Origin of the sequence: Micromonospora sp. NPDC049044, from assembly GCF_040649215.1 — a bacterium.
Lineage (GTDB): Bacteria > Actinomycetota > Actinomycetes > Mycobacteriales > Micromonosporaceae > Micromonospora.
Genome location: NZ_JBEZFA010000001.1, coordinates 244,687 through 302,357 on the forward strand (window position 1 = coordinate 244,687; position 57,671 = coordinate 302,357).

The 57,671-nt window shown below is 71.4% G+C and carries 46 protein-coding genes (2 of these 46 only partly in view); 17 read left to right on the forward strand and 29 right to left on the reverse strand.

What is annotated here, in order from left to right; genetic code table 11:
• The 8 genes from AB0B85_RS01095 to AB0B85_RS01130 all read right to left on the reverse strand — a co-directional run.
• Window positions 1-694 carry the 5' end (the start) of an ATP-binding cassette domain-containing protein gene (locus AB0B85_RS01095; protein ID WP_357402170.1) on the reverse strand. 2,339 nt of this gene lie to the left of the window's left edge, so only the first 694 of its 3,033 coding nucleotides appear in the window; it begins with the start codon at window positions 692-694; its stop codon lies off the left edge, out of view.
• A gap of 24 nt (window positions 695-718) precedes the next feature.
• Window positions 719-2,899, reverse strand: coding sequence for an NHLP family bacteriocin export ABC transporter peptidase/permease/ATPase subunit (locus AB0B85_RS01100; RefSeq protein ID WP_357402172.1), 2,181 nt, complete (start codon window positions 2,897-2,899; stop codon window positions 719-721).
• The gene (locus AB0B85_RS01105; RefSeq protein ID WP_357402174.1) at window positions 2,896-3,705 is read right to left on the reverse strand and encodes a hypothetical protein; all 810 of its coding nucleotides are present in this window, start codon (window positions 3,703-3,705) and stop codon (window positions 2,896-2,898) included. Before AB0B85_RS01105 ends, AB0B85_RS01100 begins: the two co-directional genes overlap by 4 nt.
• Window positions 3,702-5,165: a SagB family peptide dehydrogenase gene (locus tag AB0B85_RS01110; protein ID WP_357402176.1), complete on the reverse strand. Its 1,464-nt coding sequence runs from the start codon at window positions 5,163-5,165 to the stop codon at window positions 3,702-3,704. Before AB0B85_RS01110 ends, AB0B85_RS01105 begins: the two co-directional genes overlap by 4 nt.
• Window positions 5,166-5,216: 51 nt before the next feature.
• The gene (locus AB0B85_RS01115; RefSeq protein WP_357402178.1) at window positions 5,217-7,493 is read right to left on the reverse strand and encodes a TOMM precursor leader peptide-binding protein; all 2,277 of its coding nucleotides are present in this window, start codon (window positions 7,491-7,493) and stop codon (window positions 5,217-5,219) included.
• Between the two features lie 176 nt (window positions 7,494-7,669).
• Window positions 7,670-8,707 carry a hypothetical protein gene (locus tag AB0B85_RS01120; protein ID WP_357402180.1) on the reverse strand — a complete coding sequence of 346 codons (1,038 nt, stop codon included), beginning with the start codon at window positions 8,705-8,707 and terminating at the stop codon, window positions 7,670-7,672.
• Between the two features lie 139 nt (window positions 8,708-8,846).
• A complete protein-coding gene (locus AB0B85_RS01125; RefSeq protein ID WP_357402182.1) occupies window positions 8,847-11,672 on the reverse strand; it encodes an AAA family ATPase in 2,826 nt (941 codons plus the stop codon).
• Between the two features lie 588 nt (window positions 11,673-12,260).
• Window positions 12,261-12,686 (reverse strand): hypothetical protein, encoded by a 426-nt coding sequence (locus tag AB0B85_RS01130; RefSeq protein WP_357402184.1) that lies wholly within the window; start codon window positions 12,684-12,686, stop codon window positions 12,261-12,263.
• A gap of 213 nt (window positions 12,687-12,899) precedes the next feature.
• Here AB0B85_RS01130 and AB0B85_RS01135 point away from each other — a divergent pair, with 213 nt between their 5' ends.
• On the forward strand, window positions 12,900-13,418 hold the full coding sequence (locus AB0B85_RS01135) for a DM13 domain-containing protein (protein WP_357402407.1): 519 nt from the start codon (window positions 12,900-12,902) through the stop codon (window positions 13,416-13,418).
• Window positions 13,419-13,470: 52 nt separating this feature from the next.
• Here AB0B85_RS01135 and AB0B85_RS01140 read toward each other — a convergent pair whose 3' ends face one another.
• From AB0B85_RS01140 to atzF, 5 genes are read right to left on the reverse strand one after another with little or no spacing between them, the layout of a single operon-like run.
• Window positions 13,471-13,938, reverse strand: coding sequence for an AtzH-like domain-containing protein (locus tag AB0B85_RS01140; RefSeq protein ID WP_357402186.1), 468 nt, complete (start codon window positions 13,936-13,938; stop codon window positions 13,471-13,473).
• Entirely contained in the window at window positions 13,931-15,565 is a 1,635-nt protein-coding gene (locus tag AB0B85_RS01145) for a regulator (RefSeq protein WP_357402188.1), read from the reverse strand. The genes AB0B85_RS01140 and AB0B85_RS01145 overlap by 8 nt, the downstream gene beginning before the upstream one ends.
• Window positions 15,566-15,577: 12 nt before the next feature.
• Window positions 15,578-16,270, reverse strand: a complete 693-nt coding sequence (locus AB0B85_RS01150) for a cysteine hydrolase (RefSeq protein ID WP_357402190.1) — start codon at window positions 16,268-16,270, stop codon at window positions 15,578-15,580.
• A 9-nt stretch (window positions 16,271-16,279) separates the two neighbouring features.
• The gene (locus tag AB0B85_RS01155; RefSeq protein WP_357402192.1) at window positions 16,280-16,969 is read right to left on the reverse strand and encodes an isochorismatase family cysteine hydrolase; all 690 of its coding nucleotides are present in this window, start codon (window positions 16,967-16,969) and stop codon (window positions 16,280-16,282) included.
• A gap of 39 nt (window positions 16,970-17,008) precedes the next feature.
• The gene (gene atzF / locus AB0B85_RS01160; protein WP_357402194.1) at window positions 17,009-18,811 is read right to left on the reverse strand and encodes an allophanate hydrolase; all 1,803 of its coding nucleotides are present in this window, start codon (window positions 18,809-18,811) and stop codon (window positions 17,009-17,011) included.
• Between the two features lie 264 nt (window positions 18,812-19,075).
• Here atzF and AB0B85_RS01165 point away from each other — a divergent pair, with 264 nt between their 5' ends.
• From AB0B85_RS01165 to AB0B85_RS01190, 6 genes are all read left to right on the forward strand, one after another.
• A complete protein-coding gene (locus tag AB0B85_RS01165) occupies window positions 19,076-20,326 on the forward strand; it encodes a S1 family peptidase (protein ID WP_357402196.1) in 1,251 nt (416 codons plus the stop codon).
• Window positions 20,327-20,354: 28 nt separating this feature from the next.
• Complete coding sequence (locus tag AB0B85_RS01170; protein ID WP_357402198.1) at window positions 20,355-20,915, forward strand: hypothetical protein; 561 nt, start codon at window positions 20,355-20,357, stop codon at window positions 20,913-20,915.
• 164 nt (window positions 20,916-21,079) lie between these two features.
• Window positions 21,080-22,621 (forward strand): phenylacetate--CoA ligase family protein, encoded by a 1,542-nt coding sequence (locus AB0B85_RS01175; RefSeq protein ID WP_357402200.1) that lies wholly within the window; start codon window positions 21,080-21,082, stop codon window positions 22,619-22,621.
• Window positions 22,618-23,064, forward strand: coding sequence for a DUF4188 domain-containing protein (locus tag AB0B85_RS01180; RefSeq protein ID WP_357402202.1), 447 nt, complete (start codon window positions 22,618-22,620; stop codon window positions 23,062-23,064). Before AB0B85_RS01175 ends, AB0B85_RS01180 begins: the two co-directional genes overlap by 4 nt.
• Window positions 23,061-24,164 carry a hypothetical protein gene (locus AB0B85_RS01185; protein WP_357402204.1) on the forward strand — a complete coding sequence of 368 codons (1,104 nt, stop codon included), beginning with the start codon at window positions 23,061-23,063 and terminating at the stop codon, window positions 24,162-24,164. Before AB0B85_RS01180 ends, AB0B85_RS01185 begins: the two co-directional genes overlap by 4 nt.
• Window positions 24,161-25,054: a hypothetical protein gene (locus AB0B85_RS01190; protein ID WP_357402206.1), complete on the forward strand. Its 894-nt coding sequence runs from the start codon at window positions 24,161-24,163 to the stop codon at window positions 25,052-25,054. Before AB0B85_RS01185 ends, AB0B85_RS01190 begins: the two co-directional genes overlap by 4 nt.
• 102 nt (window positions 25,055-25,156) lie before the next feature.
• On the opposite strand, the gene AB0B85_RS01195 is transcribed toward AB0B85_RS01190, so the two are convergent.
• The gene (locus AB0B85_RS01195; RefSeq protein WP_357402208.1) at window positions 25,157-25,825 is read right to left on the reverse strand and encodes a GntR family transcriptional regulator; all 669 of its coding nucleotides are present in this window, start codon (window positions 25,823-25,825) and stop codon (window positions 25,157-25,159) included.
• 130 nt (window positions 25,826-25,955) lie between these two features.
• The gene (locus tag AB0B85_RS01200; RefSeq protein WP_357402409.1) at window positions 25,956-26,537 is read right to left on the reverse strand and encodes a helix-turn-helix domain-containing protein; all 582 of its coding nucleotides are present in this window, start codon (window positions 26,535-26,537) and stop codon (window positions 25,956-25,958) included.
• 91 nt (window positions 26,538-26,628) lie between these two features.
• Here AB0B85_RS01200 and AB0B85_RS01205 point away from each other — a divergent pair, with 91 nt between their 5' ends.
• Both AB0B85_RS01205 and AB0B85_RS01210 read left to right on the forward strand, forming a co-directional pair.
• Window positions 26,629-27,642, forward strand: coding sequence for an aldo/keto reductase (locus AB0B85_RS01205; RefSeq protein WP_357402210.1), 1,014 nt, complete (start codon window positions 26,629-26,631; stop codon window positions 27,640-27,642).
• Window positions 27,643-28,104: 462 nt separating this feature from the next.
• Entirely contained in the window at window positions 28,105-29,406 is a 1,302-nt protein-coding gene (locus AB0B85_RS01210; RefSeq protein WP_357402411.1) for a ricin-type beta-trefoil lectin domain protein, read from the forward strand.
• Window positions 29,407-29,506: 100 nt separating this feature from the next.
• On the opposite strand, the gene AB0B85_RS01215 is transcribed toward AB0B85_RS01210, so the two are convergent.
• The 3 genes from AB0B85_RS01215 to AB0B85_RS01225 all read right to left on the reverse strand — a co-directional run bounded on the left by AB0B85_RS01215 (window position 29,507) and on the right by AB0B85_RS01225 (window position 31,333).
• The gene (locus AB0B85_RS01215; RefSeq protein ID WP_357402212.1) at window positions 29,507-30,127 is read right to left on the reverse strand and encodes a hypothetical protein; all 621 of its coding nucleotides are present in this window, start codon (window positions 30,125-30,127) and stop codon (window positions 29,507-29,509) included.
• 19 nt (window positions 30,128-30,146) lie between these two features.
• Complete coding sequence (locus AB0B85_RS01220) at window positions 30,147-30,941, reverse strand: methyltransferase domain-containing protein (RefSeq protein ID WP_357402214.1); 795 nt, start codon at window positions 30,939-30,941, stop codon at window positions 30,147-30,149.
• Window positions 30,942-31,204: 263 nt separating this feature from the next.
• Entirely contained in the window at window positions 31,205-31,333 is a 129-nt protein-coding gene (locus AB0B85_RS01225) for a hypothetical protein (protein WP_357402216.1), read from the reverse strand.
• Between the two features lie 433 nt (window positions 31,334-31,766).
• Here AB0B85_RS01225 and AB0B85_RS01230 point away from each other — a divergent pair, with 433 nt between their 5' ends.
• A complete protein-coding gene (locus AB0B85_RS01230) occupies window positions 31,767-33,164 on the forward strand; it encodes a ricin-type beta-trefoil lectin domain protein (protein WP_357402218.1) in 1,398 nt (465 codons plus the stop codon).
• Window positions 33,165-33,836: 672 nt separating this feature from the next.
• Window positions 33,837-35,177, forward strand: coding sequence for a glycosyl hydrolase family 18 protein (locus AB0B85_RS01235; protein ID WP_357402220.1), 1,341 nt, complete (start codon window positions 33,837-33,839; stop codon window positions 35,175-35,177).
• 69 nt (window positions 35,178-35,246) lie between these two features.
• Here the strand turns inward: AB0B85_RS01235 and AB0B85_RS01240 are convergent, their stop codons facing one another.
• On the reverse strand, window positions 35,247-36,347 hold the full coding sequence (locus AB0B85_RS01240; RefSeq protein WP_357402222.1) for an NADAR family protein: 1,101 nt from the start codon (window positions 36,345-36,347) through the stop codon (window positions 35,247-35,249).
• Window positions 36,348-36,432: 85 nt separating this feature from the next.
• Here AB0B85_RS01240 and AB0B85_RS01245 point away from each other — a divergent pair, with 85 nt between their 5' ends.
• Genes AB0B85_RS01245 through AB0B85_RS01265 form a run of 5 tightly spaced genes read left to right on the forward strand, consistent with a single transcriptional unit; the run spans window position 36,433 to window position 40,982 of the window.
• Complete coding sequence (locus AB0B85_RS01245; protein ID WP_357402224.1) at window positions 36,433-36,975, forward strand: RNA polymerase sigma factor; 543 nt, start codon at window positions 36,433-36,435, stop codon at window positions 36,973-36,975.
• Window positions 36,972-37,799, forward strand: coding sequence for a hypothetical protein (locus AB0B85_RS01250; protein WP_357402226.1), 828 nt, complete (start codon window positions 36,972-36,974; stop codon window positions 37,797-37,799). Before AB0B85_RS01245 ends, AB0B85_RS01250 begins: the two co-directional genes overlap by 4 nt.
• Entirely contained in the window at window positions 37,796-38,674 is an 879-nt protein-coding gene (locus tag AB0B85_RS01255) for an ABC transporter ATP-binding protein (RefSeq protein WP_357402228.1), read from the forward strand. The genes AB0B85_RS01250 and AB0B85_RS01255 overlap by 4 nt, the downstream gene beginning before the upstream one ends.
• Complete coding sequence (locus AB0B85_RS01260) at window positions 38,671-40,275, forward strand: hypothetical protein (protein ID WP_357402230.1); 1,605 nt, start codon at window positions 38,671-38,673, stop codon at window positions 40,273-40,275. The genes AB0B85_RS01255 and AB0B85_RS01260 overlap by 4 nt, the downstream gene beginning before the upstream one ends.
• Window positions 40,263-40,982: a hypothetical protein gene (locus AB0B85_RS01265; RefSeq protein ID WP_357402232.1), complete on the forward strand. Its 720-nt coding sequence runs from the start codon at window positions 40,263-40,265 to the stop codon at window positions 40,980-40,982. The genes AB0B85_RS01260 and AB0B85_RS01265 overlap by 13 nt, the downstream gene beginning before the upstream one ends.
• Before the next feature lie 86 nt (window positions 40,983-41,068).
• Here AB0B85_RS01265 and AB0B85_RS01270 read toward each other — a convergent pair whose 3' ends face one another.
• The 10 genes from AB0B85_RS01270 to AB0B85_RS01315 all read right to left on the reverse strand — a co-directional run bounded on the left by AB0B85_RS01270 (window position 41,069) and on the right by AB0B85_RS01315 (window position 56,145).
• On the reverse strand, window positions 41,069-47,257 hold the full coding sequence (locus AB0B85_RS01270; RefSeq protein WP_357402234.1) for a S8 family serine peptidase: 6,189 nt from the start codon (window positions 47,255-47,257) through the stop codon (window positions 41,069-41,071).
• Window positions 47,258-47,271: 14 nt separating this feature from the next.
• On the reverse strand, window positions 47,272-47,418 hold the full coding sequence (locus tag AB0B85_RS01275; RefSeq protein WP_357402236.1) for a hypothetical protein: 147 nt from the start codon (window positions 47,416-47,418) through the stop codon (window positions 47,272-47,274).
• 99 nt (window positions 47,419-47,517) lie between these two features.
• The gene (locus AB0B85_RS01280; protein WP_357402238.1) at window positions 47,518-50,472 is read right to left on the reverse strand and encodes an AAA family ATPase; all 2,955 of its coding nucleotides are present in this window, start codon (window positions 50,470-50,472) and stop codon (window positions 47,518-47,520) included.
• Window positions 50,473-50,661: 189 nt separating this feature from the next.
• Window positions 50,662-50,916: a hypothetical protein gene (locus tag AB0B85_RS01285; protein WP_357402240.1), complete on the reverse strand. Its 255-nt coding sequence runs from the start codon at window positions 50,914-50,916 to the stop codon at window positions 50,662-50,664.
• A gap of 94 nt (window positions 50,917-51,010) precedes the next feature.
• Complete coding sequence (locus AB0B85_RS01290) at window positions 51,011-51,280, reverse strand: hypothetical protein (protein ID WP_357402242.1); 270 nt, start codon at window positions 51,278-51,280, stop codon at window positions 51,011-51,013.
• 99 nt (window positions 51,281-51,379) lie between these two features.
• A complete protein-coding gene (locus AB0B85_RS01295; protein ID WP_357402244.1) occupies window positions 51,380-52,354 on the reverse strand; it encodes a GNAT family N-acetyltransferase in 975 nt (324 codons plus the stop codon).
• An 84-nt stretch (window positions 52,355-52,438) separates the two neighbouring features.
• Entirely contained in the window at window positions 52,439-52,918 is a 480-nt protein-coding gene (locus tag AB0B85_RS01300) for a MarR family transcriptional regulator (RefSeq protein ID WP_357402246.1), read from the reverse strand.
• Window positions 52,919-52,926: 8 nt separating this feature from the next.
• Window positions 52,927-54,174, reverse strand: coding sequence for an NAD(P)/FAD-dependent oxidoreductase (locus tag AB0B85_RS01305; protein ID WP_357402248.1), 1,248 nt, complete (start codon window positions 54,172-54,174; stop codon window positions 52,927-52,929).
• A gap of 142 nt (window positions 54,175-54,316) precedes the next feature.
• The gene (locus AB0B85_RS01310; protein ID WP_357402250.1) at window positions 54,317-55,780 is read right to left on the reverse strand and encodes an endo-1,4-beta-xylanase; all 1,464 of its coding nucleotides are present in this window, start codon (window positions 55,778-55,780) and stop codon (window positions 54,317-54,319) included.
• 212 nt (window positions 55,781-55,992) lie between these two features.
• Entirely contained in the window at window positions 55,993-56,145 is a 153-nt protein-coding gene (locus AB0B85_RS01315; RefSeq protein ID WP_357402252.1) for a hypothetical protein, read from the reverse strand.
• 168 nt (window positions 56,146-56,313) lie between these two features.
• Here AB0B85_RS01315 and adhE point away from each other — a divergent pair, with 168 nt between their 5' ends.
• Window positions 56,314-57,671, forward strand: partial view of a bifunctional acetaldehyde-CoA/alcohol dehydrogenase gene (gene adhE, locus AB0B85_RS01320; protein ID WP_357402254.1) — the 5' portion only. The gene runs 1,207 nt beyond the window's last position; 1,358 of the gene's 2,565 nt are visible here — the first part of the coding sequence; it begins with the start codon at window positions 56,314-56,316; its stop codon lies beyond the right edge, outside the window.

The following is a 57,671-nucleotide window of genomic DNA, read 5'->3' on the forward strand; positions in this document are numbered from 1 at the left end:
CCGACCGGAGCTGACCGCTCACCAGCAGGTCCCAGCTGCCGTGGCTCTCCACCGCGCACGCCGACTCGGCCACCACCCAGTCCCGCTCGGTGACCAGCAGCAGCTCCCGCTCCCCCGACATCTCCGCCGGGCCGCCGTCGTTGCGGCGCAGCTGCCCGCCGGCGCTGCGCAGCCACCAGGCGCCGCCGGTGGAGGTGAGGGCGCTCCCCTGCGCCAGCGAAACGATCTCGCGCCCACACAGGGTGGACGCCTCCCGGGGCGCCTGCCCCCGGCGCAGCGCGTCGGCGACCGTGACCAGCACCAGGTCCACCGCCGCGACCAGCTCCGTCGCGGCGGTCCGCGCCCGCAGCAACGCCCCCTCGTCCGCCACCCGACCGAGCTGCGCGTGCCGCTCCAGCAGGGACAGGTGCCGCCGGGACAACCCACGCAGCTCGGTGCCGGGCAGCGGCACGAGGATCAGCTGCCACGCACCGATCGCGGTGGACGTCGGCACCAGCCCACCGGTGGGCAGCCGGGCCACATGGTGCCGACGCGAAGGGCTCAGCCCGGCCCGGCGCACCGCGAACAGGTCGGCCGCGCCCCCGGTCACCAGCCAGCCGGCCACCGGACCGTCCAGCCGGCAGACCTCACGTACGCCGTCCCCGCAGAAGCCGAGCAGGCTGCCGGCCGGGAAGTCCTGCACCGCGCCACTCATCAGCGTCTCCTCGGATCGTCGTGGTCAGTGATCTCGGACCAGGCGCGCGTACGCCCCGTCCCGGGCGACCAGTTGCTCATGGGTGCCGCGCTCGACCTCCCGACCGCCGTCCAGTACGACGATCAGGTCGCAGTCGCGGACCGTGGACAGCCGGTGGGCCACGATCAGGCAGGTCGCCCCTCGACGGCGCAGGTGCAGATCGATCCGACGTTCGGTCTCGGCGTCCAACGCGCTCGTGGCTTCGTCCAACACCAGCACCCGCGGGTTGCGCACCAGCGCTCGGGCGATCTCCAGCCGCTGTCGCTGGCCGCCGGAGAAGTTGCGGGCGTTCTCCCGTACCGGGCTGCCCAGGCCACCCGGACGGGCCGCGACCTCGTCGTAGAGGCAGGCGTCGGTGAGCGCGCCGACCACGTCCTCGTCCGCGACCGTCAGGTCCCACATTGTGACGTTGTCCCGGACCGTCCCCTCGAACAGCCGTTGGTCCTGGTCCACCATCGCGACGGTGGCCGCCCAGAGCCCGTCGTCGGCCGCCGCCCGCTCCTGACCGTCCACCGTGACCCGTCCGGTCCAGGGCTGGTACAGACCGGCAACCAGCCGGCCGACAGTCGACTTGCCACTGCCCGACCGGCCGACAAGCGCCACCCGCGCTCCGGGCGGCAGGTCCAGGCTGAAGTTCTCCAGCAGCGGACGGCCCAGCGGGTTGTAGCCGAACGTGACCTCCTCGAGGCGCAGGTGTCCCTCCATCGGCGTCAACGCACGGGTTGGTCGGTCCGGGTCCGGTGGCAATGGGTACCGCTCCACGTCGCGCAGCCGGTTGAGGTCAGCGCTCATATCCTGCAACCGCGAGCCCAGCGCGGTCAGGTTGCCGAGCGGGCGGTTCATCGCGGCGGCCAGGCTCTGCATGCCGACGAGCACACCGACACTCATCGCCTCCGCGACGACCTGCCGGCTGCCCAACCCGAGCAGCACCGCTGTGGTACCCGAGGCGAGAAGCGCCGGCAGCACCGAGAGCACCGCGGTGGGTACCCCCAGCCGCTGCTGACGGGTGGCGACGGTGGCGTGGCGGGCCGCGAACCGGGCCACCGCCCGTTCCTCCTCGCCGCCGGCCTTCACCGTCTCGATCATCTGCACCGTGGTGTACACGGTGGTCACCAGCTTGCTGCGGTCCGCCTGCAGGCCGGCGACGGCTGTCGACCGGGTCGAGGCGACATAGCGCAGCACGCTGACGTTCAGCCCGGCGAGGACCACCGCGCACACTCCGAGCAGCAGGTCGTACTGGCAGAGCAGAGCCCCGTACGCCAGCACCAGGCCGGTGTCCACCACTGTGGTGGCGGTCCGGCGGGTGAGCACCTCCGCGACCACCTCGTTGCCCCGGACCCGCTGGCCGAGGTCGGCGGCCTGCCGCTGGTCGAAGAAGGCCGGCGGCAGCCGCAGCAGATGTCGGAAGAACCGGGCGGCGCTGGCGAGAGCGAGCGCCGTCTCCGCGCGTACGGTAAGTCGTTGCTGGAGCAGGCTGGCCAGGAAGGTCAGCACGGTGGCCACCGCCACCGCCGCCACCAGGCCGGCGAACGCGGCCCGGTCCTCCTGCAACAGCACCCGGTCGACGAAGACCTTCGCCATCACCGGAATGGTCAGACCGACCACGGCGATCAGCAGGCCGAGCAGCAGCATCTGCGCGATCGCCGAGCCCGGGCCGCGCCACCGCTCGGCCAGCGCCCGCACCAGCCGGTAACGGGTGCCGCCGGGCCGGAACTCCGGGCCGGGCTCCATGGTGAGCACGATGCCGGTGAAGGCGCCGTCGAACTCCTCCCACGTCACCGCCCGGGGGCCGGTGGCCGGATCGTTGACGAAGACCTTACGGCCGAGCCCCTCCAACACCACGAAGTGCTCGAACCGCCAGAACAGCACCGCCGGCAGCGCCACCGTGGCCAGGCCGGCCAGGTCCATCTGGAAACCCTTGGCCACCATCCCGTACCGGCGGGCGCCCTTGAGCACCGTGGCCGCTGTGGAGCCGTCCCGGCTGACGCCGCAGACCCGCCGCAGCTCCTCCAGGGGCACGTGCCGACCGTGGTGCGCGAGCAGGATTCCCAGCGCGGCGGCACCGCACTCCACCGCCTCCATCTGGATCAGGGTGGGCGTACGGACCCGCCGACGCCGGATCCTGGGCAGTTCCGGGGTGCCGCCCGTGGTGCTCGGCGCGCTCATCGGCGCAGCAACCAGTCGATCGGGTGCTCCCGGTCCACAGTGAACCAGGCGGTCACCTCACTTGCCGAGTTGAGCTGGAACGGCGGCGGGGACTTGGTCCAGCGCAGGCCGCCCGGAGCCGCCGGGTCGGGCGCCAGGGCCACCGTCACCCGGACCACGCTGCCGCTGGCGAGCAGCCGCCGGACGTCCGGCCCGGTGCCCAGGAAGGCGCGCAGTGAGGCCTCGGTCTCCGGGAACGCGCCGACGGTGGTCACCTGGCCGGCCAGGGTGCCGAACACGTTGCGCGGAGCGGCCGCGGCGGCCACCTCGACGGGCACCCCGGGTTGCAGCAGCGGCGCGGCGACGGCCGGGGCGTAGACCACGGCCTGCAACGCGTCCCCGGCGGTGTCGAGCCGTTCCAGGTCGGCCAGGTGTGTGCCCGGGGTGACGATCTCACCTTCGGAGACCAGCCAGGCGACCACGTACGCGTCCCCCGGCGCGGTCTCCACCCGCACCTTGCCGTCCGATGTACGCAGGCTGTAGAGAGGGGTGCCCTTCGGCACCCGCTGGTGCGGTGCCGCCCACACCTTGGTGACCTGGCCGCTGTCGAGCGCGTCGAGAGCGGAGATCCCGTTCGAGTGGATCAGCACCCCGGCCGCCTCGACGGTCCGGGGCACCACCGTACGCACCGACCAGACACCCGCCGCGACCACGACGATCACCAGCGCGGTGGTGGCCAGCCAGTTCGGCACAGTGGTCAGCCGGACCGCCCGGTCCAGTTGCTCGGGCGCCTCCAACTGGCGTAACGCCTGCCGCCGGAACTTCACTGTCGGCCCCCCGCCCCGATGGGGCCGGTGTCCCGCCGCGAGCCGAGCAGGAAGTCGGCCACGCTCGGCTCGACGAGCGGGTCGAGGCCGGACAACTCGGCGAAGGCCTGGGAGTCCCCGGCGCCGAGGGCGCAGGGCGCCAACCCCATGGCGGTGGCGACGAGATACATCTGCTGGGTCAACACACCCGCGTCCTTGAGAATCATTGCGTAGCTCATCCCTTCGTACTTCCACATCAGCCGCTGGACCCGGGCGGTGACCACCAGGACCGTCTGCGGCGGCCGGGGCAGGGCGCCGGCGGCCCGGGCGTACGCCAACAGCCGGTCCGCAGCCGGTCCCCACCCGGCGACCGGCTCCAGCCGGTGTCCGACCGCGTCGTAGTGGTAGAGCCCGGGGTCGAGCCCGGCGCAGCGCGCGACAAGTGGGTAGATCTCCAACTCGTAGACCCCGCCGCCGCCCGGGTAGGGACGGTGACCGATCTCCTGCCCGCCGGCCTCGCCGACGACGCTCGTGTGCTGCGACCGGTACAGGAATTCCGCGAGCCGGTCCAGGGGCAGCGGTGCCGCGTCGTCGTGGTCGCGCACGCTGCGGCGGTCCGCGACGACCTGACCGAACGCGGGGTCGGCCTTGGCGATCGTCGCCAGGTCGGGCAGCGGCAACTCGACAGCCCGCCCCCCGTCGTACGGGCGGCGCAGCGGTTGCGGGGCGAAGCGCTCCCGCATCCGGTACGTGCCGCCGACCGGCAGCGCGTGCCGACCTGCCCGGGAGCGGTGGTGCAGCCGCAACTCCTCAGGTGACCAGTAGGCAAGCGGCGCGTCGTCGCACTCTGCGGTGAACTCGGCGTCGGTGACCAGGATCCGGGCGGTGGCCAACTCGTCGAGCACCCGGCCGGCGGCTGCCGGCGACACGCCGAGCGTGCGGGCCACCGCGTCGGGGTCGACGCCCGGCACGGCGGCGGCCAGCACCGCGCCGACGGCGGCGTCGGCGCAGCCCACCGCGAGGGTACTCAGCGGCGACGCGGCCATCAGCAGGCCCTGTTCGTGCTGGAGGGTGGCGAAGCGGGAGAGCCGGTAGCGGACCCCGGGGGTGTGCAGGCGGCTCTCCGGCAGGCTGCCCCGACCCAGGCCGGTGGGCACCAGGTCGAGCAGCGCCCGGTCGTCGACCTGGACCCGGCGCTCCAACCAGGAGTGGGCGAGCAACCGACGCAGCAGCAACTGCGCGGGCAGCACCCGGCTCTCCCCCTCCAGCCCGCTGATCAACCGGCCGACCTCGACGTCGTTCACCCAGTCGGCGGCGAGCCGCAGCAGCAGCGCCCGCCGGCCCATCCCCGGTTGTTCGAGGGTGAGCTGGAAGCGGGTCTGCCGCAGGGTCAGCGAGCCGTCCTCACCGAGGCGCAGTTCCGCGTCACGGCGCAGCCGGTACGACTCCTGTACCGGCGGACCGCCGACGGCCCCGCTCACGACGACCGCCTACCGACCGGGTCCACCACGCTTGTCATCCGCGCACCCCCACTAGAAGAAGACGTTCAGCGGGTTGGCCGACGTCTCGTCGCCGGCCAGCGGGCCCCGGCCGAGGCGGGCCGGCACGTCCCACAGTCGGCCCGGACCGAGCCGGCGCCAGAAGTGCCGCAGGCCCGGCACGACCACCTTCACCACCGCCAGCTCGACGTCCGGACGGGACTGGTCGACGACGATCACCTCCAACCCGGCCCGCTCCGCCCGGCGTACGCACCACCGCACGTCGTCACCGACGTCGCCGGTGGTGAGCGGCGGGTGGTCCGCGACGGTGGTCGGTGGCCGGGTGGGATCCGGGGTCAGCCAGGGCTGGTCGGCCACCCGCACCGTGCCGAACCAGCGGGCCGTGTCCGGGTCGTCGCCGCCGTGCCGGTTGCCGGCCGACGCCCCTTTGGCCACGGCGGGCAGGAACTGGTTCACCTCGGTGAGCGCCCGGGTCAACGCGACCCGCGCGTCCAGGTGCGCGCCGAAGCCGACAAGCACGTCCTCCGGCCCCGCACCGAGCCGCCGGGACACCGCCGCGAACGCGGGTACGCCGAGGTCGGCGGTCAGGTCGAGGGCCCACAGTTCACGGCCGAGGGCGGTGGCGTGGTGGTCCACGCAGGCGGCGGTCCACGGGTCGGCGAACGAGGCGAGGTCCACCCCCGGCATCCGGGAGCGGTGGTACCACCACAGGGCCACGCTGTCCCGCTCCACGAGTTCGCAGAAGCCCTGCACGATCGCCTCGGACTGGTTGCCGCCGGCCGCGCAGCCGTTCGAGTCGGCCGAGCACACCCCCAGCCCGGTCAGCTCCGGGTGCCCGTACCAGCAGTGCGCGGCGGGCAGCTCGCGTGGTGTCTGGCGGGTCAGCGACCAGCCCGTTGTCCAGTCCAGCTCCACCTCGTCGGGCAGTGGGCGGGGAACGCGGTGCAGGTGACCCAGGTCCCGGTTGAGCCGATCCCGGTCGGCGTACTGGCCCTCCGAGAACAGCAGCAGCTCCCGCAGGTGCACCGCGCGGTCCGGGCCGAGTTGCCGGTAGGTGGCCCGGTGCACCGGGCGATCACCGCGCCACACCCCGCAGTAGCGCTCCACCGCCTCCCCGACCGCGCTCATCCGGGCCTGCAGGTCGGTCCGGCCCTTGCCGCCGCTCTGTCCGCGCAGATTGCGGCGCAACGCGGCGAGCTGGCGGGGCTGGGCGAAGTTGTGCCCGGCCGAGTACGTGTGGGTGACGCCGTTGTCGGTCGCCTCCAGCGGGGTCAGCCGACTCACCACGCCCAGATACCGGCTGACGTGGTGGGCGAGCGCGGCGTACGCCTCGGCGGGTTCCCGGGTACGGGATTCCCCGCCCCGACTGGGCTGGGCGCCGCTCGGGGGCAGGTCGATCCGGGGCTCGGCCTTGCCGACCAGGTCCGGGTCGCCGCAGGCGGGGCACTGCGGTTGGCGTACCAGCTGGTGGCTCTCCGTGCTCAGATCCCGGGTGTCCAGGGCGACCATCCGGCCGGTGAGGCGGGGTGACGCACCCCGGACGGCAAGCACGGCGAGTTCGGCGGCGAGCAGCCCGGCGGCCATGGTGGCCAGTCCGGGCAGCACCGCGCGGCCGGGCTGCGGCAGCGCGCCGGGCAGTTGTTGCCCGTCGAGGAAGGCGTTCACCTGTTCGTTCTCCTGCCACCGTTGCCGAAGGCAGGCCCAGCAGCCGGTGCGGCCCGGCACCAGGTGCGGGCCGAGGAAGACGACGTTGCCGTGTGGCCGGGCCAGCGTCCACGCCCGACCGGCGGCCAGTTGACGGTCGTTGGTCAGGGCCAGCCGGGGGTCGAGCATCGACTCCGGCAACACCAGCACCTGGGCGGTGCCCGGGTCGGGTTCCGCCGGGTCCGGTCCGATCACCGTCACGGCCAGCCCGAGGGTGCGCAGCGCGTCGGCGGTCTCGGCCACCCGGGGCGCGCCGAGGTCCACGATGGTGACCGCGCCTCCGGCCATCCACCGCTGGCCGGCCTCGGGCGGGACACCCCGGGCGTCCCAGCCGGCGGCCTCGGCCGGCGAGGTGTGCGCCGGGCCGGACACCAGCAGGCCGTGGTCACGCAGCCGGGCGAGGGCGGCGGCGACGGCGGCGACCGGATGCCGGGTGGCCAGCCGAACCACCACGTCGGCAAGCGGCGCGGCACCGTCGAGCTGGTCGGCCAGATCCGCCGCGACCGGGTCGTCGATGAGCAGGCTGCGGGTCTCCCCCAGCACCACCAGCGGACCGTCGGGCAGCCGCACCGGCAGGTAGTCCGATCGGAAGCGCGGACGCCACATGGTTCCTCCCGAGCCTGGTGACCGGACGGCCGACGCCGCCGGCGATCACGGCTGCTGCCATCGTCGCGGTCCCGGGCGTCCGATCCGAGGGATGCCACAGGTTTCTGCCGCCGCCGGCGTCGTGGCCGCTCGCCGACCGCGCCCGCCGAGGCGTCGAGCGACGCGGCGCTGGCCGGTCAGCCGACGGTGACGGTCAGCGCTGTGTCGTTGAGACCCAGCACCGACGTGCCGGCGGCCTGCGCCGGCACGAGCAGCGCGAAGGTCTCCACCCGGGTGACCCGGATCGACTTGCCGCTGACCGCGGTGCGCTGACCGGTGGCGATCAGGTCCGGGCTCTGCGGCACCATCTGGACGGTCGCTGGGCCGCCGGGCGCGGGACGCAGTGTGTCGGTGGCGTGGATCGTCAGGAAGGTGAGCGTGCCGGTCGGCACCGTCACCGCGCAGTCCGACCACTCCGCCCGGTCCATGGTCCGCCGCACCGCCGCGCCGGCACCGGCGAGTTGTTGCCCGTAGACCTCCCAGCCGCCGGCGAACTGGCCGTCGAGCAGCGGGCTCGACGCGACGAGGGACCGGTTGCCGGTACTGGACCCGGTGCTGCGGGCGAACACCTCGGCGGCGAGAGCCCGGCGGCTGGTCTCGTCCAGGGCACCGCCGCCCGCCGTGGCCGGCCGGCCGTCGAGGCTCCGGGCGACCACCAGTGAGGGTTGGGTGACCTGCACGTTGTGGCTGAGTTTCCACTGGCCGTCGGCGCCGCGCACGAACTGGCTGATGTCGGTGGGTGCCAGCTCCGAGCCGGTCAGCCGGAGGGTGGCAGTGACGAGGAAGCAGGCCGGGTCGCCGGGCGGCACCGCGAATACCGGGTTGATGTGCTGGAAGGACGGCTGCGTCCGTTGGTTGTAGGCAGCCCGGCGTACCGCGGCGATGCTGAGGTCGAGCGACGGCGGCACCTCCTGGGTCCGCAGCACCTCGACGTCACCGGCCACCGAGGCCGCCGAGTCGGCCTGGTCGAAGGCGGTGAGCACCAGCGCGGCCCGGTCCCGACCGAAGGTCGCCGGATCCGCGGGGGCAGGGGTGGCCGCGTCCACCGGCTCGCCACCACAGCCGGCCAACACGACAAGCGCCACCGTGGCGGCGGCGATCCGCGTCGCCGGCACCGGCGCGGTGAGGGTACGCGGGCCGCTGACGGATCCATTGCCCAGCATCTCGTCCTCCATCCACCACCGGTGCACGGGATTCGCGTCCGATGCAGTCGAGTATGTGAGCGGCTGTCGCGCCACGACGGTGGCGGCGCGGCCTCGTGCTGCCCGGCCTGTCGACGTTGCACGAAACGGTGTCATCGGGCCGGGGTCGCGGTCACCGATCGGTGTCGTCGAGGCGGGCGACCCAGGCGACCAGAGCCGACCGCGAGGCGACGCCCGCCTTTCGGTAGATGCGGGTCAGGTGCGCCTCCACTGTGCGGGGGCTGATGTTCAGCTGCCGCCCGATCAGTCGGCTGGTGGCCCCGGTCGCCGCCAACCGCGCGATGTGCCACTCCCGGTCGGTGAGGGCGGCCACCTCGCGCGGGCCGACCGGGCGGGCCAGCCGCAGGGCGACCCGCTCCGTCCCGCACCACCCGGCCAGCTCCAGCGCGCGGCGGCGGGCCCGCGCCGCCACCCCGGTCTGGTCCGCGGCTTCGGCCGCCCGAGCCAGCGAGGCCAGCGCCAGACTGCGCCGTAACACCATCCCGCCGGAGCGGAACAGATCGGCAGCGGTCTCCAGGTGCGGCACCGCCACCGACGCCTCGCCACGGGCGAGCAGCACCTCGCCGTACGCCGACTCGGCGAAGCCACGCTGCCCGGGGAGGCCGACCTGGTCGGCCTCGGCCATCGCCAGCCGGGCCTGCCGCTCGGCGTCGTCGGTGTCTCCGGCGGCCAGAGCGGCGGCGCAGAGCAGCTCGAACCACCGGGGTCGGAGGGTGCTCTGCAGCCGGCTGAGCCGGCTGTTGCCGCCGGCCGACCGCACCAGGTCGGCACAGGTCGCCGGATCACCGGCGAGCAGCGCCGCGCTCGCCAACGCCATCGCGGCGGTACGACCGCACCAGGTGGCGAGGTCGGTGGCGATGCCGGCGGCGCTGCGGGCCAGCGCCACCGCCCGGTCGTCGTCGCGCAGGCCGCCCCGCCACGCCGTCGCCTCCGCCTCGAACGCCAGGGCGAAGCTCAGCAGGTGATGGCTGCCGATCCGCCGCGCGACGATGCCGGCCTCGGTCGCCAATGCGATGGCGGTGTTCAGCTCGCCGCAGTGGTAGGCCACCTGACTGCGACCGAGCAGCAACTGGCACAGGCCGTCGTCGCGGTGCGCGGCGCGGACCAGCGTCAGCCCCCGGTCGAGGTGCCGTGCCGCGTCGGCCTGCCGTTCGAGGTACAACTCGGTCAGGCCGAGCGCGGTGAGGCAGTCGGGGTGGTCCCGCACATCCCGGTCCGGCAGCGAGTCGACGATCCGGGCACCGTCGTCGAGCAGGCCCCGGGCGTCGTCGAGGGCGCCGTCGTGGGCGGCGGCCAGGCTGCGGACGGCCAGCAGGCCGGCCCGGTCCGCGCCCGAGCCGCCGGGCTCGCCGCTGAGACCGTCGGGCAGCCCGACGGTGGGGCGACCGGACAGGATGCCGGCGGCACCGATCTCGGTGGCGAGTCGGTAGCCGCCAACGAACGCGGTGCCGGCCGGCAGGGCGGCCAGCTCACGCCGGCTGATCGCCGCCGCCTCCGCGTAGTTGCCGAGCAGGCGTTCCACGCGTGCCCAGAGAGCCACCGCCTGGGCCCGTCGTCCCTCCTGGTCGGCGGGGAACAGCGGCACGATCTCCTGGAGCAGGGCCCTGCTCTCGGCCAGGTTGCCCGCCTCACCGGTGATCTGGGCCAGCGCGAGTGACACGTCCCGGCGACGCTGCGTCGGACCGGCCGTCGGCCGCAGCGCCCGCAACGCGAGCCGCAACCAGCGGATGGCCACGTCCGGTGTCTCGCGCCGGACCTCCTGCGCGGCCCGGCAGAGCACGTTGACGCAGCGGTCGACCCAGCGGCCGTTCGGGAGGGCGAGCAGGCGCTCCGCGTAGCGGGCCCGGTCCGCGGGTGGCGCACCCAGCTCGACGAGCGCGGTGAGGGCCCGCGCGCACGCCTCCGACTGCCACGCCGGGTCGGTGTCCTGGGCGACAGCCATCCGCAGCACCGGGTGCCGGAAGGCGAAGCGGCCGGTGCCGGGGACCCGGCGGATCAGGTCGAGCCGGGCCAGTCGCCAGCCGGCCTCGACCGCCAGGGACGCCGGGACCTGCGCGACCTCGGCGAGCACGTCCGTGCCGAAGGGCGCGTCGACGATCGCCCCGGCCCGTAGGCAGGCCAGGTCGACAGCGGGCAGGCCGCTCCACTCGCGGCGCAGCGCGGCCACCGCCGCGTCGGACAACCGGACGCCCACGGTACGGGTCGGGTCGGTGTCGGCGCTCTCGATCGGGAGTGCCGCAAGGTAGCCGGGGTTGCCGCCGGTCAGGTCGTAGCGGGCGCGCACCTCCGGCGGGCCGACGCGGGGGTGCAGCAGGGCGACCTCCGCCCGGCTGAGCGGGTGTAGCTCGATCCGCTCGTGTGTCGTCGCTGCCCCGTCGACGTGGTCGCGATGGTCGGGTGGGCCGAACGGCATCGGTGTCGCCATCTGCCGCGGACGGTAGACGAGCACGAGCAGCAGCGGGGCGGGCACCGGATAGCGCAGCAGGTGGGCGATCAGCCCGGTGGAGGAGGCGTCCGCCCAGTGCAGGTCGTCGAGGACCAGCACCAGACCGTCCCGGGCCGCCAGGCCGATCAGCCGGCGGGCCAACTGGTAGGTCCGGAACCGCCGGGCGTCCGAGGCCCGCGCGGGCGCCGGTGGCACCTCGGCGGCGGATTGCGCCCAGGTCTCCCCGGTGGACCGCGCCCGCAGCCCGCGCGGGGGTGCCTGCCCCGCCGTGAAGGCGTGCCGGAACACGTGGAAGGGAACTCCGCGCTCGTCCGGCGAGCAGGTCCCGACGGCCCAGGGAATGGTGGGGACGCACCGCCGGACGGCCTCGTGAACGAACCGGGTCTTGCCGGTGCCCGGCTCCCCCACCACCTCGCAGAGCATTTGCCGGCCGCGACCGAGCACTGTGGCCTGGGCTCTCCTGATTCGCGCCAACTGTTCTTGCCGCCCCACGAAGTGTGGGTCGATTGACGCATTTTCCAGCCCAGTTGTCATCACGCAGATCAGACGCTTTCCGGCGCGCTCAAAGAGGATTGAACGCACTATACCGAAGCATCGGCGAATGTCGAATATCCGGATGTGGTCAGCTCCTGTCGGCATCCGAAATCGGGACCAGAGAAGTGCCCACAGCAAGTCACAATCCGTTGAAAGGGACCGGTCACCCGAAGCGTGGAACGATATCCCTGAAACCCATTAAATCACCCCGCAGGCAGTGGGCCGAGACACCATCAGTCGATTTGGCGCACACCGCAGGGTCGGTGTTTGGTGGCGACATGAACAGTGGACGACACCCTTGCGCTGCCGGGGCCGGGACACCCGGCTGATTGCCAGATCGAACCTTCCCTGATATCAGCACAGTCATCAGCGCCTATACGAAACAATCACAGCGACTATCTCAAATAGCGAGAAATCCGGCCGGTGTCTCGGGAAGACCAGCGACGTCCCGGTGGCGATGATCCGGTCGCCGGCCACGCTGGACTCCGGACTCGACGTGCGGCCGCGCTGGTCGGCGGGCCGCTCACCGCCGTACCGGCACCGCGCTCAGAAGCCTCGAAAGACACCGTCCGGGCCGGCCGCCCGGGCGAACTCGAAAAAGTCCATGTTCGCGATCGACAGGTTGTTCTCGATCGCCTGGACCTGGCGGGGCGGTGTCCTGAACGGACCCGACCCGTCGCCGTCGTTCAGATTGATGACGAGCAGCGGATGCTCCGGCAGCGAGACGGTGACAGCGTCGACGACGAACACCACCGGGTGTCGGTACCGATGCGGGTAGGCGCGGGGGTAGCCGGCCGCGATGGCAGCACCGTCGAGACCGACCAGCTCACGGTCCTCGACGAACTCGACACGGGCCAGGAAGCCCTCGTCCGTGGGGCTGACGATCTCGTCCTTGAGCCGCTCCCACCCACCGTCGTCGCGGAAGTCCGCACGAACGACCGGCACACACCACGTCGCTGGCAGACGAGCCATCGGTGAAGCGTAGCGAGACCGGACTTCCCCGCGATCGTGACCGGGGCGCGACGCCTCGACCGACCACGTCGATGGCCGGAAAGGACGCGGCGTAAGAGTTCCGCAAGGGTTTCGCGACCGGCTGGGCGGCTGCCGTGGTCGTACGCTGCGGGGGTGAGAGAACGACTCTTCCGGTCGCCGGTAGCTCGGGCCACTCTCGCCGCCGCTGTTGTCGTGGCGGTACTGGCCCTCTACTGGTTCCAGCCGTGGAAGCTGTTCACCGACACGTACGTCGACGACGCGATTCCCCCGGCGGCGGCGCCCTCGACAGTTGCCGCGCCCGCGGCCCCGTCCTCCCCGATCCCGTCCCTCACGGCCGCGTCGCCCGCACCGGCCGGAGGCGAGATCCTGACCGCCGGCGAATTCGTCACCCACGAGCACCGGACGACCGGCACCGCAGAGATCCACCGGCTCGCCGACGGACGCCACCGGTTGGTCATTCGAGACCTGAACACCTCGAACGGCCCGGACCTGCGGGTGTGGCTGACCGACCAACAGGTCATTCCCGGCACTGCCGGCTGGCGCGTGTTCGATGACGGCGAATGGGTCGAGCTGGCCCGACTCAAGGGCAACAGGGGCAACCAGGTGTACGAGCTGCCGTCCTCTGTCGACCCCCGCGACTTCCGCAGCGTCGCCATCTGGTGCAAGCGATTCGCTGTCTCCTTCGGCGCTGCCGATCTCACAAGCGCCTGACCGGGGTGGTGCTGACAGCTGCGGCCAGCGAGCCGACACGTGCCCGGGTCGGCTAGCCCGCCGAGACCGAGACGTGCGCGGTGACGATCCGCCAGCCGACGGGCAGGCGTACCCAGGTCTGGGTCTGCCGACCGGTGGCGGCGGTGCCGGCGCACCCGAATCGGGTCGTCACGACCGCCAGGTCCGCACCGAACGTGGTGACCACCGGATCGACCAGCCGGCGACCGGCCGGCAGTGGTGGCTGCGCGGCCCGCCACTTGCGCTGCTCGTCCAACCCGTACTGGTGGTCGGCGAGGCCGAACCGGACGGTCTGGTCGGAGTCCCAGAAGTACCCGCAGATCTCCTCGGCGTCGCCGTCGGTAAGCGCCCGCTCGTAGTCGGCGAAGGCCGCCGTCACCTCGGCGACCACGTCCGTCCGGTCGATCTCCATGCGGTAGGTCCCTTCGATCCGGTGGGTCGGGAACTGGGCGGCCCGGTCGGTGGCCGTGCCGCCCCCGACCGGGCTCGTCGGCTCAGCCACTCACTGCCGACGTCCGCCGCTCGGCCTCGGACCGGTCGGCGTCGGCGTCGGTGTCGGCCGGGCCGGGCTCCCGGTCCAGTTCGGCCTCATCCGGGTCGGGTTCGCGGGGCGTCGGGCGACCCAACGCGAAGATCACGCAGATCGCCGCGACGAAGAGGTAGCCGAGGGCCACCTGGCCGTTGGCGTTCCACTCGATCCGCTCGGCGTGGATCAGCCCGATGAACGACAGCAGCGCCCCGGCGCCGGCGAAGATCGCGGCCCGGAGGAACCGCTTGTCGATGATGAAGACCACCACCGCGCCGAGCACCAGGCCGGCGAGGATCGCACCCTGACCGAGCACCAGCAGCCCGTCGTAGATCACCCCGGCGCCGTTGAGCGCGTCGTCGCCGACCGCGGCGGCGGTGGTACCGGCCGCCGCCAACGCGTTGTCGATCTGCCCGGTGGCCCAGGCCGCGATGTTCGGGATCAGCGCGGCGACCACGGCGGCGGCATGCGCTCGGGGCGTCGCCTGGAACGCCTGCGCCCCGATCAGCAGGCCGATGTAGAGCAGGATCGGGACGATCGCCGCCGTCGGGAAGATCGCGCCGAGCAGCCCGAACATGCCGAGGAAACAGAGCACCGCGATCACCACGCCGGTCGCCATCGAGTAGCCGCTGCGTCCACCGGCGGCCTTCCATCCCGGATGCCCGACGTAGACGGCCGGCGGGAACGGCGAGCCGAGCGCCGCCCCGATCACCGCGCCCGCGCCGTCGGCAAGCAGCACGCTGCGCAGGTTGTAGTTGTCCCCCGCGGTGGCGGCGCTCTCCACGTTCGTCATGCCCTCGGTGAAGTTGTAGACGCCGAGCGGGATCGCCGTCGCCAGCAGCGGCGCCATGTCCGCCAGCCCGGTGAGGAGCAGATCAAGCTTGACCGAGGGTACGGCGATCGCGATGTCCCGGGCCGCGGCCGTGACGTCCGGCACCGACATCGCCCCGCCGGCCCAGCCGATCGCGGTGCCGAGCAGCAGCGCGGCGAGCCCGATCGGAAAGTTGAACGGCAGCTTCACGTCGGTGAGCAGACCGATCAGCAGCAACGCGAAGACCGGCAGGGCCACCCAGGCCATCCGCCACATCTGCCCGGCCGGGTTCATCGAGATGAACGTGATGGAGATGCCCGCGAGGGTGCCGAGCAACGCGGCCCGGGGCGCGTACCGGCGGATGTACGGCCCGACGAACGCGCCGATCAACACGATCACGCCGATGATGAAGGCCCACGCCAGCCCGGCCTCCCAGGCCCGCACGGGATCCTGGGTACGCAGGTAGATCGGCAGCATGATGACGAAGATGACGATGAACATGTGCGGCACGCTGGGCCCGTACGGCAGGGCCGTCACGTCGCTGCGCTGCTCCCGGCGGGCCAGCCGACGGGCCAGATAGGTGTAGTAGATGTTGCCGGCGACCAGGGCGATGCCCAGCGCCGGCAGGATGGTGCCGAACACCTCCCCCTCGGGCAGGTTCACCACGGCGAGGCAGAGCCCGGTCAGGGTGAGCACGTTGACCAGGACGTTGACGCCGAAGCCGAAGAACGCGTTGGTGTCGCCGCGCACCCAGTACGGGAGCGGGGCGGCGGTGGACTTGGTCGAGACCATGGCTGCTCCCGGTCAGGAAGAGGGTTGCAACACTCCGGTGGTGGGCAGCGCGGCGCGTACCTGCGCCGAGTCGGCGACCCACCCGAAGATCCCGCCCTGGGCGGCGATCATGTCGAGCCCGACCCGCTGGAACTCCGGGAAGTAGGACCCGACGCAGTCGGCGAGCACGAGGCACTCGTACCCGCGGTCGTTCGCCTCCCGGACCGTGGTGTGTACGCACACCTCGGTGGTGACCCCGGTGACCAGGAGACTGCGGATGCCCCGCTCGACGAGCAGGCCGTCCAGTTCGGTGGCGTAGAAGGCGCCCTTGCCGGGTTTGTCGATGACCAGCTCGTCGGGCAGCGGTGCCAACTCGTCGATGATGTCGTGGCCGTACTCGCCGCGGATCAGGATCCGACCCTTCGGTCCGAGGTCACCTATCCGCCGGCTGGGCGCCCCGCGGCTGAGCTTGGCCGGCGGGCAGTCGGACAGGTCGGGCAGGTGCCCCTCACGGGTGTGCACGATGGTCAGGCCGACGGCACGGGCGTCGGCGAGCAGCGCCGCGAGTGGTGCGATGACGCGACGCAACTGGCGCACGTCGTTGCCCAGGCTCGCCCCGAACCCGCCGGGTTCCAGGAAGTCGCGCTGCATGTCGATGACGAGCAGCGCTGTGGTCGACAGGTCGAAGGCGTACGGGCCTGGTCGGGCGGCCGGAATGGTCAACATGGGCGCACCTCACTGGGCCGTGGCGGCGATGACGTCGTCGGATGTGGTGACGCAGCCGAAGACGCCGCCCTGCATGGTGACCATGTGCAGTGCGGCGTCGTGGTTGGCCTTGTCGGTGGCGCCGGTGCAGTCGGAGAGGATCAGGCACTCGTATCCCCTGTCGTTCGCCTCGCGCATCGTGGTGTGCACGCAGACGTCAGTGGTGATGCCGGTGAGGATCAGGTGGGTGATGCCCCGGGTGCGGAGCACCAGGTCGAGGTTCGTGGCGTAGAAGGCGCCCTTGCCCGGCTTGTCGATGATCACCTCGCCGGCCACCGGGGCGACCTCGGGCACGATCTCCCAGCCCGGCTCGCCCCTGATCAGGATCCGTCCGGCCGGGCCGGCCGTGCCGATCTCGGCGCCGATCCGCGCCGACCGCCACCGCTTGTTCGCCGGCAGGTCCGACAGTTGCGGGTCGTGCCCCTCCCGGGTGTGCACGACGAGCATGCCGAGCGATCGGGCGTGTGCCAGCAGCCGGGCGGTGGCCGGCAGGCCGGCCCGGGTGAGGCCGATGTCGTATCCCATCGCGTCGACGTAGCCGCCCGGACCGCAGAAGTCGGTCTGCCAGTCGATGCAGAGCAGTGCGGTACGCGCGGTGTCCGCCGCGCCGTCGTACGGCCACGGGTAGGGGTTGGCCGGTACCGGTCCGATGCTGCCCATCCTTCCGCCTCCTGTCGTCATCGCTGGTGCCTGTCCGCCCTACCGTCGGGCGACGGCCTGCCGGTAGGCCCGCCACCCGCCGGTGGCGCTGATGTCCTCGGCCGGTGGGCCGGCGGCGTACGCCTCGCAGAGGAAACCGAGCACGTCGCGCCCGTCGTCGAGGCGGACCCAGCCGAGCGAGAGCGGGGCCGGGACCCCGGCCAGCAACCCGCCGACCGCGGTGCCGGGCAGTCGCCACAGCTCGACCTCGATCGGGTGGCCGTCCGGCCCGTCCGACGCCACCCGGACCAGGCCGGGCAGCCCTTCGCCGTCCGGCGTGTCCATCCGGAAGAGCCGGTAGAGCGGCGCGGTGCGGGCGGTGTCGACGAGGGCGGCACCGTGCCCGATCAGCTCACCGTTGCGGGACTCACCCGTCAGGTGCCGGCCCACCACGGCGATCAGCAGCTCCGCCGGACGCTGCGCCGACGGTGGGCCGACCTCGACAGTCCGGGTCGGCGTGCCGCCGTCGGTGAGGGTGGCGGCCAGCCGGGCCAAAGTGGTGTCGCTGAACGCCGGGCCGACCAGGGTCAGGCTCGCCGGGCGGCCGGTGCTGGTGAACCCGTTGGGTACGGTCACCGCGGCCAGGTCGAGCAGGTTCGCGAACTGGGTGTAGCGGCCGAGCATGGCGTTGCGTCCGATCGGATCCTCGGCGATCTCGTCGAGCGTGAACGTGGTGCCGACGGTGGGCACGACAAGCACGTCGATGTCCTGCCAGAGGTGGTCGACCTGTGCGCGCAGCTCGCGCAGGCGGTGCTGGCCCCGGAAGGCGTCGACGGCGTCGTAGCGCCGCCCGGTCTCCAACACGGTCCGGGTGACCGCCAGGACCGACTCGGGATGCGAGCGCAGGAAGCCGCCGAGCGCGACGAGTCGCTCGGCGACCCAGGGTCCCCGGTAGAGCAGGTCGCCCGCCTCGAAGAAGGCGCCGAGCGGCACCGACCGGGAGGTCCCGACGAAGGTGCGCAGCCGCTGTACCCCCGCGACGAACCGGGCTTCCTGCCCGGCGTCGCCGAAGAATTCGAGTTCTTCTGCCCGGGGCACCCCGAGGCGTAGCGTCCCCGGCATGCGGGCAACCACCCGCTCCGCCGGCAGCGGACGCCCCCAGGGGTCGGCCGCCGTGACGCCACGGGCGGCGTGCAACACCTCGACGGCGCTGCCGACGTCGGCGGCGAAGACCGACACGCAGTCGAGCGATCGGCAGGCCGGCACCACACCGGCGGCGCTGAGCAGGCCCCGGGTGGGCTTGAGGCCGACGATCCCGTTCAGCGCCGCCGGCACCCGGCCGGAGCCGGCGGTGTCCGTACCCAGGGCGAAGCTGACCTGGCCGGCGGCGACCGCGACGGCGGAGCCGGAGCTGGAGCCGCCGGAGATCAGCCCGCCGCCGAAGACGCTCTGGCAACTGCCGTACGGCGAGCGGGCGCCGGTCAGCCCGGTGGCGAACTGGTCGAGGTTGGTCTTGCCGACGAGCATCGCGCCGGCGTCGAGCAGCCGGCGCACCACCGGCGCGTCCTCGGCCGCCCGGTACCCGAAGTCGGGGCAGCCGGCGGTGGTGATCATGCCGGCCACGTCGATGTTGTCCTTCACCGCGAACGGGATGCCGTACAGCGGCAGCGCGGGATCGCCGTGGCGGGTCAGCGCCTCGGCGCGGTCCCGCAGCCGGTCCGCCGGGACGGTGCTGATCCACACCGGTCCCTCGTCGCGTCCGGCGAGCCCGTCCAGGACGCGCTCGGCCTGGCCCGTCGGGGTCAGGGTGCCATCGCGATACGCCGATCGAAGCTCCGAAATGGACCCCACTGGCTTTGGCATACAGTCGATTGTCGACAGTACTGTTTCAGAATCCCGCGCCCTGTGTAACGACGCCGTGACGGCACTCGGGCTGCCGCACGACTGATGCCGCACCCCTGATGCCGCGCCCGCAGTCGGTCGGCGGCCGGGCCGGCTGTCCGACCGTGTCCAGCCACGTCCAACATCCCCCTCGCCGCACCCGCCCGATTGCGAGGATTGCCGTCCGGTCCGGGCCGTCCGGCTCCTGACCCAGCCGACCAGTCCCCCTCGTGATGGGAGCGGTGCATGTCAGAACGTGTTGTCAGCCCCCCGCGTACGACAAGACCAAGCCGCAGGTCACTGCTCGCCACGACACTCGCCGTCGTGGCGTCGGTGGCCTTCGTTCCGACGGCGGCGGCGGCCGGTCCGGTCGACCGGCCGGCCCGACCCGGAGGCGCGGCGGACCCGGCCCGAACCGACGGCCGGGCCGCCCTGTCCCCCAGCGGCGGCGCCGCCGACCGGGACCGGGCGGGTGGGGCGGCGGACATGGCCGCGGCGATCGCCGAGCAGCGGGGCATCAGCCGTGCTGCCGCCGACAAGCTGCTCAGCGCCGAGAACGCGAACGTGCGACTGGCCAACCAGTTGACCACCGAGCTGGGTGCCAGCTCGGGCGGCGCGTACCTGTCCGGCGGCGACCTCGTCGTCACGGTCACCGACGCCGCGGCTGCCGCGAAGGTGACCGCCGCCGGTGCGAAGGCACGCCTCGTCGCCCGCGGCGAACGGCAACTCCAGAGCATCCAGCGGGCACTGGAAGCCACACCGAGCGAGCCGGACACGACCTGGGGGGTGGACCCGGCGACCAACCAGGTGGTGGTGAGCCTGCCGGCGACGGGGACGAAGAACACCGCGCAACGCTCGGCGGCGCGCAAGTTCGGCGCGGCGGTCCGGTTCGAGACCAGCACCGGTGAGATCCAGCCGAACGTCGGGATCTCCAGCGGGGACGCGATGGGCGGCTGCTCGGTCGGCTTCACCGCCACCGACTTCACCTTCAACTACATCATCACGGCCGGCCACTGCACCCAGGGCTTCCCACACTGGACCCTGCCGAACGGGCAGGACGTCGGGCCATCGCTGGAGAGCAACTACCCGGAGGACGACTACGGCCTGGTCTGGATGAACGGTGCGTCGGTCTGGGCGACCGGCACCATCAACCTCTGGAACAACACGAGCCGGAGCATCCACGGTTGGGCGACGGCGGTGAGCGGGCTGTCGGTCTGCAACTCGGGCAGGACCACCGGGTTCAGGTGCGGCACCGTGCTCAAGACCAACGTGACGGTCAACGGCGCGGGCGGCACCGTACGCCAGATGATCGAGACCAACATCTGCACCCTCGGCGGCGACAGCGGTGGGCCGCTCTTCGCAAGCAACACCGGGTACGGGCTGAACTCGCACGCCAACCGGGTCGGCAGCCAGTGCAACTCCTCGCCGCGGACCTGGCACCAGCCGGTGGGAGAGGCGATAAACGCGTACCAGGTCGTCATCTACGGTGCGCCGTGACGAGCGGCGACGAGCGAAGGAGACAGCGATGAGAAGCGCATTCACCAGAGCCGCACGCCTCACCGCCGCGGCCGTCACGACGACGGCGGTGGCCCTGACCGTGGCCGTCGGCCCGGCTCAGGCGGACCTCTGGCAGCACACCGACGGGTTCGAGGGGAACCCCGCAGCGGTGTGGGAGTTCCACCGCTCCGGCGCCGGGAGCGGCGCCTTCGAACTGGGCACGGGCACGGCCCGGTCCGGTTCGAACAACGCCATTCTCACCACCTCGACCGGCGGCTGGTCCGGGGTGGGCAAGCTGCTCACCGTACGACCGCGCACCGCCGGGCACTCCACCACCTGCGGCGGCGGGTTCTTCGTCCGGGCGGTCAGCGGGCCGGCGGTGCTCAACGTCGAGGTGATCGATCCGGCGAGCTGGACCTATCTCGCGCTGCGTACCGTGCGCATCACCGACACCACCTGGCGGCGGCACGACGTGGCCAGCTACACGAACGGCCCGAGCCAGGTGTTCGTCCGGGTCTCCCTGCTCGGTGGCAGCGGTGCCGTCCGGGTGGACGACATGGCCTTCCAGTGCACCTTCTTCAGCTCCTGAACCACTCGACCACAGCGGGGCCGGCGCTGGTGGCGCCGGCCCCGCACCGGCCCGCCGAGCCGGGCGGGCCATCCCGACCGGCGTCGGCTGGCTCCGGATACTCAGGACGGCAGATGAGTATCCGCCGTCAGGCGCCGGACTCGAAGATCCAATAGCGTGGGCGCGTGGTGACATTCCTGCGTCGGTGGACGCTACGGTTCGCGAGCTTCGCCCTGACCTGGCTCTACACGCTGTACCGGATCCATCCGGCGATGTGGCGGCTCACCGCCCGTCAGTACCGTCCGTACCTCGGTCGCTTCGCCCGGCTGCACGCCTGGATGACCTGCCAGTTCGCCGCGATCGACGTGCCCGCGTACGGCGACTTCCTGCGCCGCAACAACTGGCGGTTCCGGTGGTTCGACCTGTCGACGTACCCACCCACCGACAAGCGGTCCTACGTGCAGGCGTACCCGGAGGCGCAGCGGTGCTGGCACGGCGAGATCGAGATCGTCGGCAGCGTGGTCGACGAGTCGTCGGGTTCGTCCGGCCAGCCGTTCAACTGGATCCGCAGCCGCCGCGAGTTGCGCTCGGTGCACAAGAACCTGGCCGGCTACGCGACAATGGTGTTTCCGTCGAAGCGGCGGTTCGTCATCAACGCGTATTCGATGGGTGCCTGGGCCACCGGGACCAACACCGGCATCGCGATGTCCACGATCGCCATGGTGAAGAACACCGGTCCGGACCTGCAGAAGATCGTCGACACCCTGCGATACTTCGGACCCGGCTTCGACTACATCGTCACCGCGTACCCCCCGTTCCTCAAGCACCTGCGCGACAAGCTCGACGCCGAGGACTTCCCGTGGGCGGAATACCGCATCAGCGGCCTGGTCGGCGGTGAGGGGATGACCGAGGCGCTGCGCGACTATCTGCAGGAACGGTTCGTCAAGGTGCGCTCCGGCTACGGGGCCAGCGACCTCACCATCGGCATCGCCGGTGAGAGCGACTTCAGCGTCTGGGTCCGCCGACGGCTGCGGACCGACGTGGCACTGCGCACCGCCCTGCTCGGGGCCGACGAGCATCGGCTGCCGATGGTCTTCCAGTACAACCCCCTCGAGACGTACCTGGAGACCACAGCGGACCAGGAGGTGCTCTGCACGATCAACTCGACGGCGGTGCTCAATCCCCGGGTCCGCTACAACATCGGCGACGAGGGCCGGCTGGTGTCGTACCCGGACGTCGTGGCCGCCATCGTCGACCCCGAGGCGCGGGCCGACGCGGAGCGCGCCTGGCGGGTGGACCGGATGCGGTTGCCGCTGCTGTTCCTGTACGGCCGCAAGGACAGCACCATCTCCTACATGGGCGCCAACATCTACCCGCAGGACGTCGAGTACGGCCTCTACACCGGCAATGCGCAGGCGCACCTGCTGCAGAGCTTCTGCCTGGAGTTGACCGAGCAGGCCGACCTGGAGAGCCGGCCGGTCGTGCACCTGCAACTTCGCGAGCACCTGACACTCGACTCCGCTGAGCGGCGAAGCCTCGTGGACACCTGCCGGGCCGGGGTCCTGCGTCACCTCGCCGAGGTCAGTCGGGATTTCGCCGAGTCCCTCGCCGAGGATCCGTCCGCCGCCGACCTGCGGGTGACGGTCCACGAGTTCGGCACCGGACCGTTCGCCGACGCCGCCTCTAAGATCAAGAACGTGTACCTGGTAAAGGGCGTGACGGTGTGAGGACCAGCGACTTCTCGGCCGCGCCCGCGGTGGGCCAGGCGACAGCCATGTTCGTCGGCGCCACCCGCTACCGGGGGCCGCGCTCCATCCTCACGCTCACCCGGGTGTGGTTCCGGATGGTCCGGCAGATGAAGCGGATGGACGGCTACCGGTGGCACACCGTGTATTACCAGTTCCCGTTCACGCTCGGCACCATCGCCTTCTTCAGCGACCGTGACGCGCTGCTGAAGTTCGCCCGCAGCCGCCACCACCGCGACCTCATGTGCTGGGTGACCGAGCACGGCACGAAGAACGCCACAGGCGGCTACATCCGGCTGTACAACGCCGAGCCCGAGGGCTACAGCAACGGTGTCTGGCGCGCCGAGTCGAACGACATGGCCCACATCCCGACCTTCACCCCGCTGTCCACCGAGACGTCCGGCCCGGCGGTGCATCGCGGATGAGACTGGCTCCCGTGCAGTCGCGGGCCGACCTGCGGGCGTTCGTCGACTTCCCGCTCCGGCTCCACCCGACCGACAGGTACGTGCCCCTGCTGGCATCGGTCATCGCAGCCCACCGCCGCACCGCCGAGCTGTTCCTGGTCCGTGACCAACAGGGCGAGGTGGTGGGACGCACAAGCATGCACCGCAGCGCGGCCTTCGACGCCAAGGTGGGCCCTCGACAGTTGTTCGGGCACACCGAGTTCGTCGACGACAACGACGTCTTCGCGGCCATCATGGACGGCGTCGAGGCCAGGGCCGACGGCCTGCCGCTCTTCGGTCCGGTGGCGCTGCTGCCCAACCAGACCGGCGGGGTGATCACCTCCGGCTTCGCCGACCGCGGCTTCGTGGACTCCGCGTGGAACCCCGCCTACTACCCGGACATGTACGAGCGGCACGGCTTCCACCGCCGCTTCGAGGCGGACACCTGGCTTGTCGACCTCAACGGCACGGCCGCCGCCGGTTCCCCGGCCCGCGCCGGCCACGACCACGGGTTCGCCTTCGACGACGCCCGGATCGCCGCCGAACAGCTGGTCATCCGGCGCGGCTCCCGGTGGCGACTGCACCGCCAACTGCCGATCCTGCGGCGGATGCTCAACGCGAGCTTCGCCCAACTCGGCTACTACACCCCCATCAGCGCCGATCAGCTGGCCGAGCAGACAGACGGTCTGGCGTTCCTGCTCGACGAGGCGCTGCTGCTCTGGCTGGAGAAGGCCGGCCGGCCCGTCGCGTTCGTCGTCACCGTGCCGGACATCTCCGAGTACCTGATGAGCGTCGGCGGCCGGCTCGGCGTCGTCAATCAGCTCCGCCTGCTCGCCACCCGCGACCGGTACCGGCGGGATGCCGTCCTCATCATCAAGGGCACAGTGCCCGACGAGCAGGGCAACGGGTACCTGACGCTGCTGTCCAGGGAGCTGCACCGCAACCTCGCCAACAACGGGTACCGCACCCTGCGCAGCACCTTCGTCGAACGGACGAACGTCGCCTCGGCCGCCCAGTACCGGCGCGCCGGCGGGCGGCCACTGCACGGGTACGCCTTCTACGAGCGAGCGGGGGCGGCGTGAGCTGGGTGGAGGAGTTGCGGGCCAACGCGGCGATCTGCAACCGGGCACCGAGCGCGCACAACACGCAGCCGTGGCGACCGGAATACCACGCCGACAGGATTGTCATCGCTGTGGACCCCGCCCGCCGGCTGCCCGACTCCGACCCGACCGGCCGCGATCTGGCCCTCGGCATCGGCGCATTCGTGGAGACCTGCCTCATCGTCTCCGCCGAACTCGGCCTGAACGTCACGGTGGCCCCCGGTCCGCAACTGGTCCCCGCGGCGACCCGCTACCCGACGCCGTTCACCATCGCCGACGTCGAGGCCCGTCGGGTCGCCCGTGGCCGATACGCGCCCGGGCAGGTCGACGCCACCGTCATCGCCGCGCTCGGGCCCGGCATCGCGCACGTGCCGACCCGGGAGATCGCAGCGGAGCTGGCGGTCGCCGACCGTTGGATGTTCGGCACCCCGCCGGTCGCCGTCGAGTTGCGCGACTGGCTCCGACTGAGCCCACATCACCCTCGATACCACCTCGACGGACTCACCGACCGGGCGCTCACCCTGTCCCGGGCCGAGGCGTGGTTCCTGTCCACCGCGCTTCGCGCGTACCCGGTCACCCGCCGGATGGGCCTGCCGGCGTTGCTGGCCGCCAGCGGTCGTGGTCTGTTGCGCTACGACGGCAGCGTCCTGGTCCTGCTCGCCACCGACGCCGACCACGTCGCCGCGGGCAGACGTCTGCTGCGTACGTGGCTGACGCTCGCCCGGCACGGCCTGGCGGTCCACCCACTCAGCCAGCTCATCGACTGCCCGGCGACGGCCGGTTGGCTCGCCGAGCGGGTGGACGGGCAGCCCCTGGCGGTGTTTCGCGTCGGTCGGCCCCTCGCCGAGCCGGTCCGCTCGGCCCGACGCTAGCGGGTCGTCCCCGGCCCATCCGCACCGTCGCCGCCGCGTCGATGCTGATCCCGACGCCGTGGACCGCCACCGCTTCCGGCCGCCGGCCCACTCCCGCGAGCGCTACCGACCGAGGTACGAACGCGCCCCGTGCCCGGCGAGCACGGTGAGCACCTCCTCCGGGTCTCCCCCGGCGACCGCCTCGAACAGCCGCTCGTGCCGGTGGACCCCGTCCAGCGGCTGCGCCAGCTCCGCCTCCCGGCGCAGGTTGATCGCCATGTAGAGCTGCAACTTCACAAGGATCGAGCCGTACACGGCAGACAGTTGCCGGTTACCGGCGAGCGCCACAAGCGCGACGTGGAACTCCCGGTGCGACTCGGCGACCGCCATCCGGTCACCGGCCCGGGTCGCCTCCCGCATCTGGTCCAGGGCCGCCCGCAACCCGGCCAGGTCGCCTTCCCGGCCGACCGGGACCCCGGCCCGGACCGAAAACTGTTCCAGCATGTCGCGCAACTCGTACAGCTCCCGCACGTCGCGGTCCGACAGGGTGGCCACCCGGACGCCCCGCCGCGGCACATGCTCGACCAACCCCTGCTGGGCCAGCAACCGCAGCGCCTCCCGCAACGGAGCCCGGCTGATCCCCAGCCGGCGGGTCAGCTGCTCCTCCACCAGGCGTTCACCCGGGTCGCTCTTGCCACTGAGGATCTCCCGGGTCAGCCGAGAGACGGCGAGGTCCACCAGGCTGACACTCTCCAGCGCACCATCCACCGGCGATGCGGCCACGTCGTTCACGCCGATGAGTCTGCCACCTGCCCCCGCCGCCGCCGGTGTGGGCGGGTCGCCCGGGGTGGCACAGGGGGAACGGACTGACGCACCACGGCCACCCCCGGCCGTGCCTGCCGGGCTGACGCACCGAGCGGGTTCATACCTGTGGCACAGGGTCCGTCGGAGCGACCGACGGCCGCAAGCCGTCGAACAGGACGGCCACCGCACGATCGAGCACCGGACCGGAGTAGTCGCCGGTCTCCGCCGCCATGCTGGCCCCTCGGAGCAGGGCGAGTATCTCGAGCATACCGATGTCGGGACGGACGGCACCTGCGCGCTGGCCGCGGTGCAGGAGGTCCGCCAGCGCGTCGCGCATCTGTGCTCGCTGGTCCGTCTGCTCCGCCTTGATGTCCACTCCGGCGTCCTGCAACGCGTCGGTCAGAGCCTTCTTGCTTGCCGCATCCGCGACGATCCTCGCGAAGAAGGTGAAGAACGCCGTCTGGGGCTCTGCACACGCCCGCAACCGGGCCGCCTCCTGAAGAAGCAGGTCGACACGGGCCGAGACGATGGCCGCGTACAAGGCCTCCTTGGTGGCGAAGTGTCGATACACGGTGCCGACCCCGACTCCGGCCCGCCGGGCGATCTCGTCCATACGGGCCGCCAAGCCCTGTTCGCCGAGGACGGCCTCGGCCGCCGCGAGCACTTTCGTTCGGTTGCGTGCTGCATCGGAACGCATCATGCCCACGCCGCCGAGGGCCGCACCGTTGACAAACGGAATCCAGGTTCCATATCTTCAAGCGGAATCACGATTCCGATTCTACGAGGGTGGCATGGACTACACCACACTGGGCCGATCCGGTCTCCGCGTCTCCCAAGCCTGCCTGGGCACGATGAACTTCGGCAGCGACCCGCAAGCCCCAACCCCGGAACCCGAGGCCCGGCGCATCATCGACGCGTTCCTCGACACTGGTCACAACTTCATCGACACCGCGGACACCTACCGGGGTGGCACCAGCGAAGAAGTCGTGGGCCGGGCCATCGCACACCGTCGTGCCGACGTCGTCCTGGCCACCAAAGCGGCAGCGCCGCAAGGCACCGACCCCAACAACCGCGGCCTGTCCCGCGTACATCTGACACGCGCCCTGGAAGCGAGCCTGCGCCGACTCGGCACCGACTACGTCGACCTGTACCAGTGCCACGTTCCTGACCCGGACACCCCGATCGAAGAGACAATGACGACGCTCGACGGTTTCGTACGCTCCGGCAAGGTCCGGTATCTGGGCTGTTCGAACTTCACCGCCGCAGGCATCGTCGGCGCCCAATGGGCCGCGCAACGCACCGGCGCCATGCCCCTCGTCAGCCTGCAGGCCAACTACTCCCTGATCATGCGGGCCATCGAAGCCGAGATCATGCCCACCTGCCAGCAATACGGGCTCGGCATCGTCGCGTACAGCCCACTCGGCAGCGGCCTGCTCGCCGGGCGATACCAGCGAGGCGCCGCACCCGCCGAGGGATCGAGACTCGCCCAGTGGGCAGCCATGCCCAGCCCGATGGCACGCGCATTCGTAAGAGGCCTGCTCGCCGAACCCCACTTTGACATCGCCGACGAAGTGGCCACCCTCGCCGCCGAACTGGAGACGACCGGGCCAACGATCGCGCTGGCCTGGATCAAGAGCAAACCCGAGATCACCTCGCTGATCATCGGCCCACGCTCAGCCGATCAACTGACTGCGAACCTCGCCAGCCTGGCGTTCAACCTGCCCGACTCCGTGTCGGCCCGCTTGGCCGCCGTCAGCCGATCCACAGTGATCCCTCCAGTCACCGGCCAGCACAACGCCGCTTGACTCGGCGACTCCATCCAGGTGCGCCACCGTCCACACCTCCCGGCCCGGTGGCTCAGACCAGCACCGCAGCAGCTCAGCCATCGCGACCCGACATGACCGCCGGTCCAGACCGCCGGTCCGCATGGCGTCCCGCCACCACGACAACGTCATACGTCACACGATGATGCTAATCTATTTCCGCGCGGTAAACGGATCTTCGACTGGTGGAAGGATCGCGATGGCATCGGATCGGTCGACAACCGGCTCCGCGTGCACGCGTCGTACCGACCGCCTGTCACATCCCCGCCCTCGCGGCAGGAGGCACACCCGTCGTGCCGGGACGACGGGCGCGCACCGCCGCGATGCCAGTGCGGACGTCGGCAGCGCCATGTCCGGCCCCGCCAATCCACGCAAACCCAAGGAGGTTCGACTGTGCCACTTCGTAAACTCTCCGCCCCCTGGATAGGGGCGGCCATGGCCCTCATGGTGCTGGTCGCCGTCGGGGCGTCCGTCATCATGACCGGTGGTTCCGCGGCTGCGGCCACCACCGCCGGCTGCGGCAAGGCACCCGGACTGAACAGCGGCACCCACACCATCCAGAGCAGCGGAAAGACCCGCAGTTTCATCCTTCGGCTGCCCGACAGCTACAACAACACCTACCCCCACCGGCTGGCCTTCGGGTTCCACTGGTTGGGCGGCACCGCCGAGCAGGTCGCCTCGGGCGGCACCGACGGAGCCGCGTGGGCCTACTACGGCATGCTCTCCCAGGCGAACAACACGACGATCTTCGTCGCCCCGCAGGGCATCAGCAACGGCTGGGGCAACTCCAACGGTGAGGACGTCACCTTTACCGACGACATGGTCCGGGTGATCGAGAACGCCCTCTGCGTCGACACCACGCAGCTCTTCTCTGTCGGGTTCAGCTACGGCGGCGCGATGAGCTACTCGTTGGCGTGCTCCCGACCGACGGTGTTCCGGGCGGTCGCGGCCATCGCCGCCCCTGGGGCGATCAGCGGCTGCAGCGGCGGCACCCAGCCCGTGGCGTACCTGGGAATTCACGGCATCAACGACAACATCACGAGCGGACGGTCGCTGCGGGACAGGTTCGTCCGGAACAACGGCTGTGCCGCGCAGAACCCGCCCGAACCAGCGCCGGGCAGCCGGACCCACATCACCACCGCCTACTCGTGCCAGGCCGGATATCCGGTGCTCTGGGCCGCGTTCGACGGCGGCCACCAGCAAGGCCCGGTTGATGGGTGTGCCGGCTGCGAGAGCGGCGCGCGGAGCTGGGTCAAGCAGGAGGTGTGGCGGTTCTTCAGCCAGTTCGGGTCCACAGTGCCGCCCACCACGTCCCCGCCCACCACTCCCCCGCCGTCGAGCCCGCCGCCGGGGCAGCAGAACGTGCTGATCGTGGGTAACCAGTCCGGTCGGTGCATCGACATTCCCAACTCGAGCACCAGCAACGGGACCCGCGCCCAGCTGTGGGACTGCCACGGTCGCACCAACCAGCGCTGGACCCACACCTCCAACCGCACCCTGACCGTCTACGGCAACAAGTGCCTGGACGCCAGCGGGGCGGGCAGCAGCAACGGCACGGCGGTCATCATCTGGGACTGCAACGGCCAGCCCAACCAGCAGTGGAACCTCAACTCCAACGGCACCATCACCGGGGTCCAGTCGGGGCTCTGCCTCGACGCGATCAACTCCGGCACGGGCAATGGCACGCAACTGCACCTATGGGCCTGCCACGGTGGCGCCAACCAGCAGTGGAGCACGCGCAACTAGGCACAACTGCCGAAGACGCGCCGCCCGGGTCCGCTCCCGGGCGGCGCGTCGCTGCGAGGTGGACCGGCGATCCTCGACGCGACGGGTGCGCGCCAACCGCTCAGCGCGACTCGGCGGGGGCCGGCAACGTGCCCGCCCAGGCGTGCCAGTAGGCAGCGCCGCCACTGGTCTGGCGCAGGATCGCGTCGGCGCGCGGCAGGCCGTCACCCGGACCGCCGCCCGTGCCGGCCTCCGGCCAGAGGCACACCAGGTAGCGGTCCGGCCGCCGGTCCAGGTAGCTGGTGTCGTCCTCGTCGAGCTCGTCACTGTCGATCCCGCCGAACGGGTCATGGCCCTCGTCCATGCCCAGGGCGCAGTACCGTACCCGATAGACCGGCAGCGGGCCGGTGTCCTGCCCCTGCGGGGTCAGCGGCAGCCGGGCGAGTCTCCCGCCTCCCCACGGAATCAGGTTGGCCACCGGGCTTGCCGGCAGAAACGACACCTCCACCACCTCCTCCCACTCCTGCGCTGCCGCCGGCGGCTCAACGTCATGCACCTCGACGGTGAAGCGGACCCGCCCGGTGTGCGTGCCGGTCATCAGGAACAAACTGCCCGGCTGGACGGCACCGCAGAGGCCGTTCACCTGCCCGGCGAACGCGCCCTCCATATCGGGCACCTCATCACTCGTCAGATAGATCTGCCCGTACGAGACCGGCGCCGGGCCATCGAAGAGAACACGCATCCGCCGATCCTGCCATCGATCAAGGCTCGGGTACGGCCGTGGTCAGCAGGTACCCAGCCTCCAACCGGAAGCGATCGCCGTCGGCCACCCCCCGGTCGTCGACGAACGCGCGCAGGTCCGCGCGCAACGCCGTCCACCGCCCCTCGGCCACCAGCCGGTCCCGTTCGGTGACGACGTGCCCGGCCGTGTCGATGAGCAGGCTGGTCGCCACGTCGGCGGTGGCGAAGCTCAAGCCCAACCGGTGGACGACCGCCGACGTGATCCGCAGGTCGGCGGTGGCCAGGAGCTGCCCGACGGACGTGCGGTCACCCCACCGGCTCGGCGGGGCGCCACCGGCCGGAGGTGGCGGTAGATACCCGCCGAGGACCTGGCCCATGGCCGGCATCAGACTGCCCGGTGTCCAGGCGGCCAGCAGCACCCGGCCCGAGGGGCCACACACCCGGCTCAGCTCTCGGGCAGCGGCTTCGTGGTCGTTCGCGTAGATCACGCCGAACACCGACAGGACCACGTCGGCCGAGTCGTCCGGCAGCGGCAGGCGGGTCGCGTCGCCGACCCGCCAATCGACAGCCAGGCCGTCCTCGGCGGCCCGACGCCGGGCCAGCTCCACGAGCGCGGGCTCGAAATCCACCCCGACGGTACGGGCACCGGTTCGGGCGGCAAGTATCGCCGCGTTGCCCGTGCCGGTGGCCACGTCGACCACCCGGTCATCCGCCCGGATGCCGGCGGACTCCACCACCGCTTCGGCGACCGGCATCAGCCGCCGTGCCATGGCCGGATAGTCGCCGGCCGCCCACGTGGTCACGAACGCACTCATCACGCCTCCCTCATCGCGGAAGGCGCCCTTGGATCCGAGGTGTTCCCGGGTGAGCGTGGCGGACCTGGTCCGTCGCAGCGCCTCTCACTCCGGCATCGTCGACCGTAGATGACCGCAAAGCGCCCCGGCAACCCGCGGCCGAGGAGGCGTGTCCGCATCGTCCAGTGGGCCTGGGTGGCACGCTTCCACCGGAGCCCGGGAGCACACCTGGCGAGCAGCGCTGACGGGCGTGCCTGGGGCGGGCCGGTGCCGGCCGTGCGCCGCTACCTGCGGCGCGAGCGCAGCACCAGGATGACGGCGATGGCGACCGCGACGAGGACGAAGAAGCCGATCAGCACCGGCTGGGCGACAGGCGTCTTCGGGCCGCCGACCACGGCGAGGTTTTCCAGCATGTCGGTCTCCGTCCACTGAGGAGGTACGCGGCTGGGTCAATCCCTTCCCGGATTACCCGGCGCGCAACCCACTCCGGTGCCGCGAGGGTTGACCGAGGCGCCGCCGCTGACGCCGCGGCGAGGTCCCGGCCGTGGATGACGCGCACCCCGACCTCCGGAGCCGTAACAAACCCGAAACTACCGGTTGAAAAAGCTGGAACTTTCTGCCAGCCTGGGAGCCATCGATGAGTGTGAACGTTAACATGATCCTTTCCGCACCAGGTGCGCTCGACAACCACCGCCCAGCCCTTCCGGAACTGCTCCGATAACTCGGCCGACCGGCGGGCGTCGCCGCTGCTCTGTGCGGCCGCCGCACCGGCTGGGTCCGCTGACGCGGCAACGCCGACGATCGAACAACGCCGGAGCACCCACCCACCACCAGGAGGTACCGACCGTGCGAGGACCTGCACACCACCCCCCACCCGCGGAGAACGCCCACGTCGTCCGAGCACCCTCCCGGTTGCGCGGCCGGCTGTTCAAGCTCGCCGCGGTCGGGATCGCCGCCGCGGTCGGCCTGTTCACCCTGACGGTGACCACCGGGTCGGCATCGGCCGCCGACAACCCGTACCAGCGGGGTCCGGACCCCACCCGGACCAGCGTCACCGCCGTGAACGGCCCCTTCGCCAACACGTCGGTGAGCGTCCCGACCGGGTACGGCTTCAACGGCGGCAGGATCTACTACCCGACCGACACCAGCCAGGGCACCTTCGGGGCGATCGCGATCTCGCCGGGTTACACCGCGTTGTTCTCCGCCGAACTGGCCTGGATGGGGCCGTGGCTGGCCTCCCACGGCTTCGTCGTGATCGGCATCGAGACCAACAGCCGCAACGACTTCGACACGGCCCGAGGCACCCAGTTGCTCGCCGCGCTCGACTACCTGACCCAGCAGAGCCCGGTACGCGACCGGGTCGACCCCACCCGGTTGGCGGTCGCCGGTCATTCGATGGGCGGCGGTGGCGCGCTGAGCGCGGCCACCCGGCGACCGTCGTTGAAGGCAGCGGTCGGCATCGCGCCGTACTCGCCGTCGTCGAACCTGGCGAACGACCGGGTGCCCACGATGGTCTTCGCCGGGCAGGCGGACACTGTGGTCACGCCGTCCTACGCCACCAGCCTGTACAACAGCCTCCCCAGCACGACGGAGAGCGTCTACGTGGAGGTGGCCGGCGCGGATCACGGGTTCATGGTCGGACGGTCGAACCCGGTGATGGTCCGGACCATGCTGCCGTTCGTCAAGATGTTCATCGACAACGACGCCCGGTACAGCCAGTTCCTCTGCCCGCTGCTGGACTCCAGCGGCGTGGTCACCTACCGCAGCACCTGCCCGTTGCTGCCCTCGACACCTGTCACCCCGACGGCGACACCCACCAACACGCCGACCCCCACCGCTTCGCCCACCACCCCACCCGGCTCCGCCAGCCAGATCGTCGGCACGCAGTCCGGCCGGTGCGTCGACGTACCCAACGCCTCGCGCACCAACGGCACCCGGGTGACCCTGTACGACTGCAACCGGCAGACGAACCAGACCTGGACCTACACCTCAGGCAAACAACTTCAGGTGTACGGGAACATGTGCCTGGACGCGGCGGGCTCCGGCAACGGCGCGGCGGTCCAGATCTACAGCTGCCACGGCCAGACCAACCAACAGTGGAACGTCAACTCCAACGGCACCATCAGCAGCGTCCAGTCCGGCCGGTGCCTGGACGTCTGGAGCACTGCCAACGGAGCCCCGATCCAGCTGTACGACTGCCACGGGCAGACCAACCAGCAGTTCCGGCTCACGCCCCTCGCCTGACGAGCGGCCGAACCGAGACGGGCGGGCCCGGCGTCACGCTGAGCCCGCCCGCACGACCTCACACCTGCCCGGTCCAATCGCACCCGCCACCCCGCCACCCCGCCACCCCGCCACCCCGCCACAAGATCGTGCTCGATCCACGATCCAGTGGCCTGCACCGAGAACGAGGGCACTCCTTCAACGATCGAGCGCGATCTTCGCGGGTCCGGCACGCCCACCCGGGTCGATCAAGGAGTTGGGGTGGTGGACGTAAGTCGCAAAAGTGGCCGATACGGCCACCACAACTCCAAGATCGGCAGGGCTGGGGCGGTGAGGCGGTTCGCCGTACGCCGTACACGCCCTGCTCGACCGGGATGGGACGCTCGCCGCCGGCGCCCAGGACGGCGATCTGGTGGACTGTGGAACCCCGGCCGGCGCGCGAGTCAGCAGCCGGCCGGACGGCCTGTTGCCGGCCGGCTGGGTGCAGGGGGCGGTGCTCGACGAGGAGTGTTCCGGGCAGGACTACGGCTGCTTCCCGCCCGAGGACCCCCTTCGCGATGTCCCGCAACGGGGATGACGACCAACAGCGACACTCGCCGCGGTTGCCGGAAACTGTAAAGAACCCTTGATATTAAACGTCACGGACGTCAATATGGGGAGGCCACGAGGTCGCTGAAGCCTGGAGAGTGCGCTATGCGGAGCCGTCGAATTGTCGCAGTGCTGGCCGGGGCGGCGATGACCGTCACGGCCGCCGTCGCCTTCGTCCCCAGCAGCATGGCAGCGGTGTCCGCGGGCAACGCCGTTGCGATGGTCGCCTGCACCGCACCGGCCTGGGCCGAGGGCACCACCTACCAGACGGGCGCCCAGGTCACCTACGGCGGCCGGCTCTACCAGGCACTTGTCGCCCACACCGCGTACCCCGGGGCCGGCTGGAACCCCGCCGCTACCCCGTCGCTCTGGCGCGACCTTGGCGCGTGTTCGGGAAGCACTCCGCCGCCCACCACGCCAGCACCGACGACCGCGCCACCCACCACGCCGCCACCCACCACGCCGCCGACCAGTTCGCCGCCGCCGACCGGTGGGACCTGCGCGGTGAAGTCGCGGCCCGCCGGCAAGGTGTTGCAGGGCTACTGGGAGAACTGGGACGGCGCCACCAACGGCGTCCACCCCGGACTCGGCTGGATCCCGATCACCGACAGCCGGCTCAACCAGCACGGCTACAACGTGATCAACGCGGCGTTCCCGGTGATCCGCGCGGACGGCACTGTCCTGTGGGAAAACGGCATGGACGCCGGCGTGAAGGTGGCCACCCCGGCCGAGATGTGCCAGGCCAAGGCCGCCGGCGCCACGATCCTGATGTCGATCGGCGGCGCCGCCGCGGGCATCGACCTCAGCTCCACCGCCGTCGCCGACCGGTTCGTCGCGACGATCGTGCCGATCCTGACGGCCTACCACTTCGACGGCATCGACATCGACATCGAGACCGGCCTGACCGGCAGCGGCAACATCAACACCCTGTCGACGTCGCAGGCCAACCTGATCCGGATCATCGACGGAGTGCTGGCCCGGATGCCGGCGAACTTCGGCCTGACGATGGCACCGGAAACGGCGTACGTCACCGGCGGCAGCGTGGTCTACGGCTCGATCTGGGGCTCCTACCTGCCGATCATCAAGAAGTACGTCGACAACGGCCGGCTCTGGTGGCTGAACATGCAGTACTACAACGGCAGCATGTACGGCTGCGCCGGCGACTCGTACCCCGCCGGCACCGTGCAGGGCTTCACTGTGCAGACGCAGTGCCTCAACAACGGCCTCACCATCCAGGGCACCACCATCCGCGTGCCGTACGACAAGCAGGTCCCCGGCCTGCCGGCGCAGAACGGTGCCGGCGGCGGCTACCTGTCGACGTCCCTCGTCACCCAGGCCTGGAACTCGGTGCCCGGTCTGAAGGGCCTGATGACCTGGTCGGCGAACTGGGACGGGTCGAAGGGCTGGACCTTCGGCGACAACGTGAAACGCCTCCAGGGCCGCTGAGCCACCCGGCTCTTCTCCGCACCGGCCCGGGTCGGACCCGGGCCGGTGCTCCGGCTACGGCCGGCCCGGTCATCGGGTGGCCAGCTCGGAACGGACGAGTTCCAGCAACCGTCCCAGCCAGTTGGCGCCGCTGGAACTCCAGTACCTCGAAGCCCAGTCGTTGTAGAGCAGCCGGGCGTCACCAGTGCCGAGCAGTGTCGCCGCCACCGTCGGATGGCGCTCGACCTTGTCCCGCAGCAACGCGGCCATCACGCCCAGCCGGGCCGCCGGCCAGCCCGCCCGCCGGGGCGCCTCCTCGCCGAGTGTCCGGGCGTCGAGGCCACGGCCGGCGGCGGCGATCCGGTCGTGCCAGTCACCGTCGTCGGTGGACAGCGCCCAGTAGGCGTGCATGACGCTCGCGTAGTCCCGGCCGCCGAAGGTGACAGCTGCCGGATAGTCGATCTGCAGGACCTCCAAGCCCGCCGGATCCGGCCAGCCGCTCGGGTACACGCGGCCGCCGACGACAAGCGGGGCTGTCGTCTCCGGTCCGTCCGCCACCCGCCGCGCCCCGCTTCTGGCGACACCGACCTCGCTCCGGCGGAAATAGTCGAGCGCCCGCTCCCGGACCTCCGGGGTCACAGTGAGCGTGCGGTCCGAGCGTCGGGCCGGGATCGTCTCGCCCACCTCGGCGAGCAGGATCCGTACCGGAAGGTCGTTCTGGTCCATGTCGCCGAGCATGAAGATTCGGCGGTGCTCGGGTACCGCCTGATACAGCTCGCGGACGATCTCCAGGTTGGCGCTTGTCGGATCCGTGGCATACGTCAGAAGCGCGTTCCAGCACCGTCGTGCCGAGTCCGGTCGATCGTTGAGATCGTCCACCTCGTCGGCCAGCTCGCCGATCACCATCTCCGGAGTCAGCCAGGACTCCAGCGCCGGCACGGTCCCGCGTGCCGTGCCGGTGATGATCAGCGTTGCGCCCTCGGGCGGGGTCAGGGTCAGGGTGCCGTCGTCGAACGCGGCGCGCAGACCGTCGAGATCAGTCGATCCGAATCGCCAGAGGACGACGCCGTCGGCGAAGACGCCGAGCGTGCTGAGCGCGTAGTGATCTCCTCTGTTGACGAAGACGAGACGTTGCCGCCCCTTGATGACGTCGTCGCCAACCAAGCGCGACGTTGCGGTGCTGTCCGGCATGCCGGCGAGCCTAACGACACGAGCGCTGGCAGGAAGCTGTGCTAGGGATGCGAACCAAACCTCGATCCCACTGCGATAGGTAGGCATGACCGCCCAGGACGACGCCGACCTCCTGGCCCTGATCGCAGGCGGCGACCGGAACGCGTTCGAGGCGCTCTACCGCCGGCACGCGCCGTGGCTACGCCTGCGGCTGTGCTACCGCTGCGCCGACGATGCCCTCATCGACGACGTCGTGCAGGAGACATTCCTCGGGGTGTGGACCGGCGCCGCGGCCTCGTTCCGGCCTCGCGACACCGACGCTGCCGCCTGGCTGTGGAGGATCGCGTCGCGCCGGCTCATCGACGCGCTGCGCCGCCGCACCTCCCGCGATCGGCTCAGCCGGCTGCTGGCCCGCCTGCGCGGCAGCGACGAATCGTCCGCCGAGGAGGCGGTGCTTGTCGGTCTCGAGCACGGCGACCTCGGGGGCGCCCTCGCCCGCCTCTCCCCGGAGTTGCGCGCGGTCATCCGCGCCACAGTCCTCGACGGCCTCTCCACCGCCGAGGCCGCCGTCCTGCTCGGCATCCCCGCCGGCACCGTCAAGACGCGGGCGATGCGGGCCCGCCGGCAGCTGCGAGAGGAGTTGACATGACCTGGCACCTGCTCGACGAGGATCTACGCGCCTACGCCACCCGTACCCTCACCGCCCCTGGTCTGTGGTCCACCGAGGCGCACCTGGCCGCGTGCGGTGAGTGCCGCGAACGCCTCGCCGCCGCCGCGACCGAGGACCTGGGGTGGGCGATCGACGGAGGCTGGGCCCGCCTCGACGTCGCCCTGGACGCGCCGCGGCCGGGGCCCGTCGAGCGCTTGATGATCACGGTCGGCGTTCCCGACCACACCGCGCGGCTGCTCGCGGCGACGCCGGCGCTGCGGCTGTCGTGGCTCGTGGCGATAGCGGTCACGGCCGCGTTGACGGCAACGGTCGCCGTGCTCACCGACCCGGTAGTGTTCCTCGCCGTCGCCCCGCTGTTGCCGCTGGTGGCGGTCGGGATGTCGTTCGCGCCCGGCATCGATCCCACCTACGAGATCGCGCTTGTCGCTCCGATCCGCTCGTTCCGGTTACTGCTGTTGCGGTGCCTCGCGGTCCTCTCCGCGACCACCGCGCTGTCCGCCGTGGCCAGCCTCTTCATCTACGAGTACGGGCTGCGCGCGACCGGTTGGTTCCTGCCGTCGCTCGCCCTGACCGTGCTGTCGCTGCTGCTCTCGGCTCGGCTCGGCGCGGGGCTGGCAGTGGTCGTCGTCGCCGGCGGCTGGGCGGCGGTGGTCGCCTCCACCTTCGGCGACCGGCTCCTCTTCACGCTCGCCGGGCAGGTAGGCGTCGCTGTCGTCGGCGGGATCGCCGCCGTGGGACTGGCCCGTCAGCGCGGCACCTACGACCGCTACCACGTCCCCAACCCGATGAGGAGAGTTTCATGACCGCCGTTCAGGCAGACGGTCTGGCGCTGCGGTACGGGCGCACCACAGCGCTTGAGGACGTGTCGTTCACGCTGCGCACCGGGGTGACCGGGTTGCTCGGCCCGAACGGCGCGGGCAAGACGACCCTGCTGCGGATCGTCGCGACCGCCCTGCCGGCCGGTGGCGGAACGCTGCGGGTCTTCGGCCACGATCCGAGCACGTCACCCGGGCGGCTCGCGGTCCGACGCCGGCTGGGCTACCTGCCGCAGGACCCCGGCTTCCACCCGTCGTTCACCGCCTTCGAGTTCGTCGACTACGTCGCGATCCTCAAGGAGCTCACCCACCGGACGGCGCGGCACGCCGAGGTCGCCCGGGTGCTCTCCGCCGTCGGCCTCGCCGATCGCCGGCGATCCCGGATCCGGACCCTGTCCGGCGGTATGAGGCAACGGCTCGCGCTGGCGGCCGCCCTGGTCGGCGACCCGGACCTCGTCATCCTCGACGAACCGACTGTCGGTCTCGACCCGGAGCAGCGGCTGCGGTTCCGGGAGCTGGTCGCGGACCTGGGCGAGCGCAGGACGGTGCTGCTGTCCACCCACCAGACCGAGGACGTCATGTCGCTCTGCCAGGAGGTCGTCGTCCTCGACCGGGGCCGGGTGCGGTTCGCGGGCACCCCGGCGGAGCTGGCCGGGCTCGCCGCCGGCCGGGTGTGGACGAGCGCGGCGCGGCAGCCGGGGGCGCTGGCGTCGTGGCGGACGGGCACGGGGCTGCACCGCCACGTCGGCGACCCGCCACCCGGGGCCGCGCTGACCGCACCGTCCATCGAGGACGGCTACCTGACGCTGGTCGGCGTCGTCCCCGGTGCGGAGGCGTCGATGACCGTGGGCGGCGCGCGGTGACCGCCGCCCTGACGGTGGCCACGCCGGCCCGTCCGACGCCGTCGTCCACACACCGGCGTCGGCAGGCGCTCCTCGCCCTCGCCCGGTTCGAGGCGCTCCGGATGCTGCGACACCCGTTCACCATCGCGGCAGCGCTCCTGTTCCTCGGCCCGTGGCTGTGGGGCTGGCTGTCGGGCACGGCCAACCGATATCCGGTGCTCCCCGAAGAGCTGATCGTCATCCAGCTGCTCGCGTTGCCGATCCTCGGCGGGTCGGCGCTGATCGTGGCGAACCTGGTCACGCTGCGGGCGCACCGGCACAGGGTCGACGTGTCCTTCGACGTGCTGGTGCTGTCGCCCGCTTGGCGGGTCGGCGGGTTCCTGCTGGCACTGCTACCGCTGGCCGGCCTCAGCCTCCTGGTCGTCGCCGTCCGGGTCGGGGTCGCCGCGGCGCTTCCGGGCGCGGCTGGGGGCGTCGACGTCGCCGCGTTGGTGACCCCGTCGGCGCTGGTGCTGCTCCTCGGTTCGGTCGGGGTGCTCGCCGGTGTCCTGATCCGCTCCGTGCTGGTCGCCCCACTGCTCGTCCTGCTCGTCCTCGTGCTGGAGTTCGTGGCGATCTCCGCGACCCTGAGCGGGACCGGCTGGCGGTTCCTGCTCCCGGTCTACGTCAGCGAGTTCGCGGCCCCGGTGCCCGCCGGCGTCTCCGACCGACCCGCGGCCCGGCACCTCGCCTATCTGGTCGGGATCACCGTGCTGCTCGTCGCGGCCGTTCTGGCCCGGACCAGGGCACGGAGGTCGATGGTCGCGGCCGGCCTCGCCGTCGGGCTGATCCTCACCGTCGGCGGCGGGCTGTCCCAGTCGCGACCCGACCCGGGCATCGCGGCGGCCCGCGCGACTGTGGAGAACCGGCCGGCGAACATCCAGTCGTGCGTCCTCCGCGACGACGTCACCTACTGCTACTTCGACGGGTTCGACGGGTTCGTCCCGGGCTGGGAGTCGGTGGTGACCTCCGTGCGCGAGGTCATGCCGGACGGCGTCGCCGCGCACGGTCCGCCGCTCGCGGTACGACAGCGGACCGTCCTCGACGAGATCTCCCCGACGGGCCAGATCGGCTCAGTCGCCGAGGACATGCGCGTGGTGGCCGGGTGGAAAGCCGCGGATGCCGCGGCGGGCACCCCGGAGGCGGTACGGGTGGGCACGGTGTGGGGCGACAACCGCGCGACAGCCGTCCTCGCCGCCGGAGTCGCCTACCGGCTGATAGCCGCGCGGGCGTACGACGGAGGATTCTCGCTGTGCGGAGCCCGGTCGGCGCTGCTGGTGTGGCTGGTCGGGCGGGCGTCGCCGGCCGCCCGGGCCGGGATGCGCTCGCTGGACGAGGCGAGCACCGGAGCGCTCGTCTTCAGCGACCCGTCCGCACCGTTCGGCATCTCGGCACCCGACCGGGCGGCGGCACCAGCGTTGGAGCTGCTGCGACGGTCGCCCACCGAGGTGGCGCCGCTCGTCGAGCGACACTGGGCCGAACTGACCGCGCCGGGCACACCGCTGGAGCGCTTCGGTGCCATCTTCGGGGTTGCCATCCAGCCGCCGTCCCCGGATCAGGGCGAGCCGTTGTGCGCCCACTGAGCGGGGTGCCCACCGGGGACGCCGTCGACGCGTCGGGCCAGGCCGGCAACGCGCCAGCGCCGAGGCGGCACGGACGCCTGCGGACGGCGGCGGTGCTGGTCTGGCCGACGCTGCGGGCGACGCGGATCGTACCGCTGCTGGCGGCCGGGATCGTCGGTGTGGCGATCGTGATCCCACCGGCCGTGACCGGGTCGGTCCTGCCCCCCGACCACCACCTCACGTTGCTGCGGTTGGTGATGGCCTGCATCGGCCTCGGCGTCACGTTCGCGCTCGACGACCCCGCGAAGCCGATCGCGGAGACCCTGCCGGTTCCGGCCTGGCTCGGCGCGCTGGTACGAGCGGTCCCCGCTGCCGTCGTCGGCGGCGCGTGCTGGGCGGCAGCGCTGCTCGTGACACGGGCCGGGCCGGAGACCGCGTCGCTGCCGTACCCGGACCTGACCCGTGAGGCCGTCACCGTCGCGGCGGTCGCGTTCCTCGCGTCGGCAGTCGGCTGGCGACGTTCGCCGCACGGAGTTGCCAGTCCACTCGCCGCCCCGATGCTGCTGCTCGCGATGACTGTGGTGGCGCTGCTGCCGGCCTCGGCGGCGCTGCTCGTGGGTGTGGACGACGGCTGGGACGCCGCCCACGACCGCTGGACGTACCTCCTGGCGGGAACGTTGCTGGCGACCGCCGGGGTGCTCACCGTCCGCCGCCTTCCGGGACGCTGACAGCCGTCCGGGATCGCCGCGACTCCCCCGACCTGCGGAGCCTCCCCGGCGAAGGATCGCCGGGGAGGCTCCGATGATCGGCTATCTCACCGGCGCGGGTCCTGCTGGACGCTGAGGGCGTTGAGGATCGGGTCGCCCTCGCCCTTGTCGCGGCGAAGCTCGATCGTCAGATCACCACCGGCGTGCTCGACGGTCACCATGTTGATGTCCGCGGTCTGCGCACCCACCTTCGCCTGCACGTCGTGGTCGTAGAGCACGACCTTGCCGTCGGCGAGCACATCGAACGCACGCTTGCCGGCCTTCACCTTCTCGATCTCCGCGAAGTCGAGGCCGACCCGGTACGTCCCGGCGGGGGCGTTCTTGAACACGTAGCTGAACGTCTCGCCGGTCCGCTGGGTGCGGAACAGCGCGTCGTCCTCGGTACCGGCGATGTCGGCCCTGGTGGTCCGCGCCTTGCCACCGACGTGGCCCCACGGCCGCGAACCGAGCTCCTGGTCGGGCGACCAGACGAAGCCGTCGGCACCGACGTGCCCGGATCCGCCGACGTCGACGCCCTGCCAGTAGGCCGAGGTCGCCAGGCGGACCGGCGTGAACTGCGCCTCCCCCTTGCCGGCGTTCGACGCCACCAACACGTCGCCGACGAGCACGCCGGGCTCGACGCCGGTGTTGTCGACAGTCGCCGTGACAGTTGTGGACGCGCCGACCGCGAGCGTGACCGGGCCGGTTGCGGCCGCGCCGGTGAGGGTCAGCCACGGAAGGTCGGCGGCCTCGTGCCCGCCGTCGCTCGTGCGCTTCTGCTCGCTGACCCGCACCTCGAGCGGGGCGGAACCGGTGTTTGTCACCGTCACGTCGGCAGTGACCTGCTGGCCCTTGTCGAGGAGCCAGTCGAAGTCGCCTCCGGTGACGGTGGCGATGCCCGAGGTCAACGCCGTGTCGACCACCTCGGCCTGATCCTTCTTGGCGATGGTCACCGGGTGGCTGACGGTGACGTAGTTCGGCGACGACACCTCCACGGTGTTTTCGCCGACCAGCGCCTGCGCCTTCCACCGGCCCTTCGCGTCGGTGGTGATGACCCGCTCACCCGCCGGCCCCCTGAGCGTGACGATCGCGCCCTCCATCGGCTTGCCGTCGTTCTTGTCGGTCACCGTTCCCTCGATCGTGCCGGCGGCCGGGAGGGTGTACTCCAGCCCCAGGCCGGCCTTCAGGACGGGCTGGTTGAAGGAGTGCTGCCCCGCGGGGTTGCGGGTCAGGCTCTCCACACCGACCGTCGCCGACGACCCCCGGGTCAGCGCGTTGTCGCCACCGATGCCGTCGCCGTACCCGATCTGGATCCGCCCGTCGGCGATCAGGGTGACCGAGAAGCTCACGCGCGCGGCCCGGTCGTTGTAGAACGCGACGTTGCGCCACTCGATGACCTCCGCCGCCGAGCCGTCCACCTCGGTCCTGCCGAAGTAGATCCCGGCCTCGTCGTCGACGACGAGGTCGTCCCAGAGCGGGTAGATCGCGTCGATCGGGTACGGCCCCGGCAGCGCCGTGTTGCCTCCCGACGTGCTGGCCCGGTCGAAGGTCAGCGTGCCGTTCGTCGTCACGCACACGCCGTCCCAGGCTGTGTCGTAGAACGGGAACAGGAAGCTGCTGTCGAACCACAGCACGCCGCAGAGGTCGTCGCCGCGCCACCCGGACTCCTCGGTGCCCTGACGGTAGAGCCCGTCGGTCACCTTCATCGTGTACGAGCGACCGGCGGGAGCCACGGGCACCGGGCCCGGCTCCGGCTGCTCGGGTTGGGGCTCCGGCTCCGCCTGCTCCGCGCGCGGGTCGAGCGTCACCCGCAGCGCGGCGATGGTTGGCGGCTTCAGCCCCTTCGAACCCCGCAGTTCCACGGTCAGCGGACCGCCCTCGTGCTTCACCACAGCGTTGCGCCAGTCGGCGGCGTTCGGCCCCACGGCCGCCGCCGGGTCGTACGCGTACTCCGCAAGCGTTCCGTCCACGACGACGTCGAACACCCGCTTGCCCTTGGCCACCTTGTCGATCTCGGCGAACCCGAGGTCGATCGCGTAGGTGCCCTTTGGCGCGTCGGGGAAGCGGTAGAACAACTGCTTCTCCGTCGTGGTGCGCTGCGACTGGAACAGGGAGTCGTCGGTCGTACCGTCGATCCCGGCCTTCGTGGACGCGACCTTCGTCTTCCCCTCGTAGCCCCACGCCGTCTTGCCGGCGGCCTGGTCCGCCGACCAGGTGAAGCCGGAGCCGTCGGTGAACTTCGCGCCGCCGGCGTTGACGCCGACCTGGTACTTCGTGGTCGTGAGCGTCACCGGGACGTAGGTCTTGGACTGGCGTCCGGAGTCGGACCGCACCACGATGTTCGCGCCGATGACGCCGGGCTTGGCGTCCTTCGACGAGATCGCGACGTTGACGGTGGTCGACTCGCCCGGGGCGAGGGTGCCGCCGGTCGAGGAGAGCGTCAGCCACGGCAGGTCGGTGACCAGGTCGTCCTCGACGTCGACGAGCACGACGTCATCGGCGATCTGGTCCGCCGCCCACAGCGCCCCGGTCGCGTCGGTTTCGAGACCGCCGCCCTGGCCCACCTTCTGGCCCGGGAACCACCACGCGTTCACCAACGAGCAGTCGTCGGGGTCGACCTGCAGCAGGCGGGTGGGCCGGTTCGAGGTGAGGTCGGTGTACCAGATGGTGTCGGACGCCTGGTTGTAGGCAAGGCCCATCACCTCGGGCAACGGCGGGGCGCAGAAGGACAGCAACGCACCCGGCTTGTCGTGCGACGTCCCGGCGACGGTGCCGATCATGCCGTTCGCCCGGCCGCCGACGTAGAACACGTCCGCCTTCGGGTTGTAGGCGAGACCGGTCAGCTGCAGCGTGGACCAGTCACCCTTGATCTGCCGGGTCTCCTTCCCGGTACTGCGGTCGAAGCAGTGGATGTAGCTGGCCGGGCTGTCCTCCATCTGGCACATGTCACCGGTCTTGGTGTCCAGCGCCATGTCGAACGCCCGGTACGAGGGGTTCCACGACGCGTCGAAGACCTTCCCGGTCGGCTTGCCCGTCACCGTGTAGGCGGTGTTGGTCCGCTTGTTGTAGTCGTGGACCCAGACGTCGCCGTCGTACCCGATGCCGGAGGGCTCCTTCTCCGCGATCGTGCCGGGGATGGCGATGCGGGTGAGCACGTCACCGCCGGCGGTCGGGCCGACAGTGGCGGCGGCCTGTGCTGCCGCGGCGCTCGCCGTCGCCGCCTTGCCGTCGACGTTCGACGGCTTCATGCCGCTCGCACCGGCCTTCCACGCGGTGAGGTCGATCGTGCTGGCCGCACCCTTGCCGATGCGCCCGGTGGCACCGGCGGCGTCCAGCTCGGGGTGGCGCGCGGCCTCACCCAGGGTGTACGTCAGGGGAGCGGAGCCGTTGTTGGTGAGCGTCAGCGAGCCCGCACCGTTCTGGTCGGTGCCCAGCAGCGCGTCGAGTCCGTCGGCCTTCAGACCGGCGACACCCGTGGTCAGACGCGCATCGATCGTGGCGCTCGCGTAGAGCTTGTCGAGGGCGAAGGGGTACGCCGCGGTGGTGTAGTTCGGCGCGTCGACAGTCATCGTGTAGTCGCCGACCGGAAGCTGGCGGTGCACGACGCCCGTCGCGTTTGTCGTGACGGTCTCGACGAGCCCCACCTTGTTCGTGAACGAGACCTTGGCCCCGGCCACCGGCAGCCCGTCGTTCTGGTCGACGACAGTCGCGTCGAGGTACCCGAAGTCAGGCATGTCGTAGCTGACGATCATCCCGTCGCGCAGCACCGGGGCACTCTCGGAGAACCGGATGCCGTCGACGCCGGCCCAGCCCTGGATGCCGGTGACGGCGTGGGCGCCGGCGGTCACCGGGTCGTCGGACCCGATGCCGTCGCCGTACCCGAAGATCACCGTGCCGGAGCGGGTGAGCGTGGCCGAGAAGCTGACCGGCTCGGTGTACTCCGACCGGTCCGGATAGGCCCAGAGCTTGGCGTGGCGGTACTCGACGACGAACGCGTCCTCGCCGTTGACCTTTGTCGCCGCTGTGAAGACTCCACCGCCGGGGGCGAACTCGACTGGCGTCTGGACGTAGAACGGGAAGATGCCCGCACCGCCGCTGCCGGGTCCGGTGCTGGTGTCCGGCGAGATCACACCGCGTAGGCCGATGCCCAGGGTGTCGTGGCTGCCGTTGTAGAGCGCGATCGGGAACGGCAGCTTCACCGTCGCCCACACGCCGCTGGTGAACGCTACCGGGTCGGTGCCGCGCAGGTACTCGCCGTCGGAGACGGCGCAGCTGTAGCCGCCCTTGTCGACGACGAGCCCGACGGGGATCTCCGGCGACTCGTTCTGCGCGCCGACGGTAAGCGGCACGGTCTTCGGCGAGAAGCAGGCGTTGGGCTTGACGTTCAGCTTGTACCCGCCCTCCGGCACAGCGGTGATCGTGAACGCGCCGTTGGCGTCCGTGCGTACCGGCTTCAACGGGGTGCTCATGACGCTGACGTCAGCGTTCCCGACCGGCTGCTTCTTGTCGTCGATGACCCTGCCGCTGATGTCGTGCCTGGCGGCGGCCGTGAGCGGCAGCTTGACCGAGGTGTCCTGGCCCAGGGTGACTGTGACGTTGGCGGTCGCGGTCAGGTAGCCGAAGACCTTGGTGCTGAGCTGGTAGTCGCCGACCGGAAGGTTCGTGGTGAACCGGCCGTCCTTGTCGGTGCCGATCGACCGGCTGAACGGTCCGCTGATCGTCACCTCGGCAGCGGGGACCGGCGCGCCGTCGGCGGTGACCACACCGGTCAGGGTGCCGCCCGTGCGGGGCGCGAGCTCGAGCAGGCGAACGAGGTCGAGCCGCCCTTCGCCGTACTTGTTGTTGACCTCGGCGGTGCCCCCGCACTCGGTGTCGTCGACGTCGACGGCCGACTCGGCGAGCAGCCGGCGGGTCTCCTCGACCCGACCGATCAAGGTCGGGTCGTAGCTCCACAGCGCCGCGACGGCACCGGCGACGTGGGGTGACGCCATCGACGTGCCGGACATCTCGGTGTAGCTGTTACCCGGGTAGGACGAACGGACGCCGTCGCCCGGAGCGGAGATCTCGGGCTTGATCCGGCCACCCTCACCCTCGCCCTTGCGGGAGAACGGCGCGAGCGTGCCGTCCGACGCGTACGCGCCGACGGAGTAGGCACCCTCGGCGGAGCCGGGCGAGGAGACGGTGTCGCAGTCCGCGTACGGCGTGGTGTTGCCCGACGACCAGACGCTGAAGATGCCCGCGGCGGTCCAGGCCTCGTCGACGGCCTGGAAGAAGTCGTTGAAGCTGTGCTCCTCCGTCTGGCCCCAGGAGTTGTTGATGATGTGGGGGCGCTTGGACGGGTCAGGGTTGTTTCCCTGGACGTCGGTCGGGGCGAGCAGCCACCAGCCGGACCGCAGCAGCGACTCGACGCCGCTGTTGTCGCAGCAGCCGTTCGTCGCGATCCACTGCGCGTCCGGGGCGACACCTACGTGGTCGGTGCCGTCCGCGCCGACCATGGTGCCCATGGTGTGCGTGCCGTGGCCGTTGTCGTCGCACGGTGCGCCAGCGCACGCGCCCCGGGTGGCCATCCAGTTGTAGTTGTGGTCGACGGTGCCGTCGGGTTTCGTGCCGCGGTACTGGTGGATCAGTGCGGGGTGGTCGAACTGGACGCCCGAGTCGAGGTTGGACACGGTGATGCCCGCACCGGTGGCGCCCATGGCCCACGCCTGCGGGGCGTGGATGGCGTCCAGCCCCCACGTGGTGGTGTCCGCCTGGACGCCGGCCTTCGGGGCGGCGGGGCGGGCCGCCTGGTCGGCGGGGACCTTCTCCTCGACGGGCTCGACCAGCGCGACCTGCGGCGTCGCGTGGATCTCGGCGACCTGCACCTTCGCGGCCACCCGCAGGGCGAGCTTCTCGTTGCCCCCCTTGACGAGCACGGCGTTGGCGATCGGGTAGGAGGTGTATGTGACCCCGGCCCGGTCAAGGTCGGTGGAGACGGACGCCAGGGAGTCCTTCGCCGCCGCGGCCAGCGCGTCGTAGACGAACTGACCGCGCGCGGCCCAGTCGGTGATCTTCTTCGTCGGTTCGAGGTCGGCCTTGGCGTCGAACGTGATCCAGAAGTCGGACTCCGGCGACGTGCGGAAGCGGTCCTTCAGGTTCGAGGCGATCTTGTTGGCGGCGGCGCTCGGATCCGGTTCGGCGGCGGCGGCCGGTGGCGCCTGGATCAGGCTCAGGCCTACCACTGTGGCCAGCGAAGCCGCGAGGGCTTTGAGTCTCATGAGAATCCTTCGACCTACAGGGGTTGATAGGGGTCGTGGTTCTGGTGGTCGTCGGCACCGTCACCACCGTCGGGGTCACCGGGGGCGGGGGCGCTGACGGGCGGCTCGCGGGGCAGCTGGCGGGGTGGCGGGTGTTCGATGGCGGCGTCGTCGTCACGCACGACGTGTCGCTCAGGCACGTATCGCCCACTGGCTATGGATCATCAGGCCATGCTCGGGGTGGCGCAGTCCCCGTCGCTATCCAGCGGATACGTCAATTTTCACGACGAGCCGTGCAGAGAGTCCTTTTCCGCGAACACGCCGGCCTCCACCGCCTTGACCGCGAGCGCGGTCCGGGAGGTCACCTTCAACTTGCGCATCGCCGCCCGCAGCTGCTGATCCACTGTGGCCGGTGACTTGGCCAGGATCCGGCTGATCTCCCGGTTGGTCTTGCCGGCGACAACCAGCTGGACCACGTCGAGCTCACGCGGCGAGAGCTGGTCGCCGTACCCTCGTCGGCCGCCGCGCCACAGTCGCGGGACCTCGGCCCCGTGTTCGCGCAGCCGCTGTGCGACCCGGTCCGCGTCACCACGGGCACCGAGCCTGAACAACTGCTCGTACTGTGCGGCAAGCAGCTCTCGGCCGTGGTCGATCCGGCCCAGCGCGATGAGCGCCTCGGCTTGCCGCTCCCGGGCCAGCATGGCGTCGTAGGGACGCGGCAACGCGCTCCAGGCGCGCGCCGCCCGATCGTAGGCCGCCGCCGCGCGGGCGTGGTCTCCGTTCGCGGCGAGCAGCAGGGCACGGCAGACCGCGAGCGCGGCACGGGGTGCGGGCGCCGTACGGCCACGCAGCCCTCGGGCGAGCTGCTCGCCGAGGCGGGTCGCGCTCTTGACGTCACCTGCGGCGAGGTGGGCCTCGATCTGGGCGGGGACGAGGTCCGTCGCCCAGATCCAGATGCCCTTTCGCCGGATGGTGTCCATCGGCTCGTCCGTGATCCGCAGCGCCCGGCCGCTGTTTCCGTCCGCCAGCCACAGTCTGGCCAGCGCGGCGGCCGCCTCCATCGTGTCGTCGGCCGCGCCGAGACGGGTGGACTCCTCAAGGACCAGGCGGAACTGCTCCTCCGCTGCGCGCCGCCGTCCGGCCGCGGCCGCCAGCCGGGCCGCGAGCCGGATGCTGCCGAGGTAGTGCGCCGGCCGGTCCCGGTCGGCGTCGGCGAGTGCCACGCTCTGCTCGGCGAGACCCTCCCACCGTCCGGTGAGCCACGCCAGGTTGGCCTGTTCGAGTCGCACGTTGTGGTGCAACCGGGACGCCTGCTCGGTCTCGGCAAGGTGCATGGCCACGGCGAGGTGTCGGTCCGCGTCGGCGTACCGGCCCCAGATCACCGCGCCGGTGCCGACGTTCGCGTGGATGCGGGCCACGTCGAGGCGCTCCGCCGAGGTCGCGCCGTCGATGGGCAGGCCGGCGACGACGTCCCAGGCCTCCTCTTCGCCGAGCATGAGCAACGCGGCGGCCCGGTTACCGGCGAGGTTCAGCCGCTCCGCCGGAGAGTCGAACGCGGTGGTGAGCTCAGCGGCCCGATCCAGCCAACGCCGATGGGTCGACGCCGGCCACGGTCCCGCGTACGCCCAGCCGAGGTAGGTCATCGCCCGGGCCGCCTCGACCGGGTCATGGTCGAGGTTCGCCACCGCCTGCTCGAGCTCGCCGAGCGCGGCCTGCGCCTGCCCCGCGGTGATCAGGAGCCGACCGAGGGGGTTGCGGATCTCGGCCTGCTGCCGGGCGGAGAGACCGGGGGTGTCGAGCACCGAGCGCAGCGTACGGATCACCCGGTGGTGGACCTGATCGACCCGTTCTCGACGGCCCAGTGCGGCCACTCCGGCGATGCGCGCTATCCGGGCCCGATCCGCCGGCGGCAGCACCGCCCGCGACATCAGGTCGACGAGCGTGTCGACCGCCCTGGTGTGGTCACCCGACGCCATCGCCAGCTCGGCACCCTGCTCGGCGTACCGCGCCCAGGACCGCGTCTCGCCCGCCTCACGGAAGTGCTGGGCAAGGCGTGCGACGGGCGGCGGGTGGATGTCCTCCAGGGCCCGGCCGGCCAGCAGGTGGAACTGTCTGCGTTCGGTCAACGGGATCGCCTCGTAGACGGCGGTGGCGGCCAGCACGTGCCGGAATCGCCACCGACCGCGGTCGTCCGCGTCCAGGACGCCGGCGTCCGCCGCTTCCGAGATGCCGCCGCGACACTCGGCGGGTGACAGACCGGCGGTCACCGCGATGGTGGCCACCGACGACCGCTCAGCCAACGTGGCGGCGGCCCGCAACACCTGCTGTGCCGGCGGGGACAGTCGGCCCACCCGCTCCCGGGTGGAGTCGCGCACGGTTGGCGGCACCCGCAGCTCGCGCAGCTTCAGCCGGACCCACTGCCCGTCGCGGAAGACGAGGTCGGCGCGGTCGCACATGAGGCGAACCGACTCCTCAAGCACCAGCGGAACGCCGCCGGTCCGCTCGTGCATGAACGTCGCGAACTCCTGCGATATCTGGTTGCCGGCCAACATCGACGACATCAACGCCGCCGTGTCGTCAGGTCGCATCGGCGCCAGGGCGATCCGCAGCTGGGTCACGCCGGCCGGCAACCGGGACGTCAACCGCAGCAACAGCGACCCGTCGTCCACCTCCTCGGGCCGATAGGAGACCACCAGGCTCGGCCCGTCGGTGTGCTGCCGGGAGGAGACGAACAGCAGGAACTCCAACGTCATCTCGTCGGCCCAGTGGGCGTCCTCGAGCACGAGGACGTCGACCCGAAGCGCCCGCAGCAGCTCGTCAAGGGCCCGGAACAGGCGGTGCCGCGCCGCCTTGGCGTCGTCCAGGGCCTGGAGCGCGGGCGGCAGGTCCGCGGACCATTCGGGGAACAGGGGCCGTAACGCGCCAGCGAGGGCGGTGAGCGGCAGTCGCGACACCGGGCTGTCGATCCCACGGAACGCGTCGACGATCGGCCCCAGGGTCAGCGACTCGCGCAGCGGTGGGCACACCGAGACCAGTGCGGTGCGCTGGTCCGGCGCCGCCAACCACTCCCGCAGCAGTCGGCTCTTGCCGATCCCCGCCTCGCCCTCCACGAGCACGATCGCCGGTGGCCGGGCCACCGCGCCCCGGAGCGCTGCCAGTTCCCGATCGCGTCCCACGAAACGCGGCGCAGAGACCGTCGGTGCGGTTCCGGCGTCCTCGGGCGAGGGGTCGAGCATGCGTGATGATCTCGCTTCTCGCTGCTCGGACGCAAGTACCGGCGGCGACCCGGGCTGCCGTCACCCGCAGCCGGAGTGCGCGTCGTCGGCGTGGCCGGCTCGTCGGTGGCGACGACGAGGCGAGCGATCGGCGCGGGCTGGACCCACTCGGTCCCGACGGTCAGCGGCCGAGCCCGGCGCGGGACTGGGTCATCCCTCAGCAGTGGGTCGGCTGCGTACCACCAGCTCGTCGATCTCCAACCGGCCGACGCGTAGCTCCCGCACCACCGCGCGGCGAATCGCCAGCCGCCCGATGACCAGCGCCCCGACAGCCACGGCCCCGACGGCCAGGGCCCCCACGGCGAGGGCACCGACCGAGGCCGCGCCAGCGGCCCGCGCGCCGGTGGCCACCGCGCCGTCGGCGCGCGTACCTGTCAATCGCATCAGACGTACGTCTCGCTTCATCCCGCCATTGTCCGCGTAGCGGCCGGCGGTCGTGACCCGACCACTGATGTCGACAGCTGCCGGGCCCGTGGCGACCGGAGCAGCGGTCGACGGCTCAGTCGCTCTCGTCCACGAACTTGTAGTAGCTCATCCGGAACCGCTGGAGCAGGGCCCGCATGAAGTCCGGGCCGGACTGCGGCAGCACACGATCCGGGCCGGCCGGCACGCCGTTGTCGTAGAAGTCCCGCGCCAGCGCACCCCACTGCGGGTCGAGGATGTCGAGTGACACCGGCTGACCCGGTTGCCAGCGGAACTCGGCCACCCGCCGGTTGGTGTGCTGGGCGAAGGAATACAACGCCACCCGGGTCGGTGCCTGCTCGGTCATGCCTACCTCCCTGTAGTACAACGGTTTCTCTGGTCGTCGCTGGCGAGCGGAGCACCCGCCTCGCCTCGCCGGTGCTCATGCCGGTCGAGCGACGCGTCGTCAGCTGGCGTCGGGGCCGAGGGGCCGCATCAGCACCGGGTGCCCCCGCCCCGAGCTGACGAAGCCGAGCGTGCGGTAGAGCGCGAGGGCCGCCTGGTTGGTGTCACTCACCCGCAGGCGTACCTGATGAAAGCCCGCGGACCGGGCCCGCCGGAGCGCGCGGGTGATCATGGCGGTAGCGAGGCCGCGGCGTCGCCAGGGCACTCGGCTGCCCAGACAGTGCAGCACCGCTGTGGATTCCTCGTCGTCGTCGGCGAGCGCGAACAGGAAGCCGGCCACCGGGTTTTCCGCCTCGGCCACCTCCGCGAGCACCAGGCAGGACAGCTCGGGTAGGAACCGGGGGTGCCCGACGGCGTGCGACGGCCAGCTGCGCTGGTCCGGTTGGATGGCGGAAGGGCTGTCGGCGTACGCCTCGTTGTGGGCCAGCCGCGCCAGCTCCTGGTAACGCTCCTCGACGGGGCCCGACACCAGGCCGGGTGGCAGCACCTCGACGGGCGGCGGCTCCGACAGCGACAGGACCAACTCCCGCTCGTGCCGGACCAGTTCGAAGCCCTGCCGGATCAGCAGTTCGCGCCCGGTGTGATCGTCCTCGGCGCACCGGGTGCCGAGGACTGCTGCCTGCGCCGTTCCGTGGGTCTGCCGCACCTGCTCCGCCCGCGCGAGGAGCCAGCGCGACAACTCCGCCCGCACGTCGCTCCCGGCATCGGGTCGGACCACGTGTGCCAGCCGGATCCGGAGCACGCCGTCGACCACCCCCATTTCCGCGACCTCACCGTAGGCGGCGACATCCCCGTCGTCGTCGCGGCCGACCCGGGTATTCGCCGTGAGGTCCGGCCCGAGGGCCGCCAGTCGTGTGGCCACGTCGTCGGCATGCTGCTCCAGGCCAACGGGTGCGACCGCCTCGACTCGCCGGAACAGGGCAGCCAGCGGCACCGCATCGGTTGGCGCTGCGGAATTCCAAAGCTCGATCATCATCGACGGTGATGGTAGGGGGTGGGCGCCGCGCGCGGGGACCTGTCGCCCGCGCGGAGGGCAGCCCTCCCGCCGGCCGCAGGCAGGTCACTGCGCGGTGTCGCCGCTGCGGAGCCGGTCCAACTCGGCGAGGTACATCGCCTGCATGAGGCCGAAGTGCCGGACCAGCAGCGTGACCTCCTCGGCGCGGTAGCCCCCGATGAGCCGCTCGGCCCGCTCGGCGAACCGCTCGTACGGTCGCCTCAGCTCGGCGATCCGCTCCGGTCGCAGGGTGACGATCACCCGCCGCCGGTCCGCCGGGTCGCGCGTGGCCGTCACGTAGCCCGCCTGCTGGAGCCGGCGGAGCATGCTGGTCACCGCCCCGGTGGTGAGGTTGGTCCGCTCGGCGACCTGCCCCGCGGTGGCGGATCCGACGTCCGTCAGGTAGTCCAGGCACTCCAGGTCGGTCACGGTGAGGCCGAGCCGCTCCGCGATGGCGTACCGGAACACCATGGACAGCCGCGACGTCTCCCGCCCGGCGCGCATGAGGTCGGCGAGCGCGGACGCGCGGGCAGAGTCGTGGGACACGACGGTAATCATGCCTCCGGTACGGTGACCCGGTGCAGCCGAGGTAACACGCGGGTCAGCACCCAGTGCGGTGCCGACGCGCCTCCGGTGAGGCGACGCATCAGCCCGGCGGCGGTGTCGACCGCGCGGAAGGCGTAGGGCACCATCTCGTTCTGGTAGCCGGCGATCGCCTCCTCCACCGGCGTGCCGTTGGCCCGGGCCTCGACCAACCGGTGGCCGAGCAGGGCGGCGTCGCGGAGCGCGGTGTTGCCGCCGTGCGCGCCGAACGGCGGCATGACGTGCACGGCGTCGCCTATCATCGTCGCCCGGGGCACCGTCCACCGGCGCGGGCGGCGGCCGGTGGCGAAGAGGTTGAGCACCGTGGCATCCAGCTCGGCAGTGCCGACCAGCCGCCGGATGACCGGGTGGAAATCCGCACTCATCCGGGAGGCCAGTCTCCACAGCGCCAAGAGGTCCCCGCGCACGCCGACGGGCACCTCCTCCTGCCGGAGCAGCAGACCCCACATGACGTAGTCGTAGCCGCTGGGCGCGTAGCTGCCCGGCGCCAGGCGCGCGAACGCCTCCGGCGGGCTTTCGCCGAACCGCATGGACGTGAAGAAGAAGGCGCGACCCGGCCGGTCGGCGATGGCCAGGACCCCGCTGGTGCGCAGCGCGTCCGGGATCATGCTCATGCCGTTGCGCCACAGCGGCGACCGGCCGTAGATGCCCGCCATCGAGGTGTTCGCCGGGTCCGCGTCCGGCATGAGCTGGGCGCGCAGCGCCGAGCCGACTCCGTCCGCGCCCACGACGACGGTTGCCGCGGCGGAGCCGCCGTCGGAGAACCGCAGCCGCAGTCCTGCCGGGCCGCCGCTGTCCACCGCCACCGCGTCCTTGCCGTAGTGGATGCGTCCGTCCAACCCGGACAACAGGATCGAGCGCAGGGTGAGCCGGTCGACCTGGCGGGTCGCGTGCGGCTCGTCCTTGAAGGTGATGGTGAACGCGTCGCGCAGTCGACTGTCGGTGAAGCGCAGGTGCCCGCCGGGCTCGTCGCCGGTGGTGAGCGCCAGGTTGTACAGCTGGCGGGGCAGGCTCTCCCGCAGCGCCGCCAAGCCGTACCGGTCGAGGATGATCCGGTAGCCCTGCCGTCGGACGAAGGGGCTCGGGTCCCGCTCGTAGACGTGCACGTCGATGCCGGCGCGGATCAGGTACTGGGCGAGGCAGAGCCCGGAGAGGCCGGCGCCGGCGATTGCCACCGAGAAGTCAGTCGATGTGCCCATGGGAATTATCTTAATGACTAAGATGAATTGGGCAAGACCACCAGCCGAGACGCTGGCGCGCTCCACGTGGCTCCGGGCCCGGAGCCGGTGGCTCCGGGCCCGGGTCAGCGTCCCGAGGCAGCGGGTGGGTACCTGTCGCCGATCAGGGGCTGGTGCAGGAGAGGCTGCCGGGGGCGGCGTTGCTGCTGCCGTTGACCAGGAAGCCGAAGGTGGTCGAGGCGTTCGCGCCGAGAGATCCGTTGTAGTCGGCGTTACGAACGCTCACCGTCCCGCTGGTGCCGGTGTTGATGCCGTTCCAGACGTTGGCGATGGTCTGCCCACTTGCCAACGTCATCCGTACCGTCCAGCCGCTGAGCGTGGCGGACCCGTTGTTGGCCACGGTGACCTCGCCCTGGAAGCCCCCGCCCCAGTAGTTCACCATGCGGTACGTCGCGCTACAGGCACCCGTCGGCGGCGGGGTCGTCGGCGGCGGAGTGGTCGGTGGAGGGGTGGTCGGCGGCGGAGTGGTCGGCGGAGGCGTCGTCGGCGGCGGGGTCGTCGGCTGGGTGCCGGGCACCGTGGTGGAGGCGGCGTTGAGAGCGTTGAGGACTGCGGTGTACGCCGCCTTCGGGTTGCTGTTGCGGTCGAACAGCAGCGGACTCTCGTTGCCCCGCCAGGAGTCGCTGTCCCGGATCCCCCACGTGGTGATCCCGACGCAGCGGGGAACGTTCATGCAGGCCTGGGTCAGGCCCTGGTACTGGCTGGTGGAGGCGTTCGTGACGTCGGCCTCGGTCAACGCCACGTCAACCCCGAGCTCCGCGAAGCTCGACAGCGTCTGCTGGAAGTTGCCCGGCAGTGAACTGCCACCGGTGAAGTGGGTCTGGAGACCGACGCAGTCGATCGGGACGCCGCGGGCCTTGAAGTCCCGGATCATGTTGTAGACGCCCTGCGTCTTGCCGTAGGTCCAGTTCTCGATGTTGTAGTCGTTGTAGCACAGCTTCACGCTCGGGTCCGCCGCGCGTGCGGTCCGGAACGCCACCTCGATCCAGTCATTCCCGGTGGACTGCAGGTTCGATGAGCGTCGGCTGCCGTTCTCGGCGAAGGCCTCGTTCACCACGTCCCAGTAGGCGAACTTGCCCTTGTAGTGCGCCATGACGCCGTTGATGTGGCTGATCATCGCGGTCCGCAGGGCGCTGCCGCCGAGGCTCCCCCAGAATCTCGGCTGCTGGGCGTGCCAGGCCAGGGTGTGGCCCCGGAACCGCATGCCGTGCTGGGTGGCCCAGTTGTAGATCGCGTCGCCGTTACGGAAGTCGAACTGACCGGGGTTGGGTTCGGTCGCGTCGGGCTTCATCTCGTTGACGGCGGTCATCATGTCGAACTCGCGGTCGGCGATGGCCAGGAAGCCCGAGTCGTTGAGACGGTCCGCCCCCATGGCAGCACCGAAGTACCGGCCACTGCGCTCGGCGGCGGCCTGGAGCGTGGTGCCGGGCGGGCCACTGAGATCGGCTTGGGCGAAGGGTGCCATGGCCATCGAGGCCACGACGACCGCCAGGGCGCAGGCCCCGCCCAGCAGGAGCCGGGTGGCACCCCTGGTGCGGTGTTTCGGTCGAGCGGGTACGTCGTTCATCTGCGTTTCTCCTCGGTGTGACCACCGGCCGCTGCCCGGATCGCCCGGTGGATGAAATGCACAGGCGTCGTACGCCCGTGCGGAGTGACCCTGCCCTGCCGCGATGCTATATCGAATCAATTCGATTTGCGTGTCCAGTCGCCGATCGTGTCGACGCGTCGGCCGTCGATCGTGATGTCGACGCGATCGCCGCAGGGTGGCGATGCGGGGTCTCAGCGAATTCCGAGAGCCGACTCCAGGGCGGTGGCCTGCACGATCGGCGCGACCCGGTGGACGACGACGTCGTAGGCGCCCAGCGACGTCGGCGGGGAGTCCGGGCCGAATCCATTGACGTTCTCCGTCGACCCGGTCGACCGAACAGCCACTGAGGCCAGCAGAGTGCAAGCACAAACATCAGACGTGTCGACTGCGGTCCGGGCCATGGGCCGCAGGGTCCCGGGCCGGGAGTCCCGGGCTCGGGAGTCCATCGGCCGTGCCGGCGTCGGTCACCGCGGACCTACGTTCGAAAGGACGGAACGGCGGAGGGCGGAAGCATGATCGGGACCTTGGTTGAGAACGGTCTCAAGGCGTTGGCCAGCTACGACTCCTACGGCCAGGAACAGATCGACGAGATCGTGAAGAAGGCGTCGGTGGCCGCGCTCAGCCGGCACGCCGAACTCGCCATGCTGGCGGTCGAGGAGACCGGCCGCGGCGTGTTCGAGGACAAGGCGGTGAAGAACATCTTCGCCTGCGAGCACGTCACCAACCACATGGCCGACATCCGTACGGTCGGGGTGATCGCCCAGGACGACATCACCGGGATCACCCAGATCGCCGAGCCGGTCGGGGTGGTGGCCGCGGTGACGCCGGTGACCAACCCGACCTCGACCACCATCTTCAAGGCGCTGCTGGCCCTCAAGACCCGCAACCCGGTGATCTTCGCCTTCCACCCGTCGGCGCAACGCTGCAGCGCGGAAGCGGCCCGGACGGTCCGCGACGCCGCCGTCGCCGCCGGCGCCCCGGAACACTGCGTCCAGTGGATCGAGGAACCGTCGGTGGCCGCGACGAACGAACTGATGCAGCATCCCGGTGTCTCGGTGGTCCTGGCGACCGGCGGCAACGCGATGGTCCGCGCCGCCTACTCCACCGGCAAACCCGCGCTCGGCGTCGGCGCCGGAAACGTCCCCGCCTACCTCGAGGCTTCGGCCGACGTGGCCCGCGCGGTCAACGACGTGGTGCTGTCCAAGTCGTTCGACAACGGCATGATCTGCGCCTCCGAGCAGGCAGTCATCATCGACGACGCGATCCGGCCGGCCGCTGTCGCCGAGTTCCGGCGACTGCACGCCCACGTCGCGACGCCGGAGGAGAAGGCGCTGCTGGAGAAACTGCTCTTCGGCTCCGGGAAGCTCAACCCCGACGTGGTCGGGCAGCCGGCGACCTGGATCGCCGAACACGCCGGTTTTCCGGTAGCCCCGGACACGTCGATCATCCTGGCCCCGGTGGACCGGGTCGGCCCGGCCGAACCGCTGACCGGGGAGAAGCTCTGCCCGGTGCTCGCCCTGCTGCCCGCCACCGGTCCCGACCAGGCGTTCGGGTACGCCGAGCAGATGGTCGAGTTCGACGGTCTGGGCCACAGCGCCGTCATCCACACGCGGGACGCCGGTCTGGCCGAGGCGTACGGCCGCCGCGTCAAGGCCGTCCGGATCATCTGGAACGCACCGGCCTCGCAGGGCGGCATCGGCGACATGTACAACGCCTTCCTGCCGTCGCTGACGCTGGGCTGTGGCAGCTATGGCCACAACTCGGTGTCGCACAACGTGACCGCGGTCGACCTCATCAACATCAAGCGGGTCGCCCGGCGGACGAACAATCTGCAGTGGTTCAAGGTTCCCCCGAAGATCTACTTCGAGCC

Bases quoted from the DNA above. Each gene is read 5' to 3' on its own strand.
- AB0B85_RS01100 (WP_357402172.1), bottom strand. From the start codon at position 2,899: ATGAGCGCGCCGAGCACCACGGGCGGCACCCCGGAACTGCCCAGGATC.
- AB0B85_RS01115 (WP_357402178.1), bottom strand. From the start codon at position 7,493: ATGTGGCGTCCGCGCTTCCGATCGGACTACCTGCCGGTGCGGCTGCCC.
- AB0B85_RS01120 (WP_357402180.1), bottom strand. From the start codon at position 8,707: ATGGAGGACGAGATGCTGGGCAATGGATCCGTCAGCGGCCCGCGTACC.
- AB0B85_RS01130 (WP_357402184.1), bottom strand. From the start codon at position 12,686: ATGGCTCGTCTGCCAGCGACGTGGTGTGTGCCGGTCGTTCGTGCGGAC.
- AB0B85_RS01145 (WP_357402188.1), bottom strand. From the start codon at position 15,565: ATGGTCTCGACCAAGTCCACCGCCGCCCCGCTCCCGTACTGGGTGCGC.
- AB0B85_RS01150 (WP_357402190.1), bottom strand. From the start codon at position 16,270: ATGTTGACCATTCCGGCCGCCCGACCAGGCCCGTACGCCTTCGACCTG.
- AB0B85_RS01155 (WP_357402192.1), bottom strand. From the start codon at position 16,969: ATGGGCAGCATCGGACCGGTACCGGCCAACCCCTACCCGTGGCCGTAC.
- atzF (WP_357402194.1), bottom strand. From the start codon at position 18,811: ATGCCAAAGCCAGTGGGGTCCATTTCGGAGCTTCGATCGGCGTATCGC.
- AB0B85_RS01165 (WP_357402196.1), top strand. From the start codon at position 19,076: ATGTCAGAACGTGTTGTCAGCCCCCCGCGTACGACAAGACCAAGCCGC.
- AB0B85_RS01170 (WP_357402198.1), top strand. From the start codon at position 20,355: ATGAGAAGCGCATTCACCAGAGCCGCACGCCTCACCGCCGCGGCCGTC.
- AB0B85_RS01185 (WP_357402204.1), top strand. From the start codon at position 23,061: ATGAGACTGGCTCCCGTGCAGTCGCGGGCCGACCTGCGGGCGTTCGTC.
- AB0B85_RS01200 (WP_357402409.1), bottom strand. From the start codon at position 26,537: ATGATGCGTTCCGATGCAGCACGCAACCGAACGAAAGTGCTCGCGGCG.
- AB0B85_RS01205 (WP_357402210.1), top strand. From the start codon at position 26,629: ATGGACTACACCACACTGGGCCGATCCGGTCTCCGCGTCTCCCAAGCC.
- AB0B85_RS01210 (WP_357402411.1), top strand. From the start codon at position 28,105: ATGGTGCTGGTCGCCGTCGGGGCGTCCGTCATCATGACCGGTGGTTCC.
- AB0B85_RS01215 (WP_357402212.1), bottom strand. From the start codon at position 30,127: ATGCGTGTTCTCTTCGATGGCCCGGCGCCGGTCTCGTACGGGCAGATC.
- AB0B85_RS01220 (WP_357402214.1), bottom strand. From the start codon at position 30,941: ATGAGTGCGTTCGTGACCACGTGGGCGGCCGGCGACTATCCGGCCATG.
- AB0B85_RS01225 (WP_357402216.1), bottom strand. From the start codon at position 31,333: ATGCTGGAAAACCTCGCCGTGGTCGGCGGCCCGAAGACGCCTGTCGCC.
- AB0B85_RS01235 (WP_357402220.1), top strand. From the start codon at position 33,837: ATGCGGAGCCGTCGAATTGTCGCAGTGCTGGCCGGGGCGGCGATGACC.
- AB0B85_RS01240 (WP_357402222.1), bottom strand. From the start codon at position 36,347: ATGCCGGACAGCACCGCAACGTCGCGCTTGGTTGGCGACGACGTCATC.
- AB0B85_RS01245 (WP_357402224.1), top strand. From the start codon at position 36,433: ATGACCGCCCAGGACGACGCCGACCTCCTGGCCCTGATCGCAGGCGGC.
- AB0B85_RS01250 (WP_357402226.1), top strand. From the start codon at position 36,972: ATGACCTGGCACCTGCTCGACGAGGATCTACGCGCCTACGCCACCCGT.
- AB0B85_RS01255 (WP_357402228.1), top strand. From the start codon at position 37,796: ATGACCGCCGTTCAGGCAGACGGTCTGGCGCTGCGGTACGGGCGCACC.
- AB0B85_RS01270 (WP_357402234.1), bottom strand. From the start codon at position 47,257: ATGAGACTCAAAGCCCTCGCGGCTTCGCTGGCCACAGTGGTAGGCCTG.
- AB0B85_RS01280 (WP_357402238.1), bottom strand. From the start codon at position 50,472: ATGCTCGACCCCTCGCCCGAGGACGCCGGAACCGCACCGACGGTCTCT.
- AB0B85_RS01285 (WP_357402240.1), bottom strand. From the start codon at position 50,916: ATGAAGCGAGACGTACGTCTGATGCGATTGACAGGTACGCGCGCCGAC.
- AB0B85_RS01290 (WP_357402242.1), bottom strand. From the start codon at position 51,280: ATGACCGAGCAGGCACCGACCCGGGTGGCGTTGTATTCCTTCGCCCAG.
- AB0B85_RS01295 (WP_357402244.1), bottom strand. From the start codon at position 52,354: ATGATGATCGAGCTTTGGAATTCCGCAGCGCCAACCGATGCGGTGCCG.
- AB0B85_RS01305 (WP_357402248.1), bottom strand. From the start codon at position 54,174: ATGGGCACATCGACTGACTTCTCGGTGGCAATCGCCGGCGCCGGCCTC.
- AB0B85_RS01310 (WP_357402250.1), bottom strand. From the start codon at position 55,780: ATGAACGACGTACCCGCTCGACCGAAACACCGCACCAGGGGTGCCACC.